Raw genomic sequence first — 54,543 nt, 5'->3', positions numbered from 1 at the left:
GCGATCTTGGTCGCTGGGGGCGGGGCCGACTTCAGCCCGTCCGGCGTTTGAGGGCTGGGGGTGCCCCCTCTGGGGGAGGGACAGGGGCCACGAAACTCCTTTACGCCCCACACAGCGGAGTGTTAACGTCGCGCGACGCGAGAGTCGCGTGTGATCACGGATGAGGAGGTTGATGAATATGGCCGCCACAGGCCCTCTTCGTCATGCCCTCATCCGGCCCGCGCCCCAGCGATAAGGCGCGGTCCGGTCGTCACCACAACGACCAGGAGAACCACGTGTCTTACTCCACCGCGACGTCCCCCACCGAGCTCATCACCGACCGCCTCGTCCTCCGCCCCTGGACCGCGGCCGAAGCCGCCGCCGTCCTCGCCGGCACCCCGTCGGCGGACTGGGCGGACGACTTTCCCGCCGAAGGCGACCGCGTCATAGCCGGTCTCCTGGAGCAGAACCCCGCATGGCTCGGCGAGCACGGCCACCGTCTGATCGTCGAGCGGGTCGGCGGCCGGGTGGTGGGCTCCATCGGCCTGTTCTGGCCGCCCGCCGAGGGCACCCTCGAACTCGGCTACGGCATCGTCGCCTCGCGCCGCGGCCGGGGCTACGCCACCGAGGCCACCAGGGCGCTGGCGGACTTCGCCCTCGCGGCACCCGGCGTCCGTACCGTGGCCGCCGGCGCGGAGCTGTCGAACCCGGCGTCCGTCCGCGTCCTGGAGAAGGCGGGCTTCCGCCGCTCCGGCACCGAGGGCGACGTGGCCCGCTTCGAGCTCACGGGCCCGGAACGCCACGCCGGTTGATCCGCGGCCCGGCGGCGCACGTCAGGTGACGGCCGGCACCGGCGTCACCTGAACGAGCGATGTCCACGTCGGAACCCCGGCCTCACACTCGGATACGGGCGGTGCGGACACCGCCCGTATCGCGCGTGCTCCGCGCGCACCGCAGGGTGAAGGAGAAGCCGATGGTCCTCACGCCCACGCGCACTTGGGCCGCCGCCGGTGCGGCGGCGGCCCTGCTCCTGGCGGCGGTCGCCCCGGCGGGCGCCGCCAGAGCACCGCTGGTGACCTACAACTGCGCCGGCTCGATCAACGTGAACGTGCATCCCGTCAACGGCGCCGTCGACGGCAAGAGCGCGAGCGGCTTCCGCTGTGCGACGCCCGACCAGTCCTTTCCGGCCGAGCTGACGGTCTCCGGCTCGGTGACCGGCAGCGGCGACCTCTTCTACACCACGCGGACCACCGACACCCTCAGGCGGACGGACACCGGGCAGACCCTCCGGTTCACCATCGACCGCCGCTTCGACCGGGACAGCACCGGGGCCTCCGGCAGCGCCACCGAGCGCGGCTCCAGCAACCAGGCACGCGACTCGGGGTCCGGCCTCTTCGGCACGGGGACGAACCTGGTGACCTTCGTCATCAACACCAACTACATGCTGGACATCACCGTCTGACGGCGCGGCGGCCCGGCGGGCGAGGGCTCAGACGGAGAAGCCGGTGACCTTGTGCGGCGTCACCCGCACGATCAGACGGCGCACCTCGTCCGGCTCGGCCGGCGGGTCCTCGCCGAGGTACTTGTGCGAGAGCCGGCGGGGCAGTTCCCTGCCCGGATCCTCGACGAGTTCCGCGACGCCCCGGATGTCCACGGAGCGGTACGGATCGCTGACGTCGTAGACCGTGATGCCGATCCGGGGGTCCCGGGCCAGGTTCCGGCCCTTCTGGCGGCCGGCGGTGGTGGAGAACACCACCGTGTCGCCGTCCCTCGCCACCCAGACGACGGAGGTCTGGGGCGCCCCGTCCTTGCCGAGTGTGGCGACGGTGGCGAAGTTCCTGCCGTCGAGCAGTGCACGCGCGACGTCATTGAGCTGGACCTGCACAGTTGCTCCCCTGCCTTCTGTGATCTGCCGTCTGTGATCTTCCGTGGCTGACGCGCCGACCCTAACAGGCTATTTGGCTTTAGGTCATTAGACATGAGTGCGCCGCGATAGAGTGAGGGGGTGATCGAAGACCGGACGGAACCCCTCACCGGCGGCCCGGCGGAGGCCCCCGAGCCGCGGTTCGTCGCGGGCCACCCCGTGCTCGACCTGGTGAACACCGCGGTCTGGCGCTCCGACGGCACGCGCGCCGCCGAGCTCGTACCGGACGCCGCGGCGTGGGCCCGCTGGGCCGCCGCCGCCGGCCTCACACCGGCGACCGCCGCCGACGTACCCGCCCTGCTCCGCCTGCGCGACGCCCTCGGCGCGACGCTGGACGCCGCGGCGGCCGGCGTGGAGCCGCCGCCCCTCGCCTGCGAGACCCTGCACGACGCCTTCGTGTCCGCCCGCGCGCACGCCGCGCTTCCGCCGGCGCTCCCCTTGCGCTGGGCGCCCACCTCTCTTCCCGACGAACTCGCCCTCCTGGCCGAGGAGTTGCTCGGCGACACCCAAAAGCTGTCCCGGGTGCGCCGCTGCGAAGGCCGGGGCTGCGGCTGGTTCTTCCTGGACCGCAGCCGCAACGGCGCCCGGCGCTGGTGCAGTTCGGGCGACTGCGGCAACCGCGACCGGGCACGCCGCCACTACGCCCGCAAGCGGGGCGGCCCTGATCAGGCGTCGCACTGACGGTAAGGCGGCCCCTCCCGGACGCATCCCGCCCGGCTTTGCGTTAGCGCTCACCTCATTGCATCAATTCCCGCGCCTGACCTGTGGTTTCGTGCACCCTCCACCCATCGTTCATTGACGATGTCGTGAACGACTCATAGGTTTCCGCATACCGAAAGCCGCAAGGGGCGCCACGGCCCCGGACTTTCGGTGCGTCGGCCCGCGCAGGGCAGGGGGGATGTCTTCGTACCGCGCCGGGTTCCGGTCTTTCCCCCGCGTGCGCTTTTCAGGCCGCACGCTTCATCGTTCGCTCCCCGAAGGAGATTCGAAAGTGTCGATGAAAAGCCGGTGGAACAGGTCGCTTTCGACGGCCGGAGTCGGCCTCGCCGCACTGGTCGTGTCCGTGACGGCCCTCGGCGGACAGGCGTCGGCCGAGATGGTCGAGGGCATCGAGATCGACGACAGCGTGGTCGCCTCCGCCGACGCCGACGCGATCACGGCGCGGATACCGTGCATCACCAGCACCGGCGTCAAGACCTGCTTCGACAAGGACGGCGACAAGGTCTACGTCAAGGACACCAAGGCCAACGGGAAGTCCGCGGTCGGGCTCTGGGCGACCAATTACGGGCGCACCGGCGGGTGCCGGAACAAGCTGGGCGAGGACAAGTGGGCCGTGTGCAACTACAACATGCGGGAAGAGGGCCACATCCAGCTGGAGAACGCCCAGTACGACGGTGAGACGCGCAAGCTTTCCCGCTTCGAGCCGCGGGCGCTCTCCGTCTGGCTGCCCATCTGACCGAACCCGTCGGAGCCGACCCTCTCGGCAGCCGTCCGGCACGACAGCAGCGTCCGGCATGAAAGCAGCCTCCGGCACGACAGCCACGTCCGGTCCCGCCCGCGCGGGGCCGGGCGCGGCACCCGATCCACCCGTAACAGGAGCAAGCGATGGAGCACAAGGTGACAGGCGTGACAGGCGGTCCCCTGGTGGACCACCGCGGCCGCCCCCGGGTGGCGGTGACCGGCGTCGGGCTCGTGACCCCGGCGGGGGACGAACCCGACGCGTTCTGGCGGCAGTTGGTGTCGGGCGAGAGCACGGCCCGCGAGCTGGACCGGTTCGACGCGTCCGCCGTCGGCCTGGAGCTGCTGGCGGCCTGCCAGATCAAGGGCTTCGACCCCACGCCGTACATGCCGCACAAGGACATCCGGCAGAACGACCTGTTCGCCCAGTACGCGCTGGTCGCCGCGGTGAAGGCGCTGCGGCACGCGGGAGCGCCGGCCTCCGCGGGCGGGGTGCACGCGGTCGTGTCCGGGAGCGCCTGCACCGCGATGGAGACCTGGACCGCGCAGGCCGTCGCCTACCACGAGGGCGGTCCGCGCCGGATGGCGGCGATGGCCGTACCCCGGCTGCTCCCCAACGCTCCCGCCCAGCTCATCGCCCGACTGACCGGCCGGCAGGGGCCCTGCGTCAGCATCGGGACGTCCTCCGCGTCGGGCACCACGGCGATCGGCGAGGGGGCGCGGCTCATCCGTGACGGCGGCTGCGACACCGTCCTCGCCGGCGCCTCCGAGGCGCCGCTGGTCCCGATGGGCGTGGCCGGTCTGACCCGGCTCGGCGTCCTGAGCACCCGGCACCGCCCGGCGCTGGCCTCGCGCCCGTTCGACCTGGACCGCGACGGGCTCGTCCTGAGCGAGGGCGCGGCCTTCCTCCACCTGGAGCGGCTGGACCACGCGCTCGACCGCGGCGCGGACGTCCTGGCCGAGATCGGCGGCTACGCGCAGACCTGCGACGCCCACCACGTGGTGGCGCCGCGGCCCGACGCCGCCGCCGCGACCGCGTGCATCACGGCGACGCTGCGGGACGCGGGGCTCGACCCCGCCGACGTCGGCTACGTCAAGGCGCACGGCACCTCGACCGCGCTCAACGACCTGACCGAGGCACTCGCCCTCCGGCAGGCGTTCCCGCAGGGTCCACCGCCCGTCACCGCGCCCAAGGGCGTCCTCGGCCACTCGCTCGGCGCCGCGGGCGCCGTCGAGGCCGCGGCGGCGGTGCTGTCGCTGCGGCACGGAACGATCCCGCCCGTCGCCACCTACCGGACCCCGGACCCGGAGTGCGGCCTCGACATCGTCACCAGCCCCAGGCCGGCCCGGCCGGCGCCCGTGCTGTGCAACTCGTTCGGCTTCGGCGGCCACAACGCCTGCCTGATCGTCGGACCGCACACCGGCGTGGGCGGCGCGGAAGCGGCGTAGTGCGCCGGGGGGCTGGAAGGCGAGGGGGCGGGCGGGGGCGGACCCCCGCGCCGTCCCCGCCCCGCCCCCGCACGCCGGGGATCACCCGCCCGCGGACGCCCCCTCCCGGCTCCCCGCCGTCTCCAGCAACAGCTTCGCGGCCACCGTCGCACCGTCCGCGCGGACGGTGCCGGCCACCGCCCTAGCGCGGGCGGCGGTCTCGGGTGTCAGGGCCGTGGCCAGCGCGGCGGACAGGGAGGCGGCGGTCGGCGCCGGGGCGTCGAGGGCGACGCCGATGCCCAGTTCCGCGACGCGGGCGGCCCAGTAGGGCTGGTCCGCGATCCGGGGGACCACCACCTGCGGCGCGCCCGCCCGGGCGGCCGTCGTCGTGGTGCCCGCGCCGCCGTGGTGCACCACGGCCGCCACCCGGCGGAACAGGGCCTGCTGGTTGACCTCGCCGACGACGAGGCAGTCGGCGGCGTCGGCCGGGGCCAGTCCGGCCCAGCCGCGGGCGAAGACCATGCGGCGCCCCTGCGCCCTGCACGCCTCGACAGCCACCCGGGCGATGCCCTCCGGCGCGTGCGCGGCCATGCTGCCGAAGCCCACGTACACCGGGGGCGCGCCCGCGTCGAGGAACGCCTCCAGCTCCGTCGGCAGCGGGCGGTCGTCGGGCAGGATCCACGCCCCGGTCGGGACGAGGTCGAGGTCCGTCATGCCTTCCGACGGGCAGAGCGTCGCGTCCGCCGCGAGCCACGGCCGGGCGCCGAAGACGTGGTCGCGGACGTTGTCGACCGGTGGCAGGCCGATCGCCGCCCGGCCGCTGTTCAGCGCCTCGCCGTACAGGGCGTTCACCCGCTCGGCGTCCTGCCGCCACAGCACCCGGAGGTCCGTCTCGTCCGGTGCGGACGGGGTGCCCGGCCGTGCGCCGGGGCGGAAGCGCGGCGACGGCAGGCCGAAGATGTGGAAGCACCCGTACACGTACGGGATGCCGAGCTTCTCGGCCACGTCCCGCGCCCCCGCCGGCATCAGGCCGGTCGCCAGCAGGACGTCGCACCCCTCGGCCGCCGCGGTGAGCGTCTCGAACCGCGCGGCGACGAGTGCGGGGGCGAGCTTGAACGCGTCCTCCTTCGTCGGCGGCCGGGTACCGGACACGATGGGCCGTACCGCCGGGCCGAGCGGCACCAGCGGTACGCCGGCCCGTGCCGTCAGAGCCGCGAATTCTTCGTCCGGCGGCGCGCACAGGCGCGCCTCCCCGCCGAGCCCCCGCACCGCCGCCGCCAGCCCCACCAGTGGTTCGACGTCTCCGCGCGATCCCCACGTCGTCAACAACACGCGCACTTCACGACCCCCATGTCCGTGTATTCCGGCTTTGGCCGCCGATTGTGCGGGACGGAGGGGGCCTTGCCGCAAGGCCCCCTGTGCGCTATATGTTGAGAGTGGCGAGGAGTGGGTTCTCCTCGCCTTCGCTGTTCCCGTCGCCTTCACTGTTCCCGTCGCCTTCGGTTCCCGCCGACGGAATCGAGGCCGGACCCGGGGTCCGAGCCGCGTCCGCGAGGGGGTAGCGGCCGGTGACGCGCGGGGCGAGCCGCCCGTCCAGCAGCAGGCCGAAGACCTCGCCGGTCCCGGACCAGGGCCTCGCGATCGCGTGCATGAGAAAGGAGACCTGTCTTCCGGGAGGGTGCGTGTCAGGGGACGACTGCACGCTAAGCAGCGGGAGTTGGACCGAAAGGTCCATTCGCCTCGTCACTCCAACGGCGTGCCGATCCGCAGCCGGTTCCCGTCCGGATCGCGCAGCTCGATCTCCCGCGCCCACGGAGCGTCCTCCGCCCGCACTCCGAACTCGGCCGCCACGGCGTCGACGTCGCGCACGCGGAGGTAGACCAGGGTGTCGGGCCGGGCATCGCCCTCGTGCTCGGATAGAAACAACCGCACCTCGCCCCGGGCGACCTCGACGAATGCGGGAAACCCGGGCCCGAAGCGGTGCTCCCACCGCACGGCGAATCCCAGCCGCTCGTACCAGGCGACAGCGACGGCGGCGTCCGAGACGCGGAGAATGGGGATGACTTCCTCGTTCATGGAACCATCATCGCGGAGGCCGCTCCGACGATCCGGCCGACCTGATCGGCGAAACCGGTGCGGGGTTCTCCTGAAGAGCCTTCAACGACACGGCGACCTGCCCCCGCCGCGTTTCGGACTGGATGACCCGAGCCGTGATCCGCTGCCCGGGTCGCACGACGTCCGAGGGTCGATCAGACCACGACCAGGAGAGGTCCGGTACTCGGATGAATCCCGTGTGGAATCCGTCGGGCTGTCCGTCCAGGTCGACGAAGACCCCGAAGTCGTGCACCGCGGAAACCGTTCCCGATACGACCTGCCCGGGACGGATTCCGACGAGGAAGGACCGCAACTGCGGGTACTCGCACGCCGACGCGGACAACAGCAGCTCTCCCTCGCGGAATCGTCCGATCTCCTCGGCCTCGACTTCCTGGCCCGATTCGAGAAACGCGGAAGGGTGCTCGGCACGGCGCATCGACACCTCGCCGCCGGGAATCCGCCCGGTCTCGGCGTGCGGCCCCTCTCCGTCCGCAAGGCTCACGAGGACGTCCGGTCCGTCGAATCCGACGACCTTCACCCGCCTCACCGGGCCCGGTTCCGGGCGGTTCAGCATAGTACGCAGGTGGTGGAAGGGGTCGGCTTCGGTCATGAACAGAGCCTAGAACGGGGCCGGTCGGTCGTGATACCCGCGGTTCGCCGTTCTCCGCCGTGCGACTGAGTGTGTTGCGACTTCGGGGGGACACGGCCGGTGGGTGCGGCCGGAAAGTATGCGGGGGTGGCTGAGCAAGAGAACTTCGCAGCGGTGTCTGCCGCCCGTTCCCCGTCCGTGTCCCCGAGCATGCCCCCGTCCTCGTCCCCGTCCCCGTCCTCGTCCTCGTCCTCGTCCTCGTCCTCGTCCTCGTCCTCGTCCTCGTCCTCGTCCTCGTCCTCGTCCTCGTCCTTGGACGTGCCGCGCTGGGCGCGGATCGCGGCGCATGCCGTGCCGTTCGTCATCCTGCCGTCGGGGCTGTGGCGGATGGGCGTGATGCTGGCCGTACCGGGCTTCGGTACGGCCGAGGCGCGGAGTCACGGTGCCGGGCTCGACCTGTACTTGCTCGTGCTGTTCGCGGTATCCGAGGGGCTTGGGCTGCTCACCTTGGGGTTGGTGCAGCCCTGGGGCGAGGTGGTGCCACGGTGGATCCCGTGGCTGGGCGGCCGCCCGGTGCGTCCGCTCGCCGCGGTGGTGCCGGCCGCGCTGGGGGCCCTCGCGTCCATGGGCGTCGTGTACTACTTCTTCCTCAGCATCGCCTTCGACGGGTTCCCGGCCGGCCACACCCCGACGGAGGAGGCCGTCCTGACCGTCTGCTACCTGCCGTTGCTCGCCTGGGGGCCGCTGCTGGGCCTGGTGACGTACGCCTACCACCACCGCCGCCGCCGCACCGGCCGGTGAGCGTCGCGCACCGGTCACCGTCGCCGTTCTCGCAGGACGCGGATCGTGCGCTCGCACCAGTCGTGGTTGCCCTGCTCGAAGGCGAGGCCGCGCAGGCAGGTCAGGTACGGGCCGACGCGGTCGCCGTGGCGCAGGAACTCGTCCTCCGTGCGGTCGCCGCGCATGCCGGCCAGCAGGGTGCCGAAGAGGTCGGCCTTGGCCCGGGCGAGGGCCGAGCGCTCGGTGAGCTGGGCGATCAGCGCCTCGGCGTCGACGTGGTCGGCGGCCTGGACCTTGACGAGCACGTCGTCGCGGATGAACGACGGCTTCGCGGACGCGGCCGTGAACGCCTCCAGCTCCGCCCGCCCGGCGTCGGTCACGTGGAACAGGCGTTTGGTGGGCCGGGTCTCCTGGACCACCTCCCGCCCCGCGACGAGCCCGTCCTTCTCCAGGCGGCCCAACTCGGCGTAGAGCTGCTGCGGTTGCGCGTACCAGAAGTTCGCCACACCGAGGTCGAACGCCTTGGCCAGCTGGTACCCGCTGAGCTCCCCGTCGAGCAGCGCCGCCAGTACGGCGTGCCGTAGCGCCATCGGAACCGTTCCTCTCCGCATCTCCGCCGCCCGGGCCCCTGTCGCCGGGCACGCGGCCATGGTACTCATGAAAATGACTAATCAGTTGTGTGAGTATCTGGATGGAGCGTGAGTGAGCATGACGACCACCGCAGACCGTTTCCACGCCACCGCCGACCGTTTCCGCGCCACCGCCGACCGTTTCCGCGCCGCCGTCGACACCCGGGACCCGGCAGCCCTGGACGACCTGTTCGCCGAGGACATCCGCTTCTACAGCCCCGTCAAGTTCACGCCGTTTGAGGGCAAGCCGGCGGTGCTCCGCCTCTTCGGCGTCCTGCTGCGGACGTTCGAGGACTTCCGCTACATCGGCGACCACTCCGGCACCTCGCACACCACAGCCGACGGCGCCTCCGCCCCCTCGGTGGTGCTGCTCTTCCGCGCCAAGGCCGGCGGCAGGGAGATCCACGGCGTGGACCTCCTGCACTTCGACGACGACGGCCGCATCAAGGAGTTCACCGTCATGGTCCGCCCCCAGTCCGCGGTCCACGCCCTCGGTGAAGCGGTTCTCGCGGGCCTGACCGCGGAGGGTATGTAGGTCGTGACGTGACCGGGCGTTCGGCGGCGAGAGACCGGCGCGGACTCCCGCACCCCCGCCCGGTCGCCGCCCACCGGCCACCGTCCGCCCCACCGGTCACCGCCCCGTGCCGCCGGTCACCGCCCCGTCCCGCCGGCCAGCGTCCGCTCGTACGCCTCGTACGCCTCGAAGCCGTCCTCCACGCCCACGAAGATCTCGCCGAAGGTGAGGTAGCCCTCCGCGATGACCGGGGTGTCGCGCAGGGCCTCGACCAGGAAGTAGTACGCGCCCAGATCCTCGGTCTCCAGGACGACGAAGTCCGAGCAACGGCCGCTGAACGCCTCCGCGTCGAAGAACCGGGCCCGTACCCGGTCGGCGAAAGCGGCGAAGACCGGTTCCAGGTGCGCGGCGCGCATCGCGTTGCGCTCGTCGCGCGAGAGCGCCAGCCAGCGCGGAGCGACCGTGTAGGTGAGGACGATGCCGTAGGTCATGTGGGACTCCCCCGTGATCCGACCAGCAATTGCTAACACTGTTAACTTTCGAGGAGAAGGTAAAGTTACAGGCGTTAACTTTGTCAAGCGGAAGGCGGGCCGAGCCCGATGTCCAGCAGCGCGGGTACCCGCCCCACCGGCCGCCGCCACCGCGTACGCGAGGAAGCGCTGGCGGAGATCCTGAGCACCGGCCGGCGGCTCCTGGTCGAGGAGGGGCCGGGGGCCGTCACCCTGCGCGCCATCGCCCGCGAGATGGGCATGACCGCGCCCGGCCTCTACCGCTACTACGCCGGCCACCGCGACCTGATCCAGGCGCTGACCTCGTCCCTCTACGACGAACTCGCCGCCGCCCTGGCCGCCGCCCGCGACCGCCACCCGGACGCCGGACCGGGAGAGCAACTGCGCGCGGCGTGCCGCGAGCTGCGCCACTGGGCGCTAGCGCACCCGCGCGAGTTCGGGTTGCTGTTCGCGAAGCCGGACGCGGACGCGGACACCACGCCGGGCACCGCCGCCCACGACTCCGGCTGGCGTTTCGGCGGCGTCCTCCTGGACCTCATGGTCCGCCTGTGGCGGGAGGGAACGATCCGCCCACCCACCGGCCTCGACCCGGCGTGGACGGCCCAGTTGGCGGAGGTGCGCGAGCATCTCGCGGACGAACCGGTGCCGTTGGACGTCATCTACGTGTTCGTCGCCTGCTGGACCCGCCTGTACGGGACGGTCGCCGTCGAGGTCTTCGGCCACCTCGACTTCGCCCTCACCGACCCCGAGCCCCTCTTCGAGCGCACCCTCGACGGCATCCTGGCCGACCTGGGCGCGCGGGACGCCCGGCCCTGACAACGTGTTTCCGGACCGGCAGCCATCAGGTCAGAGCCCAAGCTGTCAGGAGGAGGGAAGCGGGAGCCGTTCGCCGAGTGGTCACCGTGACGGGCAGGCGAACGGCTCCCGTGTCGGCCTTGAGGCCGGTGAGGGGCGAGGAGCACGGTGGTCTACTGGCTGCGGCTGATGTGCTCGCAGGTCGGGGAGACCGTCCCCCGCCTGCCGCGGTAGGTGTAGGTGTCGTTTCCCTCGCCGCAGTCGATGGACGAGGACGAGCCGTCCGCGGTGATGATGTCGTCGCCGTCCCCGGTTTTGACGATGCTGACGTTGAGGCCCCTTCCGCGTACCCCTCCAGTGTGGCTGCTTCCGCCTTCCAGGCGGATGTCGTCGTCCCCGGGGGTGCCGACCAACTGCACGAAATACATCCCGCTGCCTCCGGCCATGGCGTGGTGGCCTCCGAAACCGCTGTCCCCGCCGGTGAACCTGATGGACACGCCTCCCGGTGCCGGCCCGACCTTCAGGCGAGCGGTCGACACCCCTGTTCCCCCTGGACCGGCACGTTCTGCGCGCAGTGGGGCCGAAGCGCCGTCGCCGCCCTCCGCGATGAGGGAGCTGTGCTGGTCGGTTCCCACGATGACGTGGCCGGATCGGATACCGTCCCCTCCGGAGCCCGCGTAGCCCGCTTCCTCTCCGGAACCGTTGAGATTGGCCCCGCTCACACCTCCGTTGCCGCCGCGCACGGTGATCAGGTTGATGCCGCGTCCGCCGTCGACCGTTCCGCCGTCGAGGCCGAACCCGCCCGTTCCGCCATGGCCCGCTCGCACACGGCTTCCCTCGATGACGTCACCTCCTCGGCCTCCGTCACCGCCGATGAGCGTGATGACGTCGTTGCCGTCGCCACCCAGCACACTGCCGTGGTCTCCCACAGCGTGTTCTCCCTGCCCGGCTCTGCCGCCTGAGCGCCTGACGGTGTCGTGGCCACGAGCGCCCCGGCGGCCGCGGATGGTGATGGTGTCGGCGCCGCCCGCGCCGTCGACGGTGCCGTGAACGGTTCCGGTGATCTCGATGGTGTCGTTCCCGCCGGTCCCGGTGAGGGTCTGCCCCTCCGGCAGGCCGTTGGTACAGGTGATGTGTGTGCCGTCGCGGGTGCAGCCCGCGGGGTCGGCCGCGTGGGCGCTCGGCGGCACGAGGGCCAGGTGTGCGGCGGCCAGGGACAGCACGGCTGCCGTCTGGGCGCGTCCGGCTCGTCGCCGCTTGCCGGGAGGTACTTCGGTCACTGCTGTCTCCTTCGCCGCCGGGGCGGTGGCGCCGCCTGCCTCGTCGCCCGCAGTAACGACCGAACCGATCCATAGGTGATCGCATGTAACTCAAACCAGTGCGATGAGCCCATCGTGTGGACGCCCCCCACAGCCGCCCGGGAATGGCTCCTGTCCCTCCCCTGAACTCTGACCTGGTCGCCCCGGGTTCAGAAACACGTTGGTGAACAGAGCCGGGCCGCGCCCCGCCGGCCGCCCGCCCGCCCCTCACCGCGGGTACAGCGACCCGCTGATGCTCGGCTTCCCCTCCCCCGAGGCGTTCCAGGCGCAGACGAGGACGACGTACTCGTGCCCCGGCGTCAGCCCGGTGATGTGTGCGCTCCGCGCGGACGCCGGGTGGCCGGTGATGACGGGGAAGTTCGGCGGTGTGCTCTTGTCGTACACCCACACCGCGTACCGGTTGATCGAGTCGCTGTACGGCCCGGCCGGCGGGGACCAGCTCACGTCGATCGAGCCGGCTCCGGCGGTGGCGGTCAGCGCCTGCGGCCGCCCGGCCGTGGTCGGCGCGGCCTTCCCCCGCACCACCGGCGACCAGGACGACTTGTACCCGTCCCCGTCGCCGCCGACCGCCCGCACCCGCACCTCGTAGGTGTGGCCCTCGTGGGGCTGGTCGTTGAACTGCCGGGACATGTCCCACCGGTTGGTCGCCGGGCTGGGGAAATCACCTGCTCCCAGGCGGCGCCCGCGTCGCTCGTGACGTCGCGCCACTGCACGTCGTAGGTGTGCGCGCCGAAGACCTCCGGCCAGGTCACGGTCACGCCCTGCTGGGTGCCGTCGAACGTCAGGGCCTTGGGCGTGGCGATGTCGTACGGCATGACGGCGCCGGGCTCTCTGGGTGCCGCCGAGCCGATGCCGAAACGGTTGTGCAGGACGGTTCCGAACGCGCGCGCGATGCGGTACTCGCCGAGGGCGTTGGGGTGCAGCCCGTCGTAGGTGGACGCGCAGGTGGTCGCGTTCGGATCGCAGCCGTAGGCCGCGTCGACGTCGGCGAGGGCGACCGGCGAGGCGTCGGTGCTCCAGGTGGGGACCGCCTTCGCCAGGGCCGTGTTGTAGTCGGTGGTGCGCTGCGGGAGTTGCGGGTTGGCCGAGCCGAGGGTGGTGCGGTGGGGCACGTTGGCCACGACGATCCGGACGTTCGGGTTGGCCGCCCGGGCGTTGTCGACGAAGCGTTTCATGGTGGGGACGAGGTCGGCTCCCGCGCCGAGCCACCCGATGTCGTCGAAGCCGAGTTCGACCAGGAGCAGGTCGGGCAGCGCGGTGCCCCTCACGTCGTAGGAGGGGTGCCCATCTCCCACTGGTGCTCGGTGACGCCGGACGTACCGAAGACGCGATGCGTCCACTCGGCCGTCTCGGGAGGCGCGTTGCCCGCCTCCTGCAGGGCCAGCACCTGGACGCCGTCGCGCAGGATCTGCTGGATGCCGGCGTGCCGGCGGGTCTCGCCTGAGGCGGACTGGCCCTGCATGTTCCACGAGGCCGTCACCCGGTCCATGGGCGCCGCCGACGCGGCGGGCGCCGCCGGGCCGACGACGCCCACGGGCACGGCGGCGGCCGCGACCATGGCGAAGGCCGTGAGCCGGCGGCGCAGACGGCGGGCGCGGGGTCGCCTCTGCGGGGGTTGTGTCACCGATTCTCCTGGGGTACGCGGCGCGCCCGCCGCTGTGGGGGCGGGACAGGGCGAACGATCCTCGCAGAATCGCCGCCCTACCGGAACCGTCAACTCCGTTGTGGGCCGTGGCCGTTCGCCGCACCCCGAGAGACCGTCTTGACCCCAGGACCGCTCCGGCGGATCTGTCGGATGCCACCTCCGGAGGAATTCGAGAGGGACCCACGAGGAACTCATCGGGAGGCGTCGGCGGCACCGAGCGGTTTCGTACGCCCGCGGACGCGGACGAGGGCCGGCAGCATGGCGGCGCCCGCGATCACGGCGGCGGCGTGCAGCACGGCCGCGAGGGCGAGGTTCTCCGCCGACGAGACGTCGTCGGGACGGGCCGTCAGCAAGTACAGCGTGAACGGGAGCTTCCAGCCGCTCCACGCGAAGAGCGAGCCCGTACCCAGCCAGCCGAGCGCCAGGGGAATCCAGCGCGGCAGCCGAGCGGGCCGGCCGCGGCCGACCGTCCAGGTGGCGGCGGAGGCGGTGAGCGCCCACAGCCCGCACACGCCCGTCAGCAGTCGCCAGGCGGTGTTCCGGTCCCCGACACGGGCCACACCCGCCGTACCGCCGAAGGCCCAGTACAGCCAGACCGCTCCGATCACCGCCGCGACGCCGGCCGCCCACAGCGCGGGGCCGTGCCGACCGTCACCGCCGTGACCACCGTCACCGCCGTCACCGCCGTCACCGATCCGCCCCGCGAACACGTCCGGCCAGCGCCGCCGCAGATAGGCGGGCAGGGCGACGGCCAGGCCCAGCCCCGTCCCCACGAAGCCGGTCTGGATCAGCGCCGCCTCCCAGCCCGGCATGGACGAGCCGTCGTCCCCCCGCTGCCCCGATCCGTCGCCCGACGACACTCCCAGCAGCGAGTCCAGTACGGCGTACGGCAGCACGGCGACGAGGAACCCCGTACCCACCCAGGCGACGAACGCCACCAGCGGCCCGGGGACGCGCATGCCCCAGGGCCGTACCAGGGCGAGGGCCATGGCGATCCCGATGCCCGCCATGCCGATGGTCGCGGTGTTGAGCACGACCCAACCGGTCAGCCCTAACCCGTCGTCGGCCGGCAGCAGCCCGGCCAGCGCGCCCACGACCCACGACACCTTGATCAACGCGTAGGGCGCCAACACGGCCGCCGCCCCGTACGCCGCCCACCGCCCTGCCTGGTCCAACCGATCCATCGAGGCTTCCCTTCTCCGTCTCCGCCCGGAAGCCCAGCCTCTTGCGCGGCCGCGCCCCTCGGCGTCACGCGCAGGTCGGACCCGCCTCCACCACCCGGCGGATACGGCCGGCACTCCGGAGGGACGCCCGTCCGGCAGAGTCGCGACGGCCGCCCCACCGAACGCGTGAATCGCCGTTCTCCCGAACAAAGTTGCTGGCCGTGCACCACTCCCCTGTGCTTCCATGCGGCGGTGAAGAGTGAGAACGCCCCCCGCAGCGGCACGGCCCCGAGGGTCCGGCTCCGGAACGACGACGACCTCGGCGACTGCGCGCGCGTGCTGGCGGAGGTCCACGAGCGCGACGGCTACCCGGTCAACTGGCCGGACCAGCCGAGCACATGGCTCACGCCACCCCCGCTCGTCGCCGCGTGGGTGGCGGAGCTGGACGGCCGCGTCGTCGGTCACGTCGGCCTGTCCCGGAGCGACGAGGGAGACGCGGCACCCGGGCTGTGGAGCGCGCGGGCCGGCGTGAGCGCCGACGCGGCCGTCGTCGTCAGCCGGCTGTTCGTCGCGCCCTCGGCCCGGGGCCACGGGATCGGTGCGCTGCTGATGGCGCGGGCCGTCGCCGAAGCGCGGCGGCGCGGATCGCATCCCGTCCTCGACGTCGTGGCGTCGGACACGGCCGCGGCGGCGTTGTACGAGCGGCTCGGCTGGGAGCTGCTGGCCACGGTCGAACAGCAGTGGAGCCCGGAGCAGCGCGTGTCCGTCCGTTGCTACGCGGCGGCCGTGTGACGGCGGGTGCCGGACGAGGTCGGTGACGGCAACGGGGGTCATTCCGGTGACGGCAACGGGTGACTAGCCGGTGGCGGCACCGGGCTCGACGCCGGTCAGGTCACGGCTCGCGTCCCACACCCGCGCCGCGACGGCGTCGTCGGTGAGGTGGTCCCACAGCGGCTCGCGCCGGGGCTCCCCGCGCAGGCCGAAGACGCGCGGCCCCCACAGCTCGCCGCCGCGCACGGCCGGATCGAGCACCGCCCGGACGGCGGGCCACGCGCCGGCGTCCTTGCCCTGGACGAGGAGGGCCGCGGGTGCCGCGCCCAGCCGCGCGCCGGCCGTCCGCACGTGAACCGGTGGCCGTGACGGGGTGAGGGAGTCCAGCGCGCCGCCGGGATGGACGACCACGCTCGTCACCGTGCTGCCGGCGGCGCGCAAGCGGCGGTCGAACGCGAGGCCGAAGTACATCTGCGCCAGCTTCGAGCGCCCGTAGGCGCGCTTCGGCCGGTAGTCCTCGCGGGACTGAAGGTCGTCCGGGTCGAGCCGCTCGGACTTGGCCGCGAAGCTGCCCACGGTCACGACGCGGGCCGCCGGCGCGGCCGACAGCAGCGGCATCAGCCACCTGGTCAGCGCGAAGTGCCCGAGGTGGTTCGTGCCGAACATGAGCTCGTGACCGTCCCGGGTCTCCCGCCGCGGCGGATCGTCGAGTGCGACACCGGCGTTGAGCACCACCGCGTCGAGGCGGTCGGCCCCCAGGGACTCCGCCACGGCGGGCAGCGAGGAGAGGTCGGCGAGGTCCAGCCGTACGGCCCGGACCCGCGCCCCGGCGACGTGCGCGCGGATCGACGCCGCGGCGTCCGCGGCCTTCGCGGGGTTCCGGCTGCCGAGCACGACGGTCGCTCCGGTCGCCGCCAGCTGTTCCGCGGTGAAGTACCCGATGCCGGCGTTGCCGCCGGTGACCAGGAAGACGCTGCCGTCGGCGCGCGGCGGCCGTCGGACGCTCCAGGGTGGCGTGGAGGGGGTGGCGGGCACCATGGTGACGGGACTCCCTTGCAGGTGCGGACGGTTGGGGCGGCGACTCTGCGCCCACCGTTCCAGCACCCACCGACACGGCACCCACAGATCACCGACAGCCCCGCCGGACGCCCGGCACCCCGCCGACACGGTCCCGCCACCGCCCACCCTCCGCATGCGGGTGACATTCCCGCCCCGGAACCCGTCGGGCTGGTAGAGGTCGGGCGACGCTCGCAACCCACTTCGAACACGAGGAGGCGGGAATGGGCGCCCGCACATGGACGGACGAGACGCTGGACCGGATGCGGGACACCGGTGACGCGACGGGCGACGCCGCGATCACCGAGACCTACGAGCTGGGCCGGCAGGAGGCGGTACGACAGGCCCCGCGCGGGTTCGGCCGTCCTCGCCCGTTCGCAGCGGCTGACCTCGGGGTGTACCGGCGGCTGATGGAGACGTCACAGTTCGCCGTCGACGTCCTCGAAGAGGGGGTCTGGAGCCCCGGGGACGCGGGGTGCGCTCGGCGCAGAAGGTCCGCCTCCTGCACGCCACGATGCGGTACCAGGTCAGCCGTCAGGACGACTGGAACCGCGCCTGGGACTGCCCCCGGTCAACCAGGTGGACCTGGCCGGGACGCTGATGAGCTTCTCGGTCGTCATCCCCCGGGGCCCGGAGCGCCTCGGCGCCGACCTGCCGCGCGCGGACCGCGACGCCTTCTTCCACGTCTGGCGGGCAGGTCGTCGGACACGTCCCGGGCGTCGACGACCGTCTCAACCCGGCCGCGTTCGACGACGGCTCGGCACTTCTCGACACCATCCTCCGGCGGCAGCAGCGGTCCTCGGACGCCGGCGTCACCCTCACCAAGGCGATCCTGGACTTCGTCCGCGAGGTCCTGCCCGGCCCTGCCTTCGCCGGCGCCGGGCCGTCCCTGATCCGGCACCTGATCGGCGACCCCGCCGCCGACCTGGTCGAGGTCCCGGCGGCGGACTTCACCAGGACCGCGCTCCAGGCCGGTTCCATGGTGGACTTCGGCTACGGCAAGGCCGGTGACACCGTTCCCCTCCTCGCGAAGGCGGCGAGCGAACTGGGACTGGCCGTGTTCAAGAACGGCCTGCGGCTCACCGACAAGGGCCGCCGGTACGAGTGGCAGGCCCCCACCGGGCTGACCGAGCGGACGTGACGCCGCGAGCGGCCGTCAGCGGCAGCCCTGCGCCTCGTGTACGGGGCCGGTTCGCGGTACGCGTCCAGGGTTCGCTTCCTTGCGGGCGGCGGCGCGCCGGATCACGAGGAACACCCCGGTGGTGAGCGCGAGATAGGCGGGGACGAGGAGGACGACGTCCGGGGTGGCCGGCACCGCGAACCAGCCGGCGCCGCGGACGTCGCCCTCGAACGTGACGCGGTTGACGGTGAGGAAGGTCAAGTGGGCCCCCACGGCCGTCCACAGCGGGGCCCGCCCGAGCGCGGTGCGCGCGGCCACCAGCATCAGCCCGAAGACGCTCAGCAGGAACAGGTACTCGCCCACGCCCTGGCCCGCAGGCGCGAACCGCACCGGTTCCGGTGTCCCGCCGGTCAGCGGGCGGAGTACGGCCGCCACCGCGCTCGCGGCGCCGGGCACGCCCAGGAACAGCAGCGTGGTCCCGAACGCGGTCGCCGCCGCGGAGAACCGCTCGCGCAGGGCGGTCCAGGTGAGCCCGCGCAGCGTCGTCTCCTCGGGCAGCGCCTCCAGCAGCAACCCGACGACGCCGTTGAGGACGGCGTAGGCGAGCAGCGCCGGAACGTCGGGGCGCGACCACCGCAGCCAGCCGGCCGCGGTACCGGCGCCCAGGACGAGGGCGGCGCATCCTCCCGTCACCCCCACACCGGTGGCGAAGGCGCGCAGACTCGGCCCGGCGGCCCCGAAGCCGAGCGCCGCCCACGAACGCCCCTGGCGGCGCAGGACCAAGGCGACGAGGGCGAGCGCCACCGCACTGACCGTTCCCGCCGCGACCAGCCGGGCCGCCCAGCCCGACGCTCCCAACGCCCGTGCCAGCGGCTCCCCGCAGGCCACGCCCGTCCCCAGCGCCACCGCCATGACCGCCGCCCCGCCCACCGCGCCGCCCGCCACGCGGACCAGCGCGCCACCGCGCCGCCGGGCGCGCGGCCTCCGCTCACCTCGCTCGCGTACTCCCATGCCGATCATTCTCGGAAGAGCGCTCCCGCGGAGTCCTCGTCGCGGGGGATGAGTCGCCACTACGTCGTTGTGCTGACGGTACGTTCAGTCGCGGAGCCCCACGGGAAAGGAAGCGAATTCGTCGGTAGCGGCGAACGCAGCCTGCCGATTATGCGTTCGCTTGACATACGCGCGATTTGCGTGGCGGGTCGTTTCTTATGCGATTATCTGCATGATCAGCCGACGGTCGGGGGATAACCGGTTCCGTGTCCCCTGGTATATCGCTAGCCGCGGAAAACATCTTCACTTCCGGAACCTTCTGGTCGGCGGCCGCCGTGATCGTCGCGGCGGGTGCGGGGATCGGCGCGGTCTGGGCCACCCTCCGGTCCGGGAATCCCAAACGGCGGCTCCGCTACGACATCTACACCTCGCCGCTGGTCGAACTGCCCACAGGCGTATTGGAGATCCGGCGCAACGGGACCGTGCTGACAGCGCCCCAACTGGTCCAGCTGGAGCTGGAGAACACGGGCCACCACGACATTCCCGCCGCCGCGTTCGAGAACGTTCCGCTCAAGCTGGTCGTCGGCGCACCGCTGATGGACGTCCTCAACGTGGAATCCCAGCCGCCGGAGCAGGCACCCCCCACCGTCACCATCGTCGACGACGAACTGCACATCGCCCCGACCCGGCTCGGAAAAGGACAGCGCGTGACGATTCTCGCCCTCATCGACGGCGACGCACAGCCTTCCTTCCGCTGCTCCCTTCTGAACGTCGAGATCGTCTACGGCCCGCCCAGCGTGAGCGGCCGGCGCTGGTACCACTCCGTGGTCTACGTGGGCGACTTGCTGATCGGCGCGGGGATCGGCTTGGGGATCATCTGGCTCATCGACAGATTCGGACTGCCGTGGTAACCGGCGCGACTCACGCGGCCGTCGACGGCGGCAATCCGACGGCCGGCCCTTGGGACACGGAGGCTTCAGTGAGCACTGGTCACAACGATCCGGTTCCCCCGGGCCCGAATCCCCCGGGTCCCGGCGATCAGGCGAGGAAGAAGGCCGCCCTGGCCATCGCCGGGCTTGTCATCGCGGCGATCCCCATCGTCTGGGCAGTAAATCAGTGGTACTTCGACAACAAAGACACGAACGACTACGTAGAGCACGCGAGCAAGGCATGTCTTGAGTACCAGCCCATGTACCAGTCCCTCGGCCGGGAACCCGACCCCGAGCAGGTCGGATACCCGGCCTACGCGGCCTACCTGCAACGGTTGGCGGCGGTCGGCCGGGCGGAACTCAAGTCCTGGTCGGACATACCGATCCCCGAGAAGATGGCGCCGGACGTCAAAGACGCCATGTTCACCGCACGCACCGCCCTCGACAACCTGGAAGCGGCCGTTCCCTTGGCAGCACAGGGATCCGACCGCGCGAACACCTTCCTCGACTCGTACAACACGAACCGGGCCGAAGCGCTCCGAAAGACCGCGCGCAAGAACCTGGAAGCGTGCCCTCAGTTCGCTCGCTGAAGTAGCGTTGCGCGTTCGCGCGTGCGCAGGGCCTGACCTCTGACGGCGTCGATGAACGCGGCCCAGGCGGGCGCCGGGACAGCAAGGTGCGGCCCGTAGGGCCGTTTGCTGTCCCGGACGGGGATCGAGGTGCCGATCCTGTAGGCCACCTCGACGCATTCACCGGCGGCGTCCGGTGTACTGTAGCTGGATTTACGCCACGCCGAACTCGGTATTCGCGACGCGAGATTCATGAATAGCGCTCCTTCAAGACGGACTCGATCAAAGCGAATGACTCGTCAGGCGACAGAGCCTTCGCCGAGAGCAAAGCGTAGTTCTGGAGCGCCATCGCCACCTCCCGGGGCTCAGTCAGCAGCAACCCGTTGGGAAAAGCCTCCACATGTGCCACGTCGGCCCCCTCGTCGAACGAGAGGATCCCGAACTGGTTGGCCTGCCCATGCACAGCGTCTTCACGCTCAGGTAGCACCTGGACGACGTGTGGCGTCTGAGCCGCCAAGGTGAGGATCCTTTTCAGCTGCTCCCGCATTACCTCACGTCCACCGAACGCACGCCGAAGGACGATCTCTTCGAGGATCAGCCACAGCGCCGGCGGGTGTTCACGGAGCAGAATGCGTTGACGTGCCATGCGAGCCGTGACCAGGTCTTCCTGGTTGCGCGCCCGGCCGGTCGCCATGAGGGCTCGGGCGTAGTCTTCCGTCTGAATGAGACCCGGCACCAACATGCAGTTGTATCGCCGGATGGTGGCGGCGATTTCCTCCAGCTCGACGTACTTGCGGAACGACGGCTGGAACGCGCACTTGAGCACGAAAGCCGCCAGCCGTGAGAACCGCCCGTGACTGTCCGGGAAGAGCCGGTCGCAAGCCTCGCCGAATTCCGGTGACGGAACCCGTTTCCCTGTCTCGATCTTCGAGACCAGCGAATACCCGCAGAACGCCTCCTTCCCCAACTCCTCCCTCTCGATCCCCAATCGCTCCCGCTCCAGTCGCACTTCCTCGCCGAAGTGCTCCAGCGGGGTCTGCGGTTCGCCGCCGTCCCGCCCCTTGCCCGTTCGTCCGGTCACATCCGACCCCCGCCACTCCCGTGGGACATCAGCCCTCGTCCAGCGCACGCGCTTGTTCGGCGCATGAGCGCAAGGCGACTCTAGAGGCACGGACAGTGATCACCGAGAGGTTTCCCCCCATGGCCTGTACCCCCGAACAAGCTCGCGAAATCTACGCACCCCCGATCGGCGAACTGGTGTGGGACGCCGCCCGGAAACGCGTCGGCGAGGTCATGGACCACCGCTGGTCGCTGTACCAGCTCCGGCCGCCCGGGGGCGGTACCGAGTGGCACGCGATGCCGGAGAGCATCCGGCCGCTTCCCGAGGCGACCCGGGCGCGGTACGGGGGCAAGCGATGACGGCGCCCACCCACCCCGTCGGGCCCGGGTACGCCCGGAGCGCGCGGTGCGCCGAGTGCGCGCGCATCAAGGCGGCGTACTACGCCGCGTGGCGGGCGGGCGACCGTGCGACGGCCGTCTCGCTGACGGCCGAGATGGGCCGCCACCAGCGGACGGCGCACACGTGAGAGGGATGACGCCGGCCGCCAACTGCCGTCACCCGGCGGCCGGGTGGACGGAGTCCGGGCACGTGATCGTCTGCTCGGCGTGCGGGGTGCGCCGGTTCCCGGACTACGCGGCGCTGTGGTGGCCGGCACGGGAGTACCGGGCGGCGTCCCCGACCCCGTCCACCCCCAGCCGCCGCACCCACCACTCGAACCCCACTCGAATTTGCCTCGAACAGGAGCTCGGGTAATATGCGTCCCGCGCCGCTAGCTCAGTTGGTTAGAGCAGCTGACTCTTAATCAGCGGGTCCGGGGTTCGAGTCCCTGGTGGCGCACAAGACGCAAAGGGCCTCACCAGTTTCTCTGGTGAGGCCCTCTCGCGTTCACCCGGCCGGATGGCGCCGAAGGAAGCCCGTTTCGTCCCGTACGCCCCGTGGTATCCCTGCCGCAAGCATGCGGAGGTGCGGGGATGACCGAGAGTCTGGACGTGACCAAGGCCATCGACGTGGCCGAGGCCGAGCGCGGGGGCGTGAGCATGAGCGTGCCGCGGGCGACCGCCTCGACGGCGGTGACGCTGGCGACGCAGATCTGCCGGTTCGACGACGTCCTCGGCGCGGCGGCGGCCGACCGCCTGCTGGAGGAGGGGTGCCACGCGCTGATGAACGAGGTCCGCGGGCAGGGCGCGGGGGCGGGGGCGGAGGCGATGGTCCCGCCGACGTGGCGGTGCGCGGACCAGACCGCCCGGTTCCCGTCGCTCACCGCCGTGGTGACGCGGGTGGCGCCGATGGTGATGACGATGCTGGGGGTGCCGGTGGTGGAGCCCCGGGTGTCGTTCGCGTTCACGATGCACAACGAACTGCCGCGCGACGCACGGCGGCAGGGTCCGCCCGTCCGCGACAGCGCGGGCCCGGGCGACCCGCACCGCATCACCTTCGTCTATCACCTGCACCGCAGGCCACGGGGGTTCACGGGCGGCCAGACGCGGATCTACGACACGACGGTCCGCGAGGGGTATCCCGGGATCGCGGAGTCGTTCCGGGACGTGCAGCCGGACCACGACTCGCTCGTCTTCTTCCCGGCCGACGCCTGGTACCAGGTGCGTCCCGTCGACTCCCCGTCGGCGAAGCTGCTCGACAGCCGGTTCGCCTTCCACGGCCGGCTCTCCGCCGCCTCCCAGTGAGCAGGACCCGCCTCATGGCCACCGCCACACCCGCTCGTCTGACCGTCGGCACGGCCGTCCACGACGACTACGACGGCGCGTACTTCACGCTCCTCTCCCTCCGCCTCCACCACCCCGAGGCCGCCGACCGCGTGGACCTGCTCGTCGTGGACGGCGATCCGGACGGGCCGGCCGGCGCGGACCTGCGGTCGCTGGCGGAGACGCTCCCCGGCCTGCGGTACGTGCCCGCCCGGCAGTCGGGCGGGAGCGCGCTGCGGGACCTGGTCGTCCGCGAGGCCCGGACGGAGTGGGTGCTGTCCGTGGACGCGCACGTCCTCCTCGCGCCCGGCGCGCTCGCCGGCCTCCTCGCGTACGCCGACGAGCACCCGTACTCCCGCGACCTGCTGCACGGGCCGCTGCTCGGCGACGGCCTGCGCGGCGTGCGGACGCACCTGGACCCGGTGTTCGACGGGGCGGCGTTCGGTACGTGGGGGTGCGATCCGCGCGGGACGGACCCGGGGGCGCCGCCGTTCGAGATCGGCATGCAGGACCTCGGGCTGTTCGCGTGCCGCACGGACGCCTGGCCCGGGCTCAATCCGCGGCTGCGCGGGGTGGGGGCGGAAGTGGGGTCGCTGCACAAGCGGTTCCGGGCGGCGGGCGCGCGGGCGCTGTGCCTGCCGTCCCTGCGCTGGACCCGGCGGTCCGTCCGGCCGCCCGGCACGACCGTCCCCGTGGAGACCGCCGACCGCTGCCGCGACCACCTCCTCGCCTGGGAGGAGGCGGGTCTGGCCGTCGAGCCGGTCGTCGACCACTACCGCGAGGTGTGCGGTGACGTCGTCGACGCCTGGGTGGCCGACCACGCGGCCGAACGCGGCCATCCGCTGGACGAGTTCGACGCCCTGGTCTGCGTCAACGCGGACGCCGACGCCCACCGCTGGGTCGCCGCCCACCGCCGCTTCCGGCGGCTCGGCATCGCCGGGCGCGTCCGCCGCCTCCCGGCGCCCGTCGTCCCGGGCGACGCGCCGGCCGGCCACGCCCTCGCGCACCGCACGGCCATCGCCCTGGCGCGGCAGCGGGGACTCCGGCACGTGCTGGTCTTCGAGGACGACGTGGTGTTCTGCCACGACGCGACGAGCGTGCTCAGGGCGCACGTCGCCGAACTCGCCGACCGGCGGTGGACCGTCTGCCGGTTCGGCGGCTCGGCGGTCGCCTACCACGCGCGCGTCTTCGACCGGCTGCTCGACGAACTCCCGGCCGAGGAGGCGGACATGCGCGCCTGGGTGAGCGTGCACGGCGGTCCGGAGCGGTTCTGCGCGCGGCGTTTCGCGGACACGTTCGTGCGGGTCTCCCCCGCCGTGACCTCCCGCGAACTGGCGGACCTGGAGGCGGTGCCGGCGGCGTGCCGGGGGGTGGGGGCGCGGTGACGGGCGGCGGCCACCCCGCCCGTCACAACGGGCCGACGTGTGGCGGCCTGGCGCCCGCCCTCGATGCCGCCCTCGGCCCCCGGGCGCAGCCCGTAGAGCCAGCGCCAGTCGACCGTTTACATAAGCTATGAATATAAAACTGCTATGCTTCTGCCATGAGTCGTCAAGATGCCGCTCCTGGCGCGTCCGCCGCCATCGGGGCAGCCCTCTACGGCCTGGCCACCAGGGCCGCGAGACGCCTGCCCCGGGACATGAGCCTGACGTCCGCCGCCACCCTGGCCACCCTGGACCGGACCGGCCCGCGGCGCATCACCGATCTGGCTGCGGTCGAGGGCGTCACCCAGCCCGCGATGACCGCCCTGGTACGGGTGATGGAGGAGTCCGGCCTGGTCGAGCGGCGGGGCGACGCGTCCGACAAGCGGGTCACGCTGGTGTGCCTGACCGAGGCCGGCGCCTCCTACGTCCGGACGCGGCGCCAGGCGGGCGTCCACGCGTTCGAACGATTGATCGGCGAGCTCACCGGCGACGAGATCGAGGCGCTGGTGGCGGCCCTTCCGGCGCTGAAGCATCTGGCGGAGCTCGAAAGCCAGGACCGCGAAGGACCGAAGCAGTGACCGGGCAGCCGGCCGGCGGGGTCCCGGTGAAGGCGTCACCGGTGGCGCGTTCCGAGGCGCGGCCGCTGGTCCCCGCCCTGGTGTTCACCGCCGGGCGGTGCGGCGCCCGGCGGTCGCCGGGGCGAACCTCGTCGTGGTCGCCGGCGGGATCGGCATGTACCTCCTGCTCACGCTCATCACCCGGTACGCGCAGACGCCGCACGGCGCCGGCTACGGCTTCGGGCTGACGACCTTCGTCGCCGGGCCGGCCCTCATCCCGTTCTCGGTGCTGGGGTTCGTCGCCGGCAAGCTCACGCCGCGGCTCCGGACGCGGATCGCCGGCCCCCTGCTCCTGGCCGGCAGCAGCGCCATGGCGATCGCGACGCTGACGAGCACGACGCTGACAAGCCTCGCTCTCGCCCGCCGACGCTCGTCCGAGACCAACCCGTAAGTCGGATGCACTCATCCCCACACTGGAGGTTCCATGCCCAAGGGCTATTGGGTCAGCGTCTACCGCACCATCTCAGACCCCGAGAAGCTGGCCGCTTACAACAAGCTGGCCCGCCTGGCCGTCGAGGCCGGGGGCGGCCGGACCCTCGTCCGCGGCGGTCGGGTCGTGGCGCATGACGCCGGCATCGCCGAGCGCACCGTCCTGGTCGAGTTCGACAGCTACGAGCAGGCGGTCGCGGCGCGTGAGAGTGCGGCCTACCAGGAGGCGCTGGCCGCCCTCTCCGACGGCGTCGAGCGCGACTTCCGCATCGTCGAAGGCATCGACTGACCGGGGTCCGGCCGGACCTTCACTGAACCCTCTCAGTGCCCGGCACTCGGTCCTCGCCGAACGGATGACGTCATCGGGCCGGGCCCCCGGCCGACGTCACTCCGCCGACGTCACTCCGCCGACCTCACCCCGCCGACCTCACTCCGCCGACCTCACCCCGCCGGCGTCGCCGCGCCCTCCGCCGCCTCGCGGAGGGCCGCGCGGCAGGCGGTGATCGCGGGGTGCCGGGCTCGGCCGCGGCGGACGACGGTGGAGAGGCGGCGGGTGTGGCGGCCGGGCGGGAGGGGGTGCAGGGGGACGGTGGGGCGGCGGCCGTTCCAGACGAGGTCCGGGAGGAAGGCCGCGGCGTGGCCCTCCTCGACGAGGCGGAGGTGCAGCAGGAGGTCGCTGGACTCGAACCGCACGTCGGGTTCGAAGCCGGCGTCCCGGCAGAGGGCCACCGCCCAGCGGCGGACGGCGGTACCTTCCGGTTCCATCACCCAGGGATGACCGGCGAGGGCGCGGAGGGCGGTGGACGGTCCGACGGTGGACGGTTCGGGGACGGCGAGGCGGAGGGTGTCGTCGAGGAGGGGCTCCCGTTCCAGTTCGGCCGGGTGGGGGATCGAGTCGCCGGGGTACTCCTCGGTGACGACCAAGTCGAAGTCGCGGGCCAGCAGGGCGGGGAGCGCGGTCTCCGGTTCGCCCTGGGTGACGTGGATCCGCAGGCCCGGGTGGGCCGCGCGGAGCAGGCTCAGGGCGGGGGGAACCAGGGTCAGCGCGGCCGTCTGGAACGCGGCGACGCGGAGGGTGCCGGTGACGTCGGTCAGCGAGCCGGCGATGTCGGCCTGGGCGCGTTCCAGGCGTTCGAGGACCGCCTCGGTGTGGGCGACCAGGATCTCCGCCTGATGCGTCAGCCGCACCCGCCGCCCCACGGGCTCCAGCAGCCGCACCCCTGCCTCCGCTTCCAGCTGCGACAGCTGCTGGGAGACCGTGGACGGGCTGTACGAGAGGGCGGCGGCGACGGCCGCGAGGGTGCCACGGTGTTTCAGCTCGCGGAGCAGGCGCAGTCGGTGCAGATCGAACACGGGCGGGCGGTCCTTCCGTCTTGCGCCGGGCATGACTGTTCGGTTTTGCCGATGAATATAGATCGGAATCATCCGCTGGACCGGAGGGATCATCAGGCCGCAGGCTGCTGTCATGACCGAGACCGCCTCCTCCGTGCCCTCCTCCGTGCCCTCCGCTTCCCCCTGGTACGCCCGCCCGGCCGCCCGCTCCTGGACCTGCGCGCCCGCGCCCGCCGGGGTGCGGGAGTTCCACGCCGCGCTGCCGGGGTACGCGCCGACGCCGCTCACCGAGCTGCCGGGGCTCGCCGCCGAACTGGACGTGGGGCGGGTCTTCGTCAAGGACGAGTCGTCGCGGCTGGGGCTGCCCGCCTTCAAGGCGCTGGGCGCCTTCTGGGCCGTGCGCGCCATCCTGGCCGGCCGGGCGGCGGACGGGCGGGACACGGCCGGCCCGGTCACCCTCGTGACGGCCACCGACGGCAACCACGGCCGGGCTCTGGCCCGGGCGGCGCGCGACCACGGGCAGCGCGCCCGCGTCTTCGTCCCGTCGGGCGTGCACCCCGCCGCCGTCGCGGCCATCGAGGGCGAGGGCGCCGAGGTGGTACGGGTGGCGGGCCCGTACGACGAGGCCGTGCGGCAGGCGGCCGAGGCGGCGCGGGCGGCGGACGCGGTCCTGGTCCAGGACACGGCCTGGCCGGGCTACGAGCGGATCCCCGGCTGGATCGTGGAGGGGTACTCCACCCTCTTCGCCGAAGTGGACGAGCAACTGGTGGCGGCCGGGGCGGGGGTGACGCCCGGCCTGGTGGCCGTACCGGTGGGCGTGGGTTCGCTGGCCCAGGCCGCCGTCACCCACTACCGATCCCGCCGCCGCCCGGCCGCCGGGCCGGCCCCCGCACCGTCGGCCCCTGAGCCGCCCGCCCCGTCGCTGCTGGCCGTCGAGCCGGAGGCGGCGGCGTGCCTCCTGGCGAGCCTCACGCGCGGCGAGCCGGTGTCCGTCGCCACCGGCGAGACCGCCATGGCGGGCCTGAACTGCGGCACGCCGTCCGCCCTCGCCTGGCCCTTCCTCCGGGACGGCCTGGACGCCGCGGTCGCGGTCACCGAGGCCGCCGGCGCCCGGGCGACGGCCGACCTGGCCCGGCTCGGCGTCCCGTCCGGCCCCTGCGGCGCCGCCTCCCTCGCCGGCCTGCGGACGGCGCTCGCCGGTCCGGACGCGGTCGCGCGGCGGGCCGCGCTGGGCATCGGCCCCGAGTCGACGGTCGTCCTGCTGAGCACGGAGGGCCGGGACGCCAACCCGTATGCGGCCGGCGCGCGCTGAAAGGCCCGAGGACGCGGGGGACGCGGGTCACCTCGTCCCCCGGCCGTCGCCCCCCACCTTCCGGTGAATTCCCGCGAGGGCACGGCGAACTTCCGCCCGCGCTCTTACGGACGGCCCCAGCGCGACGATGGTGCTCCGTCACACTGGGGCGCCGCTTCGGCTCCGGGGCGGCCGCCCGGTCCGGTGGGCCGCTGCGTAGACTGCCTGACCGAGGGGATCTTCCCCTCCGCCCGCGCCGTGTCGGGGCCGGGGGACGGCAGGCGGCCGGCGGACGTCGTAAGGAGACCGAGGGTGGAAACCCCACACGCGGTGGACGGGCCCGGCGGCCCGGCGCGGCCCGCGCGGGCCGCGTTGGAGGTGGGCCCGTTGCCCGGCCGCCCGGGTATACGCGCCAGGGGCGAGATCAGCGTGGTCACCCGCCCGTCCTGGGAGGCGGCCCTGACCGAGGTGGCCCGGCGGCACGGCGAGGTGTCGTACGTGGAACTGTCGGAGGCGGAGTTCCTCGACGTGGGCGGGGTGACGGCGCTCGCGGTCACGGCCCTGCGCCTGCCCGCCGGGAGGATCGTGGTGGAGCACCCGCCACCCCACGTGCCGCGGGTGCTGGAGATGTTCTGGCCGGGACTGCGGCGGATCGAGGTGGTACCGCGATGAGCACGGCGGCCGTCGACGAGGCGTTCGGGCACCCGGCGCTGTTCTACCGCACGCGGGAGGAGTACACCGAGCAGACGCTCGCCTTCGTGCGCGAGGGACTGGCCGCGGAGGAACCGGTGGCGGTCGCCGTTCCCGGCCCCAACCTGGACCTGATCAGGACGGGGCTGGGGGCGGACGGCGAGGGCCTGCTGTTCCTGGACATGACCGAGGCCGGGCGCAACCCCGGCCGGATCATCCCGCGCGTGCTGCGGGGATTCGCCGACGCCCACCCCACCGGGCGGGTGCGGATCATCGGCGAACCGATCTGGGCGGGACGCAGTGCGGTGGAGTACCCGGCGTGCGCGCAGCACGAGGCGCTGATCAACGCCGCGTTCGCGGGCCGGGCGGTGACGATCCTGTGCCCCTACGACGAGGCGCGGCTGGACGAGGAGGTCCTGGCCGACGCGCGGGTCACCCACCCCACCGTCATCACCGGCGGCCGTACCGAGGTCAGCGCCGCCTACGACTGGGAGGCGGTCGTCGCCCGGTACAACGAGGAGCTGCCGGCCGTGCCGCACGCCGCGGTCTTCTCCTTCGGCGCCGGGGAACTGTCCGCCGTCCGGGCGTTCGCCGCGGGCGAAGCCGCGCGCTGGGGGCTGACGGGCCCGCGGCTGATCGACGCGGAGCTGGCCGTCGCCGAGCTGACGACCAACAGCGTCATCCACGGCGGCGGCCGGGGAACACTGGCGATCTGGTCCGAAGCGGGACAGCTCGTGTGCGAGGTCCGCGACGCCGGACGGCTGACCGACCCCCTCGCCGGCCGTAGGCCGCCGGAGCCCGGGCAGCTCGGCGGGCGGGGGCTGATGCTGGTCCACTACGTGTCGGACCTCGTACGACTGCACACCGATGACCACGGCACCACCGTGAGGTTCTACCTCGGCCTGTGAGACACCGCCGGGAGTCGGGACCGGCCGTCCCCACGGCCGGCCGCGACTCCCGGCCGAACCGCGCCGCGGACCGCGGCAGCCGGTGGCCGCGGCCCATCCCGTCACCGGGGTCCGACGGCGTCCGCGCCACACCGGACTTGACGGAGCACTCGCGGTCACTGAATCGACGTGCGGTCGGCAGGGCGTCCGCGCGTTCGACGGGGTGTCCGCGCGTGCTGAGCCGGCCGCGGGCGGCGCGCACTCCCCCGGGTGAGGCGGCCGTGCGCCCGAGGGGTGACGCGGGGGCGCGCCCCCGGTACGGGACGCGGGGACCGGGGAGGAATGGGTCCGCCCGGTCCGTCCGGTCGGACAGTCGGATCATCGCAGCGTCAGAGAGGGAGTCGGCCTTGGCTCTGGTACCGAACGGCGTCTACACGATCGCCCGGCCCGGCGGCCGGTTCCTCACCCTGCGGGACGGCTCCGCCGAACCCGGAACGCCCACGCTGCTCATGCCGCGGAGCGCCGGGCCGGGCGAGCAGGAGTGGGTCCTGGAGGAGCTGGACGACGGGACACGGACCATCCGCAACGTCCGGAGCGGGACGCTGCTCGGCTTCCACGGGGCGGCGGAGCCCGGCAAGCAGGTCGGCGCGGGGGCCCGCCACCGCTCCTGGCTGCTCCGCCCCACCCCCGCCCCCTCCCGGCCCTCCCGCTCCTCCCGCCTCTTTCACCTCATCGTCCCCGACGACCCCGAGGCCGGCCTCGACGCCGCCGAACTCGCCGTCGACGTCGCCCCCGACCCGTCCTGGCCGTGCCGCGTCGTCCTCCGCCCGCTGGGCGCGGGCGGCCCGGAGCGGGCGTGGGAGTTCCGGGGAGTGGGGTAGGCCGGGGCCCGGGCGGACCGGCGGTGCCGCCACTCCTTCGGGTGGCGTCGATGAAAAGCCCATCGGGAAATCCGGGCGCGATGCACTCTGCCGGTGACGGCAGCCGCGTCGGACGGACGTGGCGGATACGAGGACGGAGTGCGCGCACATGTCCCGGATGAGACGACGCGCGGCGTGGATGGGCGCCGCCGCGCTGGTCGGCGCCCATCTGCTGGCGATTTCCTTCGGTCCCGGCGCGGAAGCCGCGGCCCCGGCCCGGCAGCAGGCCTTCGGATCGTCCGCCACGTGGAAGCCACCGACGGGGGTGACCAAGGCGACCGTCTACATCTGGGGTGCCGGTGGCACCGGTGGCGGAGGAGGCGGCGGTGGCGGGGGCGGTGGCGGGGAGGCCGGCGTCAAGGACGCCCTCGACCCCAACACGGGATCCGATGGCCGGGACGGCGGTTCGGGCGGCGCGGGCGGGGCCGGAGGGGGCGGCGGGGGCGGCTCGTACCTGGTCTGCGAGGTCAAGGTGGACCCCTCCCACAAGTACCAGGTGACGGTCGCGGACGGCGGAAGCGGCGGCGAGGGCGGCCGCAAGGGCCAGGGCGGCGCGGCGGGCAGCGGGAACTCCGGCCAGGACGGCCGGAACGGGGAGTCGGGCAGGCCGGGCAACAACGGCAACGAGACGCGTCGCAGGACCGAGCTGTACGACACGACGGCGGACGTACAGGTGGCCGACGTCGACGAAGGCCCCGCCGGACACCGCGGTCTGGAGGGTACGGGCGGCGGGGGCGGCGGCAAGAACGGCAACCGCGCCCAGCACGGCGTCAACGGCACCGCCGGCGGCGTCACGCACAAGGCCTGGCCGGGGCGGTGCCCCGGCGGGAAGGTGAAGGAGAGCCTCCAGGGCGGAGCCGGCGGGCACGGCCGGAAGCAGCACTTCCCCGGCGTCGGCGGGCAACCGGCCAAGGACACGGGACCGGGTGGGATGAAGCTGCCTCAGGGGATCAGCGCCGGCGGGCCGGGCGGCCTGGGAGGGCGCAGCGGTTCCTCGGGGAAGGGCGCGGTGATCCACCACAGTGCCGCGAGCCCCGGAGGGAATGGCGGCGACGGTGCCCGCGGCGGCTCGGGCGGCAAGGGGTACATGGTCGTCACCTGGTAGCGCGGTATGAGAGCGCCGGAAGCGGAGCCGCCGCCCGGTGCGGTGCGACGAAGAGCGGCGCCGGTGCCAGTACCGAGGCCGGTACCGGTGCCGAGGCCGGTACCGGTGCGGCTGCGGCTACGGCTACGGGCGGTACCGGCTGCGGCCGACGGTGGGAGGGTGCCCCGGCACGGCCCCGGCGGTCCGGCGTCGGCGGCCCCGCGTCGGCGGCCCCCGCGTCAGCGCCCCAGGCGTCGGCGTCAGCGCCCGCGACGGCGACCCCTGCGTCCGCGCCGCCCGCCGTCGTTCAGGAAGCCCCCCTGCCGTCCCGGGGCCCGAACGCGTGGAGGGCCTCGGTGTCCGTGGGGACCGTCCGGACGTAGCGTTCCGCCCAGGCGCGGGCGTCGGGGTAGTCCGACTCCCCCGCTATCCGGTCCACGGCGGCGTCGGCGTCGAACGGGGTGTGCCGGAGCTGCACCTGGCCGCCGTGCAGCAGGGCCCAGGAGGCGCCCGCGCGGCCGTACGGCATGCCGACGCTGCCGGAGTTGACGACGAGGCGCCCGTCGACGAGGCGGGTGAACGGCATGTGGGTGTGTCCGCACACCACCGTGCGGACGTCGTCGGGAAGTTCGGCGAAGACCTCCGCCCAGCGGTCGAGGCGGGTGTCGACGAGGACGGTCTCCTCGTCGTCGCGCGGGGTCCCGTGGCAGAAGACGACCCTGCCGAAGCCGTCGACGTCCAGGGTCACCGGGTGGGGCAGGCCGGCGAGCAGCGCCACGTCCTCGTCCCGCAGCTGCCGGGCGGCCCACGCGTCGATCTGCCACGCCTCGTCGGCCGGGGACTCGCCCCGCGCCAGCGCGGCGAGTTCGCGGTCGGCGTTGCCGCGGACGAGGAGCGCCCGGTCGCCGAGGGCGCGCAGGCGGTCCAGGACGGCGCGGGGCTGCGGGCCGGCGGCGTGGTCGCCGGTGGCGACGATCAGGTCGGCGGACCGGACGTCCGGCTCGTCCAGGACCGCTTCCAGGGCCGGCAGCACGCCGTGGACATCGGACAGGACGGCGACGCGTACGACCATCGGGGGACCTTTCGCGGTGCGGGAGTTCGGGGAGCGGGCGGGCGTGCGGAGCGTACCGCCGGCGGGCGTCCGGAGCCTCCGGCGTTCGCCGGACCCGTGCGTCACCGGGCCTCTACGCTACGGGCACGCCGCGCCGGTCCGGCCGCGGTCGAGTGAGGAGGAATTCCTGTGCCATCCCCCTGCGACCCCCAGTACGCTCCCGCCGGCGACGTGGGCGCAGCGCTCATGTTGGTCGATTCCCGGCTGAAGACCATCCAGGCGGGCAAGAGCAGGACCGATCCCGAACAGCAGGCGTTGGTCGACCAGTTCACGGACTCGCTGGACGCCGAGGGCGCCAACGACGTGCTGGACGGCGCGTGCACGCTCATCTTCATGTTCATGAAGTGGCTGCGGGAGGCCTACGAGGCCCACGACAAGGACGTGTTCGCGTACGTGGTGCCCAACCTGGTGGCCTCGATGCGCATGATGCCCAAGAGCGTCCGTCCGGAGGCCATTCCCACGATGGCCGGGCTGCTCGTCGCGGCGGGTGCCGATCTGAGCCCGAGTCTGTGGCGCAAGCAGTACGGGTTCTGGACGGAGGCGGAGATGAATCCGCTGGAGGTGACCGCCTTCCTGCTCGCGGATCACATCAACCGCCTCACCGAGGATCCGGACTTCGCCACCCGGCTGATCAGCGACGCGCTGTCGTCCGTGGAAGAGGAAGAGGAGGAAGAAGAAGGCTGAGGGCCCGGCGGGGTCAGCCCTTCCGCTCGTACACGACCCGGCCGTCGAAGACGGTCATGGCCACCGCGATGCCGCCGATCGCGTCCGGCTCGGCCGCGCGCAGGTCGCCGCCGAGGACGCACAGGTCGGCCGCCTTGCCGGGGGCGATCGAGCCCTTCCAGGTCTCGGCGGCGTCCTGCCAGGCGCCGGCGGTGGTGTAGGCGGTGAGGGCCTGGTGGAGGGTGAGGCGCTGGTTCGGGCCGTGGACCTCGCCGCAGGCGCCGCGGCGGGTGACGAGGGCCTGGACGCCGGCGCGCCAGTTCGGCTGGTTGACGGGGGTGTCGGAGCTGCCGAGGAAGGGGACGCCTGCGTCGACCGCCGAGCGCCAGGGCAGGAACTCCTCGCCGGCCGGGCCCTGGGCGGCGCCGTGGACGGCGTGGAACCAGCTCTGGGCCTGCGGGCCGAGGCCGATGCGGTAGCGGGCCATCGTCGGCAGGACGTCCGGGGTGACGAACGCGCCGTGCATGGCGATGTGCCGGGCGTCGGGGCGCGGGTGGCGGCGGAGCGCGGCGGCGAAGGCGTCCACGACGGTGGACGTCCAGCGGTAGCAGTGCACGCCGATCTGGTAGCCGGCGACGTGGGCGACGCGGATCATCTCGGCGAGTTCGGCGGCGCGTTGCTCGTTGGTGTCGCCGGCGACCAGCAGGTCGCCGCCGCTGTCGGAGAAGAGCTTGACGCCGCGGACGGCGAACCGCCGGGGGTCGAGGCCGGTCGGCGGCGTGAAGGCGCGCAGCTCCTTGGCGACGGCCGCGGCCGAGCCGCCGGACTGGGAGCAGGGCAGGAACAGGGCGCTGACGCGGGCGTCGAGAGCGCCTTCGCGCGCCAGGTCGACGTACGCGGCGAGGGTCTCGGGACCCTGTGTCCCGCCGCCGAGCCCCTCGCCGCCGGGGCCGAGGCCGGGGTCGGTGTAGCTGGTGACTCCCTCGGCGTGCAGCCGGGCGACCGCGTCCTTGATCGCGTGCTTGCGCTCGTCCCTGCTCCACGGCGGGAGCAGGAGCTGGACGAGCGCCTGCCCGCCGTAGTGGAGGACGCCGGTGGGCCGCCCGTTGGCGTCGTAGTCGACGCCGGGCTTCCGGGGGCCGTTCGGGCCGGCGTCCGTGATGCCGGCGAGCTCCAGGGCGCGGGAGTTGACGGCGCTGGCGTGGTAGCCGTTGTCCTGGAGGAACACCGGGTGGTCCGGTGCCGCCTTGTCGATGTCGTCCCGGTTCGGCCCGCGCTGCTCGGCGAGCCGGTACGGGTTCCAGCCGGCGCCGCGGATCCACTGCCCCTTCGGGACGCGGCGGGCCTCGGCGGCCACGGCGGCGACGATGTCGGCGACGGACTTCACCGCCGAGGGGCCGAGGTCGAGCGCGTACGGCGGGAGGTTCAACCGGTAGACGGCCGCGTGGAGGTGGGTGTCGTTGATGCCGGGCAGCAGGGTCCGGCCGCGCAGGTCGACCGTCTCCGTACCGCTCCCGGCGAACGCGCGGACCTCGGCGTCCCCGCCCACGCACACGATCCGCCCCGCCCGCACGGCCACGGCCGACGCTCTCGGCCGGCCGGGATCCATCGTCATGACGTCGCCGTTGTGGAACACCAGGTCCGCTGGGCGGGCGCCGTTCGCCGGACGGGCCCCGGCGGCGACGGCCCGTCCCGCACCCGCCCCGGCCAGTAAGGAGCCGGCCGCGACCGCTCCGGCCAGCTTCGCGGCGTCCCGGCGGGAGAGGGCGGTGGAAGTTCGCTTGTCGCGTGCGGACATGAGGGGGGTCCCTTCACTCGGGCAGTGCGGTGCGATGCGGAGTGGTGCGGAGTGGTGCGGGGTGGTGCGGGGTGGTGTGGAGCGATGGCGGCCGTCGGAGGATCCTTCGGCAACGCGAGTCACGTCAAGTGCCGGAACGGACGGTTGAGCCGGATGTGGCCAACCGTGCGACGGCCGTTCGCCGGGCGTACCTCCGTGAGCGTCACGACCGGCGGGGCAGGGACGGGCGGGACGGGGACGGGCGGGACGGGACGGCGTCCGATGCGGATGACGAAAGAAGACCCGGTTCGTGTCCGCCGCTGGGCGCCGCCCCGGTCCGGGCCCGACCCAGCCGGTCCGCGCTCCGTCATGGAGCGGTCAGGCTCCATGCCCCGGCCGAGCGCACCTGGTAGTACCCGCGGCCCGGCCACTGGAATCTCTGCTCCCCGGCACTCCCCACGGCCACCGTCACCCCGTAGGCGAGGTGGTCGCCCAGGGCCTCCAATTGGACCAAGCTCGGTCCCACGTAATGCAGGACGCCCGGGCCGGGTTCCCCTCGGTAGTGCACGAGGTCAGATCCGGTTCCGTTGATCTCGTGGCGGAAGCGCGGGACTTCGCGCAGCGGGGCCGCGGTCGCCGTCCACGGCTCCGGAGCGCCGTCCGCGAACACCCGGAAGGCGACTGCCTTGTTCTTCTTCGAGTTCCCCTCCGGCAGCGGAATCCGGGCGGTGATGGGTGTGCCGTCGCCGGACAGCCGGTAGAGACGTGAGGAGCGCCCCTCGCCGCCTTCGAAACGCAGGTGGACACGTGTCGGCGCGTTGGCCGAGAAGACCATCACTGCCGGACGATACGACGGCATGTCCAGCCGATGGATCCGGTCACCGCTCTTCGCGTGCCCGCCGTCCTGTGACTGACGAGCACGCGTCGACTCGGCCCGCGTCCCGTAGGTCCTGCCGGGCCGGCCGGGACCGTGGGAACGGACCTCCAACGCCTCATCGAGGGCGGTGACCCGGTCCTCGATCTCGGCGAGCACCGACTCGTCGCGCACGCGCCACGGCCACCATCCGCGGAACCCCCCACCGCCCCCTCTGCGCATAGCTGCCATCATGCCGCACGACCAGCAGGCGCGCACCGGCACTTGCGGGCATGCGGACGCCTGCGGTCGCGGATGGCGGAATCGCCAAGTCCGTGAGGCACTAAAGGGCGTAGGGGTTGGCGATGGTGTGCGGTCGTCGGGCGGTGGCCAGTACATCCGGCGGGAATGCGGGACCGGCCGGTGACGTGGTTGAGGCCCTTTGTCTGCCCGACGGCGGTCGACAGCCCGGCTCGGGTCAGGACCTTCATGTCCCGTGTGGCCTGCTGCGTGTCGCTGCCTTCGGCCTTCTCGTGGCGCGAGCGCCGGGCACGGCCCGTCATGGCGAGGACGCGCCGGCGCGGTCGCTCACACGTCGCGGCGGTGGATGACGAGGGCCGCGAGGGTGAGGGTGAGCAGGGGCCAGAGGGTGAGGACGGTCCAGGAGCCGGGGACCGTGGCGGAGTGGCCGAGGGAGGCGGGGTCCGGGCTCCAGTTCTGCACGAGGCGGGACCAGGCCGGGGTGACCAGGGCGTGCTTGAGCTCCGCCGACCAGCGGTCGCGTTCCGAGAACATGGGCGGCAGCATCAGCAGCAGGAAGACGCTGGTGATCATGGTTCCGGCGGCGTGCCGGATCAGGACGCCGAGGGCCAGGCCGACCAGGGCGCAGACCGGGGCCAGCAGGGTGGTGGCGGCCAGCGCCCGGAAGACCCCGGGGTGGGTGATCGGGACGGCGGCGTGGCGCTCGTTCAGGACGGCCTGGGAGGCCAGGAAGGAGCCGGTGGCGGCCACCGCGCCGGCCACCGTCCACAGTGCGGCGGTGACCGCGGCCTTCGCCAGGACGACCGAGCCGCGGGCGGGGACGGCCACGGTGGTGGCGCGGATCAGGCCGGTGCCGTACTCGCTGACGACGGTGAGGGCGCCGGCGCTGCCGGCGACGAGGGTCAGCGTCCAGGAGCCGGCCGGCGGGAAGGCGTCGAAGGGCAGGAAGTCGGCGGGGCCGGGGCGGGTGACGTGGTCCGACGCGGTCGCCACGGCCGCGGAGCCGATGACGAAGAGGAGGGTGAGGGCGAGGGTCCACGGTGTGGAGCGCAGGGAGCGGGTTTTGATCCACTCGGCGGCGAGGAGGTCGCGGAAGCGGGCGGGGGGTGGTGAAGGGGGAGGCGAGGTGGGTGGTGGAAGGGCCGGCGAAAGGGGCGGTGTCTTCATCGGGGGGTTCCTGTCTGGTACTCGGTGGCGTCCGCGGTGAGTTCCATGAAGGCCGTCTCGAGGGAGGCGGTAGGGGTGGTCAGTTCTTCCAGGCGGATGCGGTGCTCGTGGGCGAGTGCGCCGATCCGGGCGGCCGGGAGACCGGTGACGGTGAGGCGTTCGGTGGCGGATAGGTGTTCGGGGGCGCGTTCGGAGGCGGAGAGGCGTTTGGTGCCGGACGGGCTCTCGGGGGTGGGTGGGCTCTCGGGGGTGGGTGGGCTCTCGGGGGTGGGTGGGCCTTCGGGGGTGACCGACGCGCCCGCCGCGGTCAGTACGGCGGTCAGTTCGGCCGCCTGCGGTGTCGCCACCAGGACGGCGCGGCGGGCGCCGCGGGCCGCGAAGTCGCGGAGCGGCTCGGCGGCGATGAGGCGACCCCGGCCGATGACGATCAGGTCGTCGGCGGTGTTCTCCATCTCCGACATGAGGTGGCTGGAGAGGAAGACGGTGCGTCCCTCGGCCGCGAGGCGCCGGAAGAGGCGGCGTACCCAGAGGACGCCCTCCGGGTCCATCCCGTTGACCGGCTCGTCGAACAGCAGCACCGGCGGGTCGCCGAGCAGGGCGGCCGCGATGCCCAGCCGCTGCTTCATGCCGAGGGAGAACCCGCCGACGCGGCGGTGCGCCGCGTCGGCCAGCCCCACCTCCCCAAGCACCTCGTCCACCCGGCGCCGCGGGATGCCGTTGCTCCGGGCCAGGGCTGCCAGATGGGCCGCGGCGGCGCGTCCTCCGTGCACCTGGCCGGCGTCGAGGAGGGCGCCTGCGTGCCGCAGGCCGCGCGGGTGGCGGCGGAAGGGGACGCCACCGACGGTGGCCGTCCCGGCGGTGGGCGCGTCCAGGCCGAGGATCAGCCGCAGGGTGGTGGACTTGCCGGCTCCGTTGGGGCCGAGAAAGCCGGTGACCACGCCGGGGCGGACGGTGAAGGACAACTGGTCGACGGCGGTCCTGCCGCCGTAGCGCTTGGCGAGATGGCTGACTTCGATCACGGGAACCAGCCTGTCCGGCGGGCCCGGGGCGCGCATGGGGCCGGGGGCGGCACTGCGGGCGGGCGGGTTCGCCCGGGGGCGTACGTCCCCGGGCTGATGCCGGGCCGGAGGCGGGCGGCTAGTCTCGCGGCGTGAATCCCGTGATGATCTTTCCGTTGGCGGCAGGGTGCGCCGCCGGCCCCCGGTCCGTGCCGCGGGCGTCCCGCCGGTGATCAGGTCCAAGGCCGCGGCCTGGGCGGGGGGCGTCTCCTACGCACTCGCCGTGGGCCTGCTGATCGGCGGCGCGTCCCGGGCGTCGGGTACGGCCCACGGCGTCGGGGCGCTGCTGGCCGTGAGCCTGCTGGTGGCCGTGGTGCGCCGGGCGCCGCTGTGTGCCCTGGGCCTGGCGCTGTTCGGGTCGACGGCGGTGGTGGCGGGGACGCCGATTCCCGCCGGGCCGGATGTGACGGTGGCGTTCCAGGGGCAGTTCCTGTCGTATCTGGCGGTGGACGCCGTCCTGGCCGTCGTCGTCGCCACCCGCGCCCGGCGGGCCGCGGTCGCCGCCGTGGCCGTGTCGTCCGTCGTCCAGCTCGTGGTGATCGGCCTCTTCGCGCACGGCGACAACCTGACCGTCAACGCGCTGATCGCCCTGCTCGCGCTGGCCGCGTCCGGCACGGCCGGTGTGCTCCGGCGGGAGCGCCGCGAGCACGCGGTCGCGCTGCGCACGCAGGCGGTGGCGGAGGCCGTGACCGCCGAACGGCTGCGGATCGCACGGGAGTTGCACGACATGGTCGCGCACAGCGTCGGCATCATCGCCATCCAGGCGGGGGTGGGGAGCCGGGTGATCGAGACGCAGCCCGCGGAGGCGCGTGAGGCGCTGCGGGCCATCGAGGCCACGAGCCGGGAGACGCTGGCGGGGCTGCGGCGGACGCTCGTGTCGCTGCGTCAGGCGCGGGGGGACGACCGGGCGGAGTCGGAGCGGGCGCCGCTCGCCCCCGCGCCGGGGCTCGCGGATCTCGAACGGCTCGCGGCGGCGACGGCGGACGCGGGGGTCCGCGTCGACCTGCGGTGGGACGGGGAGCGGCGCCCGCTCCCCGCCGACCTCGACCTGTCCGCGTACCGGATCGTGCAGGAGGCGTTGACGAATGTGGTGCGGCACGCGGGTACCGGGTGGTGCCGGGTGACGGTGGGGTACGGGGTGGAGGAGTTGTCGGTGGAGGTTGTGGACGACGGGCGTGGGGGGAGCTTTGGGGGAAGCTCGGGGGGTGTCACCGGGGTGGCGGGGGCTGGGGGGCTCGGCGGGGCCGGGGTGGTCTGTGGGACCGAGGGGTTGGGCGGGGGTGGTGGTGTCGATGGCGTTGCCGGTGCCGGTGGGGGTGGGGGTGGGGGTGGCATTGACGGTTTCGGTGGGGGCGGTGGTGCCGGTGGCGTCTGCGGGAGTGCCGGGGCCCCGGCGGTCCCCGGGAGCACCCCGACCCGTGGCTTCGGCCTCGTCGGCATGCGCGAGCGGGTCGGCCTGCTCGGCGGCCGGCTCAGCGCAGGCCCGCGCCCCGAGGGCGGTTTCCGGGTGGCCGCCCGGCTGCCGCTGCCCGCGCCCGTAAGCGTTCCGGCGGAGGTCCGGTGACCGCCCGCGTGACCGTCCGCGTCCTGCTCGTCGACGACCAGCCGCTGGTGCGGTCCGGACTGCGCGTGCTCATGGCCGACCACCCCGGCCTGGAGGTCGTCGGCGAGGCCGCCACCGGCCTGGAGGCCGTCCGGCTCACCACCGAACTCCGCCCCGACGTCGTGGTGATGGACATCCGGATGCCCGGCATGGACGGGATCGAGGCCACCCGCCTGATCACGTCCGGTCCGACGCCGGCCCGCGTCCTCATCCTGACCACCTTCGACGAGGACGAGCATGTCTACGGTGCCCTCCGGGCCGGCGCGAGCGGCTTCGTGGTCAAGGACATGGCGCTGGACGACATCCTCGCGGCGGTCCGCGTGGTCGCCGCCGGTGACGCGCTGCTCGCGCCGGGCGTGACGCGGCGTCTGATCGCCGACTTCGCCGGACAGCCGGCGCGTGCCGCCCGCGGGCGGTCCGCGGCGGTGGCCGAGGGCATCACCGAGCGGGAGCGGGAGGTACTGACCCTGGTCGGGCGCGGCCGGTCGAACACCGAGATCGCCGAGGATCTCTTCATCACGGTGGCGACGGCCAAGTCGCACGTGTCGCGGCTGCTCACCAAGTTGGGCGCCAGGGACCGGGTCCAACTGGTGATCACCGCTTACGAGGCGGGGCTGGTGTCGCCTTCGGGGTGAAATGAGGGGGCGGTTGTCGGGCGGCAGAAGGTACGTATGCGCCCACACACACTCACGCATGCCCACACAGGGCCGATCGGTCTCGGTCCGGGCAGCGGGCGCATTTGCTTCGAACGGAAGATCTGATAACTTTCTTCCCGCGCCGCTAGCTCAGTTGGTTAGAGCAGCTGACTCTTAATCAGCGGGTCCGGGGTTCGAGTCCCTGGTGGCGCACGGTGGTTCGGGCCCCCGTCTCTCAAGAGGCGGGGGCCCGTCGCGTGTTGGGGTGCGGTGCGGCACTGTGCGGTGCGGCGCGGGGCGCGTCGCGCCGTCAGCGGCGGCGGACGGTCACGAACCGCCCCAGCAGCCAGCCGATCACCAGCATCGCGGCGAGCGCCAGCCACAGGGGCGTCGAGACCTCGGGGCCGATGATCCGGATCTTGACGTGCCGGGTGTTCTCGAAGACGAAGACGAGGGCCAGTACGGCGACGATCAGCAGGACGACCCGTCCCGTCGTCGCCGCCTCCCGCAGCCTGCCCCCCATGGATCCGGCGCGGGAGGGTCCGCTCGTCGAGGACTTGCTCTTGGAGGCCATGCCCTCACCTTCGCAGGGTGCCGCGCGGGGTGGGTGCGGGGGCTACTCCGTTCGGGTGACGGGGGGGTGCGGGGGGGCGTGGGGGCGTGGGTGGGGCGTGGGGGCGCGGGTGGGGCGCGGGGCGCAAAAAGGGCGCGCGTCCCTCATGCGGCGGGCGGGGCGCCGTCCGCGAGGGCCACCGCCGCCGTGTACCCCGGGCCCGCCTCGACGTCGCTCAGCGCCCACCCGGGCGGTGACGCGGGCCGCGGGCCGCACCCCACGTACGTCACCGACAGCCGCTCCGCGAGCCCGGTGCCCGTCCCCTTGAGGTACGCCTCCTTCCGCGTCCAGCAGCGGGAGAAGGCCGTCGTCCGGTCGGCCCGCGGGACGGCCTCCAGCTCGGCGACCTCCCGCGGGTGCAGGGAGCGCCCGACGCTGTCCACCACCGACGCCTGCTGCACCTCCTCGACGTCCGCCCCGACCGGCGTGTCCGCGAAGGCGAGCAGCACCAGGTCGCCGGCGTGCGAGAGGTTGAAGTGCAGCGGCGCGCCCGCCACCGCCGGGCGGCCGTGCGGCGCCCCGCAGCACGGGCACGCTTCGCGGACCAGCTCGACGGCCGCCGGCGCGACGCCCAGGTAGGCGCCGAGGAGCCGGCGCAGCGCGAGGTGGGCGGCTACGTAGCGGTCGCGGTGCAGATCCCGGACGAAGGAGGCGGCTCGGGCGCGTTCGCGTACGTCCAGGACCTCCTCGTACTCCTCGCGGGGGGCGGGGGCGCCGTCCGGGAGGCGCAGCAGCCAGAGGGCGGGGGCGCCTGAGGCTGGGCCTGCGCCTTCGCCTGGGGCCCAGGGGCCGGGCAGTGGGCTGTGGTTCAGGGAGCGCGGCCGCAGGGGGGTGGAGGGGAGGGCGGATGTGGTGGCGGCCGTGGGAGTCATGGGGGTTGCGGGGTTCACGGACGGTGTCGTCGGCGTGCGGGGGGTCGCGGAGGTCGCGGGCGGTGTCGTCGTCACGCCGGGGGTGTCGGGTGTACGGGACGCCTCGGCTGACCCGGGATCACCGGTGCCGCCGGTCGTGCCGCCGGTCGTGCCGGACGTCGTACCGCCGGTCGTGCCACCGGTCATACCGGACGTCGTGCCACCGGTCCCACCCGGTGCGTCGGATGCGTCGGACCTACCGGATGAGCTGGGCAAGGGCGTCTCCCCGTCGTCTCTCGTCCCCGTCACGCGTCCTCCCCGCCTTCCGTCCCGTCTTCCGTCCGTCCTCCGACCGGCACCGGGCGGGCCAGCGTACCCGTGTGCCGTCGGACCGGCCTCGGCGGCGGCATCCGCCGAGGCCGGAGTCTGGTGGCCGGCCGTCATCCGGCGGCCGGTGGGCCGGTCGGCACCGGCCCGGTCGCCGGCCCGCGCGGTGCCGCGTCGGCGGGTGCCGATCCGGTCTGCCGCCCGTTGCCGTACGCGCCGCGGTCGCCGCGCGGACCGTGGTCACCGACGGAACGGCGGACGGCGGCCCGTCCCCCCGCCGTCGAACGGACTCCCGTCACCGGCCGGGTCACGGTCACCGCGCGCGTCCCCGGCCGCCGTCCCGCCCACCTTCCCGGTCGCCGAACGGGTGCCGCCACCGGCCGGTTCGCGTTCCCCGCGCGGGGCGCGCTCGGCCACGAACTCGACGGAGCCGTCCGCGCGCCGGAGCGCTCTCCGGCCCGTACGGTACATCCGCGTTCCGGGCGGCCCGTACGGGTCGGCCGGGAAGCGCGCGGCGGTACGTGCCGGGTGGCCGGCGTAGCCGGTGGCGAGCGGGGCGCCCGCGACGTACAACTCGCCCGGGGTGCCCGGCGGGCAGGGCCGGAGCGCCGGGTCCAGGACGTGGAGGCGCGTGTTCCAGGCGGGCCGGACGGCTCCGGCCGGCGTACCCCCGTCCGGTGTGCAGGTGTGGTGCACCGCTCCGGCCGCCTCCGGCGGGCCGGCGTGGTGGTGCAGGGCCGCGTTCGGCAGTACGCGGCGGAAGCGGCCGGCGGTCGCCGGGTCCGGCGGTTCACCGCCGGTCAGGACGTGCCGCAGCCGTACGCACTCCCCCGCCTCCGGCGCGTCCAGGAACCGCCGGAGGGCGTCCGGGCCGAAGCGGGCGACGGTGACGCCGTGTTCGCGGATGCGACGTGCCGTCGACGCGTCCGGGTCAGGGCGGCTGTCCCCCGGTGCGGTACCGGTCCGCGGCGCGTCCAGGACGAGCGTCGCTCCCTCGCGCAGGGGCCAGAGCAGCTCCTCCGCCAACTCGTCCGGGGTGGAAGGGGTTTGGACGAGGACCCGGTCGTCCGGGGTGAGGGGGTGGTGGTGCTGGAGCCAGCGGAGTCGGTTGTCGAGGGCGGAGTGGGGGACGACGACGGCGGGCTGACGGGTGGCGGTCCGGGTCGCGTAGGCCGGGTGGTGAGGGGTCAGGGGGCGCGCGGGGTCGACGGGCGGGTGCGCGGCGAGCAGGGCCGGCAGCGCGGGGTCGTCGAGGAGAACGGTCCGGACGCCCGGGGTGGGGCGAGCCGACGCGGTCGTGAGGACGTAGAGGGGCGCGGGCTCCGCCGTGTACGGGCCATCGCCATACGGGCCGCCCCCATACAGGCTCCTGCCCTGCGGGGTACCGCCCTGCGGGGCACCGCCCTGCGGGGCACCGCCCTGCGGGGCACCGCCCTGCGGGGCACCGCCCTGCGGGCCGCGGCCATACGCGTTCCCCTCGCCCAAGCCACCGGCATGCGCCTCGTGACCGCACGGCCGACCGGCGCACGGGCCTTCACCGTATGGGCTTCGGCCCAGCGGGCTTCGGCCCAGCGGGCTTCGGCCCAGCGGGCTTCGGCCCAGCGGGCTTCCGTTCTGCGGGCTTCGGCCCAGCGGGCTTCCGTTCTGCGGGCTTCGGCCCAGCGGGCTTCCGTTCTGCGGGTTCCCGCTCTGCGGGGCGTCAACGCGCGGGCCACGATCGTCCGCGTCGCCGTCGTGCGAGCCACCGGCACGCGGTCCACCGGCATGCGCCTCGTGGCCGCACATCCCGTCGGCGGACGAGCCATCGCCGCCCGAGCCGCCGCCATACGGGCTTCCGCCCTGCGGGGCGTCGGCGCGCGGAGCACCGGGCCGTGCATCGGCGTCGTGCGCGCCACGGGCGTACGCGTCATCGCTGTGCCGGTCACCGGCGTGCCTGTCCTCGTCATGCGGCCCGCGGCCGTCCGGGGTCTCGCCGTACGAACCGGGGCCGCCCGGGCTCCGGCCGGACAGGTCACCGCCGTGCCGGTCATCGCCGTGCCGGTCGCCGCCGTCCCCGTCGCCGCCGTGCGGATCGCCCTCGGCCACGGGGCCGGGCGGGCCGAACCAGCAGGCGGCGCCCGTCTTGAGGATCGCCAGCAGGGCGATCACCCGGGCGGTGGACGGCGGCAGGTCGACGGCGGCGAAGGCACCGGGGCGGAGACCGAGGGTGGTGAGGTGGCGGGCCAGGCGGTTGGCGTGGGTGTTGAGGTCGGCGTAGGTCAGGTGGGCGTCGGCGGTCACGAGGGCGGTCGCGTCGGGGGTGCGGGCCGCGCGGGCCTCGAAGGGGCCGATCGCCGTCGTGGGCGGGACGGTGACGGCCGTGTCGTTGCCTTCGCGAAGGGCGCGTTCGTGATCCTCGTCAGGGACGAGCGACAGCGCGGCGAGCGGCGCGTGGGGGTCGACGTGCGGGAGGCGCGTCAGCAGGTCGCGGAGGGCCAACGGGGATCCGGTCGTCGTCTCGATGTGGAGGCCCTCGTCGGGCGTGCCTCGGAACACCACCGCGCAGGGGTCGTCCGGCGTCGTCGCGAGCGGGTGGAGCGTCGACGGCGCGGCCGCGAACGTGACGACCGGTTCCTCGGCCGGGACGACGTCCGCCAGCGGGCCGGCGAGGGCGGGGTGCCCCGCGGGCAGACCGATGTCCCGGCGCAGGTCGGCGCGGCGGTAGCGCTGGTGGGCGCGGGCCTCGCGGACGGCGTCGTCGGCCTGCCGGACCAGTTCGGCGACGGTGGTGCCGGGGGTGACCGTGAGCCGCAGCGGGACCGTGTTCCGTACGGTTCCGGGCACGCGCAGCGCCGCCGGTCCCGTACGGCCCGTCAGGGGCAGGCCGAGGACGACGTCGTCTCGGCGGGTGGCGCCGCGCAGGTGCAGGGCCTGGGCGGCGAGGAGCAGGCCGGTCCAGGAGCCCCGGACGGACGCGGCGAGTTCGCGGAGTCCGGCCGTGATCTCGGGGGTGAGGTGGAAGGGGAAGGCGTGCCGGGTGGTGGCGCGGTGGTGAGCGGTCGCCTGGCGCTGACCTTCCGGTTCCTCGTCGTCTCCGGTGGTGGCCGGGTTCGTCAAGCGGTTCCGCCAGTAGGCGCGGTCCCGGTCGCGGGCGGCCGAGTCGCGGTACGCCGCGTCCTCGGCGACGAGGTCCGCGAGCCGGCCGAACGGGCTGGGGCCCGGGTCGTCCCCTGCCGCCAGGGCCGTGTAGACCTCGGCCACCCGGCGGTCCACCAGGCGGTGGCCGTGCTCGTCGAGCAGGGCCCGGTGCACGCGCCGGTACCAGAGCCAGCGCCGGTCGCCGACCCGGAACAGCCCGTACGCGAACAGCGGCCCGTCGGCCGGGTCGAAGGGCCGGACCACGTCCGCGCGCATCCACGCGAGCGCGGTGCGGACCGCCTCCTCGTCCTCCGCCCCTTCCGCCACGCGCAGGTCCGCCGCGCAGAGCGGGAAGCCGTGGCCCGGCGGCTCGATCGCGATCGGCCGCTGGCGCGGGCCGTCCGGGGTGTCGGCGATCCGCATGCGCAGCGCGTCGGCCTCGCCGACCGTGCGGTGCAGCGCCTCCGCGAACAGGACCGGGTCCAGCGGGCCGTGGATCTCGCGGTACGCGGCGGTGACCGGCGGAGCGCCGCCGGGGTCTCGGGACTGCCGGGACCACAGCTCGCGTTGGGCCGCCGTCAGCCGCAGCCCCTGCGAGCGGCCGCTCGGGCCGCGCGGTTCGCGCGGTTCCGCGGCGACGAGCGGTTCCGCTGCGACGCACGTGGCGTTCTCCCGGGCGGGAAAGGGGAACCGGTCCAGGGCGCGTACGCTCACCGGCGCGCTCCCCGGCTCGGCGCGGGAGCCGTCGGGAGTGGGCCGCGGCTGCGGTCTCGGGTCGGGGACATGGCCGTCAGTTCTCCTCGGCGCCCGTCAGGATCCGGTCGGTCGTGGTGACGACGGCGCACTTGGCGGCGGCCCAGCGCAGGGCCATGGCGTGGTCCTCGGCCGAGAAGTCGGCGACGGCGTCCGCGACGACGAACGGCCGGATGTCGCGCATCCACGCGTCGCAGGCCGTCATCAGGACGCCGATGTGCGCGTAGACGCCGACGAGGACGAGCTGGTCGCGGCCCTGGGCGGCCATCCGCTCGGCCAGGTCGGAGCGGACGAACGCGCTGTACTTCCACTTGGTGAGGACGGTGTCTCCGGCATCGGGCGCCACCGCCTCGGCGATCGCCCCGGCGTGCCCGTCGGCCGGCAGCCCCGGCCCCCAGAAGTCCTGCTGGAGACCGCGTTCGGCGGGGCTCTGGCCGCCCGGCTGCGCCGAGTACACGACCGGGATGCCCAGTCGCGCGCACTCCTTCTTCAACCGGCCGACGTTGGCAAGCAGTTCGGTCACCGGCGAGGCGCCGGCGGTGAAGGCGCCGAGGAAGTAGTTCTGCAGGTCGTGGACGAGCAGAACGGCACGGTCCGGGTCGACGGTCCAGTCGACCTTGTTCGCCGGGAGGTCGGCCTCACCGGGCATGGGGTAGGGGGCGATGGCGGGGAGCGCCATGGTGCGGTGGCCTTTCGGTGGGGTGGGTGCGACGGCTGCGCCGCCGGCCGGTGCTGCTTGCCGCCGTGGCGGGAGGGGAGAGGGGGGAGGGGGCGGCTCGGACGGGAATGGGGGTGGTGGGGCTTCCGAGGCAGTGGCGCTTCGGGCGGCGGGGGGGAAGGGGCCGTTCCATTCGGCACCCCCTCCCCCCGCCCGACCGGCCCGCTCAGCGCGTCTTCGCCGCCAGTTCCGCGGCGATGGCCGCCCGGAGGTCCTTCTTCGACACCTTGCCGACCCCCGTCTGCGGGAAGGCGTCCGTGAACTCCACCCGGTCCGGGACCTTGTAGTCGGCCAGCCCCCGCCCGCGGATGAACTTCTTCAGCGCCCCGGACCGCACCGGCTCGGCACCGTCCCGCAGCACGACGTACGCGCAGGTGCGTTCGCCGAGGTAGGGGTCGGGCATGGAGACCACGGCGGCGTCGTGCACGGACGGGTGGGCGAGGATGTGGTTCTCGATCTCCTCGGCGGCGACCTTCTCGCCGCCCCGGTTGATCTGGTCCTTGGCCCGGCCCTCGACGACGAGGTACCCGTCCTCCGTCAGCCGCACGACGTCACCGGTGCGGTAGAAGCCGTCGGGAGTGAAGGACGTGGCGTTGTGCTCGGGGGCGCGCCAGTAGCCGCGGATGGTGTACGGGCCCCGGGTGAGCAGGTGCCCGGTCTCGCCGACCGGCAGGTCGCGGTCCTCGTCGTCCACGACGCGGATCTCGTCGTCGGGGGAGATCGGCCGGCCCTGCGTGCCGACGATGATCTCCTCGGGGTCGTCCAGGCGCGTGTAGTTGACCAGGCCCTCGGCCATGCCGAAGACCTGCTGGAGCGTGCAGCCGAGGGCGGGCCGGACCCGCCGCGCGGCCTCCTCGCTGAACTTGGCGCCGCCCACCAGCAGTACGTCGAGGCTGGACAGGTCGTGCGGGGTGTTCGCCGCGGCCTCCGTCCAGACGAGGGCGAGCGGCGGCACCAGGCCCGTGATCGTCACGCCCTCGCGCTCGATGAGCGGGAACGCCACGTCGGGGCTGGGGCGCGGCGCGAGGACAACGCGGGCCCCGGCGTGGAGGGCGCCCAGCGTGCCCGGGGAGCTCAGCGGGAAGTTGTGGGCGGCGGGCAGCGCGCAGAGGTAGACGCTGTGCTCGTCGACGCGGCAGATCTCGTTCGATCCGCGCAGCGAGTAGATGTAGTCGTCGTGCGTGCGCGGGATGAGCTTGGGGACGCCGGTCGAGCCGCCGGAGAGCTGGAGGAACGCCAGGTCGTGCGGTTCGGGACCGTCGAAGGGACGGCCCGGCTCCGCCGGTACGTCGGCGAGGGCCGTGTGCGGTCCGGGGTCGCCCGCGACGAGGACGTGCCGGAGGGTGGGCACGTCGGCGCGGACGCGGGTGGCGAGTTCGCGGTGGTCGTAGCCCCCGGCGACGTCCGGGATCACGTACGCGGCGGCCTCGGTGAAGGCGCAGAAGTGCCGGATCTCGCTGTCGCGGTGCGCGGGCAGGGCGAACACCGGCAGCGCGCCGACGCGGAACAGCGCGAAGACGACCTCGAAGAACTCGGCGACGTTCGGGAGCTGGACGACGACGCGGTCGCCCTTGCCGATGCCGAGGGCCAGCAGCCCGGCGGCCATCCGGTCGGCCCGCCCGTCGAGCTCCCCGTACGTCCACCGGCGGGTGGTCGAGCCGTCCGCCGCCGGGCCCGGGTCGACGATCGCGACGCGGTCGGGGTGGGCCGTCGCGCGCTCGCGCAGCATCCGGCCGAAGGTCTCGCCGCGCCAGTAGCCGGCGGCGCGGTAGCGCTCGGCGTACGCGGCGGGGTAACCGGGCGCTTCGGCGGTCCCGGTGACCCAGGGCATGCCGCCTTCGCCGCCTGCGGTCACGCCGTCATTGGTGTCCGTCACTGGTCAACTCCCACAGCCTGCAAGAACGTACGGAACTTGGCACCCGTCTCGGCGGTCTCCGCCTCCGGGTCCGACTGCTCGACCACGCCCGCCCCGGCGAACAGCCGCAGCCGCCGCTCGGCCGGTTCGGCCTCGGCGCAGCGGATGGTGACGACCCACTCGCCGTCGCCGTCGGCGTCGCCCCAGCCGACCATGCCGGTGAACGCGCCGCGGTCGAAGGGTTCGAGCTCCCCGATGACGCGGCGGGCCGTGTCGGTGGGGGTGCCGCAGACGGCGGGGGTGGGGTGGAGGGCGCAGGCCAGTTCCAGCGCGGAGACGGCCGGATCGGCCGGCTCGGCGTGGAGGGTGGTCGAGAGGTGCCACATGGTGGCCGTGCGCACGAGGGTGGGACGCTCGGGGACGTCGAGGGAGCGGCAGTAGGGCGCGAGCGCGTCACGGATCGCGTCGACGACCATGGCGTGCTCGTGCAGGTCCTTCTCGGACTCCAGCAGGGCGGCCGCCCGGCGGACGTCCTCGGCCAGGTCGGCGCTGCGCGGCGTGGAGCCGGCGAGCGGGTTGGTGACGATGCGTCCGCCGCGCTTGGAGACGAGGAGTTCGGGGCTGGCGCCGAGCAGGGTCCGGCCTTCGCCGGTGGGGACGGCGAAGGTGTAGCCCGTGGGGTCGCGGCGGGCGAGGCGGTCGAGCAGCGCGGGGAGGTCGAGGTCGCGGGAGGAGGTGAGGCGGAGGGTGCGGGCGAGGACGACCTTGCCGAACTCGCCGTCCTTCATCCGACGCACCGCCTCGGCGACGGCCGCCGCGTAGGCGGCGGGCTCGGGTTCCGGGCGGACGTCCCAGTCGGCGACGGGCGGGGGCGCGGCGGGGAGCGCCATGAGCGGGTCGGCGGCCGGCGACGGCGCGGTGCGGACGGTCTCCGGGACGGCGAGGGCGGCCGGGGCGTTCCGGTCGAAGGGCACGGCCCCGACGACGAGCGGCGCGGGGTGGCCGGCGAGCCGCTGGACCTCCAGGGTCTCGGCGACGCGCCGCACCAACGGGGTGTCCCCGTGCGGGACTTCGGCGCGTACGCCGTGGGCGAGGAGGGTGCGGGTGGGCGAGGCGAAGAAGCGGGTGCCGTGGGGGTCGTAGGCGGCGAGGAGCTCGGTGGCGGCGCCTACGGTGGTGGGGTCGGGGGTGGCGGGGGGCGTGGTGGGGGGTGTGGCGGGGGATGTGGCGGCGCGGGTGGGCGCGGCCGGTGCGGGCGTGCCGTTCGGCGCCGCGCTCCGGGCTGCCGCGCCGGGCGTCGCGGTACCTCGCGCGGTCGCGCTGGGCGTTGCCGGGCCGGTCTGCGTCGAGCCGGTCGCCACCGCCTCGCTCGGCGTCGGGCCGTTCGGCGTCGTGGCATCCGTTGTTCTGCCGGAGCCGTGTGGGCGGCCCGCGATGGGAGCGCCACCGCCGTCCCGCCGTGCGCCACCGCCCTGCGGGGCCCCCGGGGACGACGCGGGTGACACCGATGTCTCGGGTGACGCGGACGATGCGGGTGACGCGGATATCGCACCACCGGTGGCGCCGTCCCGGCCGACGGCCTCGTTCGGCGGGACGGTGACGTGCTGAGCCGTGGTCACCTACTGCTCCGTTCCTCCGGCGCGGGTGGGCACCGGGTGTGGGGTGGGGGTGAGGGGCCGGCCGCCGGCCGGTTCGGGGGCGGCCGGGCGGCGCGGCGCCGGCTCCGCCTCGGGGAGGGCGGCGGACAGGCCGGCGGGCGGTGGGCGATGGTTGGCGGGTCATGGGCCGGGAACCGCCCGGCCTTCGGCGGGAGGGGCGGCGGTCCGGCCGCACCGGGTGACCTACCGCTCCCCGCCGTTCCCCGCCACCGCGGAAACGTTCCGTCAGGCGCGCAGGGTGGCGCCGCCGTCGACGTACAGGTCGTGCATGGTGATGTGCCGGGCACGGTCCGAGACGAGGAAGACGACGGCGTCGGCGATGTCCGAGGGCTCGGCGATCCGGCCGAGGGGGATGCCGACGCGGTACGTGCCGGGGTCGCCGTCGATGACGCGGGCGGGCGCCTCGTCGTCCGTCCACAGCGCCCGCTGCATGGCGGTGTCGGTGGAGCCGGGGGACACGACGTTGCAGCGCACGCCGCTGCGGCCGAGTTCGAGGCCGAGGCACTTGGTGAACATGGTCGCCGCCGCCTTGGACGCCGCGTAGGCGGCCATGCCGGTGCGGGGGACACCTGCCGCGTTGGAGCCGACCGTCACGACGCAGCCGCTGCCGCGCGCGGCCATCCGGCGGGAGGCGGCGCGGGAGGCGACGAAGACGCCGGTGGTGTTGACGGCGAAGGTGCGATCCCACATCTCGTCGGTGAGGGCGACGACGGGCGACGAGTGGAGGACGCCGGCCACGTTGACGAGGATGCCGAGCGGTCCGACGGAGGTCTCCACCTCCTCGACGACGGCCTCGACGGCCGTGGCGTCCGACACGTCGGCGGTGTGCGCGGTGACGCGGTCCGGCCCGTACTCCGCCGCCAGCTTCTCGATGCCGTCGGGCACCGCGTCGAGGGCCGCGACCCGGGCTCCCCGTTCGACGAGGGCCCGGACCACGGCCTCGCCTATGCCCTGTCCGGCGCCGGTGACCAGCGCGACGCGGCCGGAGAGTTCAGTCTGCTCCACGACGGGTTCCCCCACCATCCAGTTCGAATAAGGTAAGGCTTACCTTACATGAGCTGCTGGTCTGGGGGAATCACCGCCGCCGCATGCGGCCGCGCTCCGCGCGCCTCCCCTCCCCTTTGTCCCGGAGCCGCGTGACGGGAGCGGCGGATCCGGGTGAACTCCGCGCGACGAGTCGACACGGCGGCCGACGTCCCGGCCGACGTCCCGGCAGCCGGCGGGGCGGGGACCCGACGGGGCCGGCTCCTCGCTCCCGCCCCGAACGAGGCCGGCCCGACGAGGACGCCCCGACAAGGACGGTACGGCGAAGCCGCCCGACAACTCCCGCCCGACCGGACCGGAGTCGACCCGGACCGGAGTGCGGGCTACCTCTTCACTGCCCGCGCCCCGCTCATCGCATGCATCGCCTTCGTCACACTCGCCTCGCGCGCCGAACGCCCCCCGGGAACCGGACGGTTCCCGCCAAAGGCCGGAGCCGGGCCACGCTGTTCGCCGCCTGGCCGCTCACCCACCCTGAATCGGCCGGCACCGTCCCGACCGCAGCGACCGTAGTGGTCATGGCCGTCGTAGCCGTCGTAGCCGTCGAGACGGCCCCGCGACTGTCGTCCGTCGCGCACCTGCCGGCCGCGCGTCCGTCGCCATGCCGCTCGACCGGCTCCGGCAGCGCGGCGCGGAGCTCCGCGCCGCTCCACGACGGGCCGGATCCCGCCTCAGCCGAATTCCCGTCACGAGCCGGACTGCCTCCCCCGCCGAGCAAGTCCCGTCACCGGCCGGGCGCCCGCGCCCTCGCGGTCGAGTTCACCGGCGGTCGGACCGCCCCGGCCGGGCACGCCCTCACCGGCCGGGCACCCCTTACCAGCCGAGCTGCCCCAGCGGTCGCCCCTTACGAAACGCTCTCCGCCACCGACCGAGCCTCCGTCACCGGCCGAGGTGGTCCACCGCTCGGACTCGCTCACCCGCCGGACTCGCTCACCCGCCGGACTCACCCGCCCTCCGAGCCCCCCTCTCCATTGGAGCCCACCGCCCCCGCCCACCGCCCCCGATCACCGCTCAAGCTCCAGCTCCGGCACCCCCGGCGCCGTGAACCCGAACGTCTGGGCGTACAGCGAGAGTTCCGCCTCCAGGGCCCGCCGCAGCGTCTCCTTCCTGCGGAAGCCGTGCCCCTCGCCCTCGAAGGAGAGGAAGGCGTGGGGCACGCCGCGTCCGCGGGCCGCGCGGGCCAGGGCTTCGCTGTGGGCGGGCGGGCAGACCGGGTCGTCCAGGCCGTGGAGGAGCAGGAAGGGCACCTTGATGCGGTCCGCCCGGCGCAGCGGGGACCGTTCGCGGTAGCGCTCGGGGACCCGGTCCCGCGGGCCGATCAGGCCCTCGTTGTAGTGGGACTCGAAGTCGTGGGTGCCGTCCTCGGCCTCGGCGGTGAGGTCCAGGAACGGGAAGAGCAGGGTCCCGCACGCGTACAGGTCGGTGGCGGCGAGGGAGTGGGCCACCGTCCAGCCGCCCGCGCTGCCGCCCTGGACCGCCAGCCGGGCCGGGTCGGCGAGCCCCTCGGCGACCAGCGCGCCGGCGACCGTCGCACAGTCCTCGACGTCGACGACGCCCCAGCGCTCCCGCAGCCGTTCGCGGTACGCGCGGCCGTAGCCCGCCGAGCCGCCGTAGTCGACGACGGCGACGCCGATGCCGCGCGAGGTGAAGTAGGCGATGCCCAGGTCGAGCGCGAACGGCGTGCGGCCGGTCGGCCCGCCGTGCGCGCGGATCACGAACGGGGGCAGTTCGCCGTCCGGAACGGCCCGTTCGGGGTGGCGGGGCCGGTGGATCCGGGCGTACACCTCCCGGCCGTCGGGCCCGGTGAAGGTACGGACCTCGGGGCGCGGCAGGTACGCCGGGTCGACGGCGTCCCGGTGCGCGGCGCCGAGCACCCGGGCCCGGCCGGTCCGGCCGTCCAGCTCGACGATCTCGTAGCCGCTCTCCGGCCCGGCCGCGATGCCTGCGACGCGGGTGCCGTGCGCGTCCAGCGCGGGGACCCACTCCGTCCACGGCCCGGCCACGTCGGCCACCGCCCCCGTCTCCGGGTCGAGGACGCCGAGCACCAGGGCCCCGGCCCCGTGCAGCACGGCGACCGGCCCGCCGGCCAGCGGGACGAACCAGCGCTGCCCCACCTGCCACAGCGGTCCCGCGAACTCCTGCGGCGCGGGACAGAGGTTGGCGGCGCGGCCGGTCTCCGGGTCGACGCGATGGAGGTTCCACCAGCCCGTACGGTCCGTGACGGCGAGCAGGGTGCCGTCGGGGGCCCACTCCACCTGGGCGACGGCCTCCTCCGGGCCGCCGAGGACGGTCCGCGCGTCCGCGAGCCCGTCGTCGGTCACCCGGGCGAGCCGGAGCTCGGTACCGTCCCAGGGCATGCGGGGGTGGTCCCAGGCCAGCCAGGCCGCCCGCCGGCCGTCCGGCGAGAGGCGTGGGCCGGTGACGAAGCGGTGCCGGTCGTCCGTCAGCTCCCGGACCGCCGTCCGGTCCCCGGCGGCCCGGCCGTCGAGCGGGACGGCGGCGAGCAGCCGCCGGACGTCGCCCGGGCCCGGGCCGGTGAACTCCTCCAGGACGCACCAGACTTCGCTCCGCTCGGGCCGGAGCACCGGGTCCGCCCAGCGCAGCCCGCCGCCGACGGCGGACACCGGGGTCAGCGGCCGGGGCGAAGGGTCGGGGCCGTCCGGCTCCCAGGCGTAGAGCCGCTGGTCGGGGCCGTGCGCGAAGACCAGCAGCGGGCCGCCCTCGGTGCGGTCCGTCCCGGCCCAGGCGCGCCCGCCGTACTCGTGCACCCGGCTGCGGACGTCCCACGGC

General features: G+C 74.0%; 57 protein-coding genes, 2 tRNA genes and 1 pseudogene. 30 read left to right on the top strand and 30 right to left on the bottom strand.

What is annotated here, in order from left to right:
• The first annotated feature begins 275 nt into the window (after positions 1 to 275).
• Together JNW98_RS17290 and JNW98_RS17285 are read left to right on the top strand one after the other, a co-directional pair.
• On the top strand, positions 276 to 791 hold the full coding sequence (locus JNW98_RS17290; protein WP_223769134.1) for a GNAT family N-acetyltransferase: 516 nt from the start codon (positions 276 to 278) through the stop codon (positions 789 to 791).
• A gap of 161 nt (positions 792 to 952) precedes the next feature.
• The gene (locus JNW98_RS17285) at positions 953 to 1,441 is read left to right on the top strand and encodes a hypothetical protein (protein ID WP_223769133.1); all 489 of its coding nucleotides are present in this window, start codon (positions 953 to 955) and stop codon (positions 1,439 to 1,441) included.
• Between the two features lie 27 nt (positions 1,442 to 1,468).
• Here JNW98_RS17285 and JNW98_RS17280 read toward each other — a convergent pair whose 3' ends face one another.
• Positions 1,469 to 1,864: a PPOX class F420-dependent oxidoreductase gene (locus tag JNW98_RS17280; protein ID WP_223769132.1), complete on the bottom strand. Its 396-nt coding sequence runs from the start codon at positions 1,862 to 1,864 to the stop codon at positions 1,469 to 1,471.
• A 120-nt stretch (positions 1,865 to 1,984) separates the two neighbouring features.
• Between JNW98_RS17280 and JNW98_RS36620 the strand changes: the two genes are divergently transcribed.
• The 3 genes from JNW98_RS36620 to JNW98_RS17265 all read left to right on the top strand — a co-directional run bounded on the left by JNW98_RS36620 (position 1,985) and on the right by JNW98_RS17265 (position 4,810).
• A complete protein-coding gene (locus JNW98_RS36620; protein WP_223769131.1) occupies positions 1,985 to 2,584 on the top strand; it encodes a CGNR zinc finger domain-containing protein in 600 nt (199 codons plus the stop codon).
• A gap of 310 nt (positions 2,585 to 2,894) precedes the next feature.
• A complete protein-coding gene (locus JNW98_RS17270) occupies positions 2,895 to 3,359 on the top strand; it encodes a hypothetical protein (RefSeq protein WP_223769130.1) in 465 nt (154 codons plus the stop codon).
• 170 nt (positions 3,360 to 3,529) lie between these two features.
• Positions 3,530 to 4,810, top strand: coding sequence for a beta-ketoacyl-[acyl-carrier-protein] synthase family protein (locus JNW98_RS17265; RefSeq protein ID WP_223769129.1), 1,281 nt, complete (start codon positions 3,530 to 3,532; stop codon positions 4,808 to 4,810).
• Positions 4,811 to 4,891: 81 nt separating this feature from the next.
• On the opposite strand, the gene JNW98_RS17260 is transcribed toward JNW98_RS17265, so the two are convergent.
• The 4 genes from JNW98_RS17260 to JNW98_RS17245 all read right to left on the bottom strand — a co-directional run bounded on the left by JNW98_RS17260 (position 4,892) and on the right by JNW98_RS17245 (position 7,493).
• The gene (locus tag JNW98_RS17260) at positions 4,892 to 6,127 is read right to left on the bottom strand and encodes a glycosyltransferase (protein WP_223769128.1); all 1,236 of its coding nucleotides are present in this window, start codon (positions 6,125 to 6,127) and stop codon (positions 4,892 to 4,894) included.
• A gap of 85 nt (positions 6,128 to 6,212) precedes the next feature.
• Positions 6,213 to 6,440, bottom strand: coding sequence for a hypothetical protein (locus tag JNW98_RS17255; RefSeq protein ID WP_223769127.1), 228 nt, complete (start codon positions 6,438 to 6,440; stop codon positions 6,213 to 6,215).
• Between the two features lie 92 nt (positions 6,441 to 6,532).
• On the bottom strand, positions 6,533 to 6,865 hold the full coding sequence (locus tag JNW98_RS17250; RefSeq protein ID WP_223769126.1) for a glyoxalase superfamily protein: 333 nt from the start codon (positions 6,863 to 6,865) through the stop codon (positions 6,533 to 6,535).
• 7 nt (positions 6,866 to 6,872) lie between these two features.
• Positions 6,873 to 7,493 (bottom strand): S1 RNA-binding domain-containing protein, encoded by a 621-nt coding sequence (locus JNW98_RS17245; RefSeq protein ID WP_223769125.1) that lies wholly within the window; start codon positions 7,491 to 7,493, stop codon positions 6,873 to 6,875.
• A 153-nt stretch (positions 7,494 to 7,646) separates the two neighbouring features.
• Between JNW98_RS17245 and JNW98_RS17240 the strand changes: the two genes are divergently transcribed.
• Positions 7,647 to 8,273: a hypothetical protein gene (locus JNW98_RS17240; protein WP_223769124.1), complete on the top strand. Its 627-nt coding sequence runs from the start codon at positions 7,647 to 7,649 to the stop codon at positions 8,271 to 8,273.
• A gap of 14 nt (positions 8,274 to 8,287) precedes the next feature.
• Here the strand turns inward: JNW98_RS17240 and JNW98_RS17235 are convergent, their stop codons facing one another.
• Complete coding sequence (locus JNW98_RS17235) at positions 8,288 to 8,842, bottom strand: PadR family transcriptional regulator (RefSeq protein WP_223769123.1); 555 nt, start codon at positions 8,840 to 8,842, stop codon at positions 8,288 to 8,290.
• A 118-nt stretch (positions 8,843 to 8,960) separates the two neighbouring features.
• Here JNW98_RS17235 and JNW98_RS17230 point away from each other — a divergent pair, with 118 nt between their 5' ends.
• Complete coding sequence (locus tag JNW98_RS17230; RefSeq protein ID WP_223769122.1) at positions 8,961 to 9,416, top strand: nuclear transport factor 2 family protein; 456 nt, start codon at positions 8,961 to 8,963, stop codon at positions 9,414 to 9,416.
• A gap of 116 nt (positions 9,417 to 9,532) precedes the next feature.
• Here the strand turns inward: JNW98_RS17230 and JNW98_RS17225 are convergent, their stop codons facing one another.
• Positions 9,533 to 9,886, bottom strand: a complete 354-nt coding sequence (locus JNW98_RS17225; RefSeq protein ID WP_223769121.1) for a darcynin family protein — start codon at positions 9,884 to 9,886, stop codon at positions 9,533 to 9,535.
• Positions 9,887 to 9,994: 108 nt separating this feature from the next.
• On the opposite strand from JNW98_RS17225, the gene JNW98_RS17220 reads away from it, so the two are divergent.
• A complete protein-coding gene (locus JNW98_RS17220; RefSeq protein WP_223769120.1) occupies positions 9,995 to 10,720 on the top strand; it encodes a TetR/AcrR family transcriptional regulator in 726 nt (241 codons plus the stop codon).
• A gap of 152 nt (positions 10,721 to 10,872) precedes the next feature.
• Here JNW98_RS17220 and JNW98_RS36185 read toward each other — a convergent pair whose 3' ends face one another.
• The 5 genes from JNW98_RS36185 to JNW98_RS17190 all read right to left on the bottom strand — a co-directional run bounded on the left by JNW98_RS36185 (position 10,873) and on the right by JNW98_RS17190 (position 14,847).
• Entirely contained in the window at positions 10,873 to 11,979 is a 1,107-nt protein-coding gene (locus tag JNW98_RS36185; protein ID WP_263420884.1) for a hypothetical protein, read from the bottom strand.
• A 246-nt stretch (positions 11,980 to 12,225) separates the two neighbouring features.
• A complete protein-coding gene (locus JNW98_RS17205; RefSeq protein ID WP_308015618.1) occupies positions 12,226 to 12,462 on the bottom strand; it encodes a fibronectin type III domain-containing protein in 237 nt (78 codons plus the stop codon).
• A 29-nt stretch (positions 12,463 to 12,491) separates the two neighbouring features.
• A complete protein-coding gene (locus JNW98_RS17200; protein ID WP_223769118.1) occupies positions 12,492 to 13,313 on the bottom strand; it encodes a GDSL-type esterase/lipase family protein in 822 nt (273 codons plus the stop codon).
• Complete coding sequence (locus tag JNW98_RS17195) at positions 13,283 to 13,642, bottom strand: exonuclease/endonuclease/phosphatase family protein (protein WP_223769117.1); 360 nt, start codon at positions 13,640 to 13,642, stop codon at positions 13,283 to 13,285. The genes JNW98_RS17200 and JNW98_RS17195 overlap by 31 nt, the downstream gene beginning before the upstream one ends.
• A 212-nt stretch (positions 13,643 to 13,854) precedes the next feature.
• Positions 13,855 to 14,847 (bottom strand): hypothetical protein, encoded by a 993-nt coding sequence (locus JNW98_RS17190; protein ID WP_223769116.1) that lies wholly within the window; start codon positions 14,845 to 14,847, stop codon positions 13,855 to 13,857.
• 231 nt (positions 14,848 to 15,078) lie between these two features.
• Here JNW98_RS17190 and JNW98_RS17185 point away from each other — a divergent pair, with 231 nt between their 5' ends.
• On the top strand, positions 15,079 to 15,618 hold the full coding sequence (locus tag JNW98_RS17185) for a GNAT family N-acetyltransferase (RefSeq protein ID WP_223769115.1): 540 nt from the start codon (positions 15,079 to 15,081) through the stop codon (positions 15,616 to 15,618).
• A 63-nt stretch (positions 15,619 to 15,681) separates the two neighbouring features.
• On the opposite strand, the gene JNW98_RS17180 is transcribed toward JNW98_RS17185, so the two are convergent.
• The gene (locus tag JNW98_RS17180; RefSeq protein WP_223769114.1) at positions 15,682 to 16,635 is read right to left on the bottom strand and encodes an SDR family NAD(P)-dependent oxidoreductase; all 954 of its coding nucleotides are present in this window, start codon (positions 16,633 to 16,635) and stop codon (positions 15,682 to 15,684) included.
• Between the two features lie 997 nt (positions 16,636 to 17,632).
• On the opposite strand from JNW98_RS17180, the gene JNW98_RS17175 reads away from it, so the two are divergent.
• Positions 17,633 to 17,794 carry a hypothetical protein gene (locus JNW98_RS17175; protein ID WP_223769113.1) on the top strand — a complete coding sequence of 54 codons (162 nt, stop codon included), beginning with the start codon at positions 17,633 to 17,635 and terminating at the stop codon, positions 17,792 to 17,794.
• Positions 17,795 to 17,809: 15 nt separating this feature from the next.
• Here the strand turns inward: JNW98_RS17175 and JNW98_RS17170 are convergent, their stop codons facing one another.
• Positions 17,810 to 18,784: a CPBP family glutamic-type intramembrane protease gene (locus tag JNW98_RS17170; protein WP_223769112.1), complete on the bottom strand. Its 975-nt coding sequence runs from the start codon at positions 18,782 to 18,784 to the stop codon at positions 17,810 to 17,812.
• Between the two features lie 245 nt (positions 18,785 to 19,029).
• Between JNW98_RS17170 and JNW98_RS17165 the strand changes: the two genes are divergently transcribed.
• The gene (locus JNW98_RS17165; RefSeq protein WP_223769111.1) at positions 19,030 to 19,674 is read left to right on the top strand and encodes a hypothetical protein; all 645 of its coding nucleotides are present in this window, start codon (positions 19,030 to 19,032) and stop codon (positions 19,672 to 19,674) included.
• A 68-nt stretch (positions 19,675 to 19,742) separates the two neighbouring features.
• Complete coding sequence (locus tag JNW98_RS17160; protein WP_223769110.1) at positions 19,743 to 20,282, top strand: hypothetical protein; 540 nt, start codon at positions 19,743 to 19,745, stop codon at positions 20,280 to 20,282.
• On the opposite strand, the gene JNW98_RS17155 is transcribed toward JNW98_RS17160, so the two are convergent.
• On the bottom strand, positions 20,267 to 20,515 hold the full coding sequence (locus tag JNW98_RS17155) for a DUF397 domain-containing protein (protein ID WP_223769109.1): 249 nt from the start codon (positions 20,513 to 20,515) through the stop codon (positions 20,267 to 20,269). The two genes, JNW98_RS17160 and JNW98_RS17155, sit on opposite strands and share 16 nt — an antisense overlap.
• Positions 20,512 to 21,342 carry a helix-turn-helix domain-containing protein gene (locus JNW98_RS17150; RefSeq protein ID WP_223769108.1) on the bottom strand — a complete coding sequence of 277 codons (831 nt, stop codon included), beginning with the start codon at positions 21,340 to 21,342 and terminating at the stop codon, positions 20,512 to 20,514. Before JNW98_RS17150 ends, JNW98_RS17155 begins: the two co-directional genes overlap by 4 nt.
• Positions 21,343 to 21,461: 119 nt before the next feature.
• On the opposite strand from JNW98_RS17150, the gene JNW98_RS17145 reads away from it, so the two are divergent.
• From JNW98_RS17145 to JNW98_RS17105, 9 genes are all read left to right on the top strand, one after another.
• Positions 21,462 to 21,680, top strand: a complete 219-nt coding sequence (locus JNW98_RS17145; RefSeq protein ID WP_223769107.1) for a hypothetical protein — start codon at positions 21,462 to 21,464, stop codon at positions 21,678 to 21,680.
• Positions 21,677 to 21,847: a hypothetical protein gene (locus JNW98_RS17140; protein ID WP_223769106.1), complete on the top strand. Its 171-nt coding sequence runs from the start codon at positions 21,677 to 21,679 to the stop codon at positions 21,845 to 21,847. The genes JNW98_RS17145 and JNW98_RS17140 overlap by 4 nt, the downstream gene beginning before the upstream one ends.
• Before the next feature lie 5 nt (positions 21,848 to 21,852).
• Positions 21,853 to 22,074: a DUF6255 family natural product biosynthesis protein gene (locus JNW98_RS36890; protein WP_223769105.1), complete on the top strand. Its 222-nt coding sequence runs from the start codon at positions 21,853 to 21,855 to the stop codon at positions 22,072 to 22,074.
• A gap of 10 nt (positions 22,075 to 22,084) precedes the next feature.
• A tRNA-Lys gene (locus JNW98_RS17130) sits at positions 22,085 to 22,158 on the top strand.
• A gap of 134 nt (positions 22,159 to 22,292) precedes the next feature.
• Positions 22,293 to 23,003 carry a 2OG-Fe(II) oxygenase gene (locus tag JNW98_RS17125; protein ID WP_223769104.1) on the top strand — a complete coding sequence of 237 codons (711 nt, stop codon included), beginning with the start codon at positions 22,293 to 22,295 and terminating at the stop codon, positions 23,001 to 23,003.
• Between the two features lie 14 nt (positions 23,004 to 23,017).
• Positions 23,018 to 24,406: a glycosyltransferase gene (locus JNW98_RS17120; protein WP_223769103.1), complete on the top strand. Its 1,389-nt coding sequence runs from the start codon at positions 23,018 to 23,020 to the stop codon at positions 24,404 to 24,406.
• A gap of 251 nt (positions 24,407 to 24,657) precedes the next feature.
• Positions 24,658 to 25,020, top strand: coding sequence for a MarR family winged helix-turn-helix transcriptional regulator (locus JNW98_RS17115; protein WP_308015619.1), 363 nt, complete (start codon positions 24,658 to 24,660; stop codon positions 25,018 to 25,020).
• Positions 25,021 to 25,117: 97 nt separating this feature from the next.
• A complete protein-coding gene (locus JNW98_RS17110) occupies positions 25,118 to 25,450 on the top strand; it encodes an MFS transporter (protein ID WP_223769101.1) in 333 nt (110 codons plus the stop codon).
• 33 nt (positions 25,451 to 25,483) lie between these two features.
• Positions 25,484 to 25,777 (top strand): DUF1330 domain-containing protein, encoded by a 294-nt coding sequence (locus JNW98_RS17105; RefSeq protein WP_223769100.1) that lies wholly within the window; start codon positions 25,484 to 25,486, stop codon positions 25,775 to 25,777.
• Between the two features lie 152 nt (positions 25,778 to 25,929).
• Here the strand turns inward: JNW98_RS17105 and JNW98_RS17100 are convergent, their stop codons facing one another.
• Positions 25,930 to 26,841, bottom strand: a complete 912-nt coding sequence (locus JNW98_RS17100; RefSeq protein ID WP_223769099.1) for a LysR family transcriptional regulator — start codon at positions 26,839 to 26,841, stop codon at positions 25,930 to 25,932.
• 112 nt (positions 26,842 to 26,953) lie between these two features.
• Here JNW98_RS17100 and JNW98_RS17095 point away from each other — a divergent pair, with 112 nt between their 5' ends.
• The 5 genes from JNW98_RS17095 to JNW98_RS17075 all read left to right on the top strand — a co-directional run bounded on the left by JNW98_RS17095 (position 26,954) and on the right by JNW98_RS17075 (position 31,713).
• Positions 26,954 to 28,132, top strand: a complete 1,179-nt coding sequence (locus tag JNW98_RS17095; protein WP_223769098.1) for a diaminopropionate ammonia-lyase — start codon at positions 26,954 to 26,956, stop codon at positions 28,130 to 28,132.
• A gap of 291 nt (positions 28,133 to 28,423) precedes the next feature.
• On the top strand, positions 28,424 to 28,783 hold the full coding sequence (locus JNW98_RS17090) for an STAS domain-containing protein (protein ID WP_223769097.1): 360 nt from the start codon (positions 28,424 to 28,426) through the stop codon (positions 28,781 to 28,783).
• The gene (locus JNW98_RS17085; RefSeq protein WP_223769096.1) at positions 28,780 to 29,709 is read left to right on the top strand and encodes an anti-sigma factor RsbA family regulatory protein; all 930 of its coding nucleotides are present in this window, start codon (positions 28,780 to 28,782) and stop codon (positions 29,707 to 29,709) included. Before JNW98_RS17090 ends, JNW98_RS17085 begins: the two co-directional genes overlap by 4 nt.
• A 386-nt stretch (positions 29,710 to 30,095) precedes the next feature.
• Positions 30,096 to 30,569, top strand: coding sequence for an RICIN domain-containing protein (locus tag JNW98_RS17080; RefSeq protein ID WP_223769095.1), 474 nt, complete (start codon positions 30,096 to 30,098; stop codon positions 30,567 to 30,569).
• 148 nt (positions 30,570 to 30,717) lie between these two features.
• Positions 30,718 to 31,713 carry a hypothetical protein gene (locus JNW98_RS17075; protein ID WP_223769144.1) on the top strand — a complete coding sequence of 332 codons (996 nt, stop codon included), beginning with the start codon at positions 30,718 to 30,720 and terminating at the stop codon, positions 31,711 to 31,713.
• 286 nt (positions 31,714 to 31,999) lie between these two features.
• Here JNW98_RS17075 and JNW98_RS17070 read toward each other — a convergent pair whose 3' ends face one another.
• A complete protein-coding gene (locus tag JNW98_RS17070) occupies positions 32,000 to 32,764 on the bottom strand; it encodes a metallophosphoesterase family protein (protein ID WP_223769094.1) in 765 nt (254 codons plus the stop codon).
• Positions 32,765 to 32,932: 168 nt separating this feature from the next.
• On the opposite strand from JNW98_RS17070, the gene JNW98_RS17065 reads away from it, so the two are divergent.
• Positions 32,933 to 33,487: a hypothetical protein gene (locus tag JNW98_RS17065; RefSeq protein WP_223769093.1), complete on the top strand. Its 555-nt coding sequence runs from the start codon at positions 32,933 to 32,935 to the stop codon at positions 33,485 to 33,487.
• A gap of 13 nt (positions 33,488 to 33,500) precedes the next feature.
• Here JNW98_RS17065 and JNW98_RS17060 read toward each other — a convergent pair whose 3' ends face one another.
• The 4 genes from JNW98_RS17060 to JNW98_RS17045 form a co-directional block, all read right to left on the bottom strand.
• Complete coding sequence (locus JNW98_RS17060) at positions 33,501 to 35,264, bottom strand: amidohydrolase (protein ID WP_223769092.1); 1,764 nt, start codon at positions 35,262 to 35,264, stop codon at positions 33,501 to 33,503.
• Between the two features lie 346 nt (positions 35,265 to 35,610).
• Positions 35,611 to 36,291: a hypothetical protein gene (locus JNW98_RS17055; RefSeq protein ID WP_223769091.1), complete on the bottom strand. Its 681-nt coding sequence runs from the start codon at positions 36,289 to 36,291 to the stop codon at positions 35,611 to 35,613.
• A gap of 393 nt (positions 36,292 to 36,684) precedes the next feature.
• A complete protein-coding gene (locus tag JNW98_RS17050; RefSeq protein ID WP_223769090.1) occupies positions 36,685 to 37,524 on the bottom strand; it encodes an ABC transporter permease in 840 nt (279 codons plus the stop codon).
• Positions 37,521 to 38,543 carry an ATP-binding cassette domain-containing protein gene (locus JNW98_RS17045; protein WP_223769089.1) on the bottom strand — a complete coding sequence of 341 codons (1,023 nt, stop codon included), beginning with the start codon at positions 38,541 to 38,543 and terminating at the stop codon, positions 37,521 to 37,523. Before JNW98_RS17045 ends, JNW98_RS17050 begins: the two co-directional genes overlap by 4 nt.
• Before the next feature lie 208 nt (positions 38,544 to 38,751).
• On the opposite strand from JNW98_RS17045, the gene JNW98_RS17040 reads away from it, so the two are divergent.
• The 3 genes from JNW98_RS17040 (at position 38,752) to JNW98_RS17030 (ending at position 41,033) form a co-directional block, all read left to right on the top strand.
• Positions 38,752 to 40,146: a sensor histidine kinase gene (locus JNW98_RS17040; RefSeq protein WP_223769088.1), complete on the top strand. Its 1,395-nt coding sequence runs from the start codon at positions 38,752 to 38,754 to the stop codon at positions 40,144 to 40,146.
• Positions 40,147 to 40,154: 8 nt separating this feature from the next.
• A complete protein-coding gene (locus JNW98_RS17035) occupies positions 40,155 to 40,820 on the top strand; it encodes a response regulator (protein WP_223769142.1) in 666 nt (221 codons plus the stop codon).
• 139 nt (positions 40,821 to 40,959) lie between these two features.
• Positions 40,960 to 41,033, top strand: a tRNA-Lys gene (locus tag JNW98_RS17030).
• Between the two features lie 97 nt (positions 41,034 to 41,130).
• On the opposite strand, the gene JNW98_RS17025 is transcribed toward JNW98_RS17030, so the two are convergent.
• The 8 genes and pseudogenes from JNW98_RS17025 to JNW98_RS16990 all read right to left on the bottom strand — a co-directional run.
• The gene (locus JNW98_RS17025) at positions 41,131 to 41,394 is read right to left on the bottom strand and encodes a LapA family protein (protein ID WP_223769087.1); all 264 of its coding nucleotides are present in this window, start codon (positions 41,392 to 41,394) and stop codon (positions 41,131 to 41,133) included.
• A gap of 143 nt (positions 41,395 to 41,537) precedes the next feature.
• Positions 41,538 to 42,305, bottom strand: a complete 768-nt coding sequence (locus JNW98_RS17020) for a 4'-phosphopantetheinyl transferase family protein (RefSeq protein ID WP_223769086.1) — start codon at positions 42,303 to 42,305, stop codon at positions 41,538 to 41,540.
• 546 nt (positions 42,306 to 42,851) lie between these two features.
• Positions 42,852 to 46,442: an AMP-binding protein gene (locus JNW98_RS17015; RefSeq protein ID WP_223769085.1), complete on the bottom strand. Its 3,591-nt coding sequence runs from the start codon at positions 46,440 to 46,442 to the stop codon at positions 42,852 to 42,854.
• A gap of 76 nt (positions 46,443 to 46,518) precedes the next feature.
• Entirely contained in the window at positions 46,519 to 47,160 is a 642-nt protein-coding gene (locus JNW98_RS17010; protein WP_223769084.1) for an isochorismatase family protein, read from the bottom strand.
• A gap of 205 nt (positions 47,161 to 47,365) precedes the next feature.
• Positions 47,366 to 49,030 (bottom strand): (2,3-dihydroxybenzoyl)adenylate synthase, encoded by a 1,665-nt coding sequence (locus JNW98_RS17005; protein WP_223769141.1) that lies wholly within the window; start codon positions 49,028 to 49,030, stop codon positions 47,366 to 47,368.
• 41 nt (positions 49,031 to 49,071) lie between these two features.
• Positions 49,072 to 50,283: pseudogene (gene dhbC, locus JNW98_RS17000) on the bottom strand (isochorismate synthase DhbC); the annotation flags it as partial.
• A gap of 654 nt (positions 50,284 to 50,937) precedes the next feature.
• The gene (locus JNW98_RS16995) at positions 50,938 to 51,735 is read right to left on the bottom strand and encodes a 2,3-dihydro-2,3-dihydroxybenzoate dehydrogenase (protein ID WP_223769083.1); all 798 of its coding nucleotides are present in this window, start codon (positions 51,733 to 51,735) and stop codon (positions 50,938 to 50,940) included.
• A gap of 1,022 nt (positions 51,736 to 52,757) precedes the next feature.
• The coding region (locus JNW98_RS16990) for a dipeptidyl-peptidase 5 (protein WP_223769082.1) at positions 52,758 to 54,543 on the bottom strand (1,786 nt) is incomplete at its 5' end.

The sequence above is a fragment of the Streptomyces huiliensis genome, assembly GCF_020037025.1.
GTDB classification, from domain to species: Bacteria; Actinomycetota; Actinomycetes; order Streptomycetales; family Streptomycetaceae; genus Streptomyces; species Streptomyces huiliensis.
This window is presented reverse-complemented; position numbering and strand designations above follow the sequence as displayed.

Bases quoted from the DNA above. Each gene is read 5' to 3' on its own strand.
- JNW98_RS17285 (WP_223769133.1), top strand. From the start codon at position 953: ATGGTCCTCACGCCCACGCGCACTTGGGCCGCCGCCGGTGCGGCGGCG.
- JNW98_RS17255 (WP_223769127.1), bottom strand. From the start codon at position 6,440: ATGCACGCGATCGCGAGGCCCTGGTCCGGGACCGGCGAGGTCTTCGGC.
- JNW98_RS17250 (WP_223769126.1), bottom strand. From the start codon at position 6,865: ATGAACGAGGAAGTCATCCCCATTCTCCGCGTCTCGGACGCCGCCGTC.
- JNW98_RS17245 (WP_223769125.1), bottom strand. From the start codon at position 7,493: ATGACCGAAGCCGACCCCTTCCACCACCTGCGTACTATGCTGAACCGC.
- JNW98_RS17235 (WP_223769123.1), bottom strand. From the start codon at position 8,842: ATGGCGCTACGGCACGCCGTACTGGCGGCGCTGCTCGACGGGGAGCTC.
- JNW98_RS17230 (WP_223769122.1), top strand. From the start codon at position 8,961: ATGACGACCACCGCAGACCGTTTCCACGCCACCGCCGACCGTTTCCGC.
- JNW98_RS17225 (WP_223769121.1), bottom strand. From the start codon at position 9,886: ATGACCTACGGCATCGTCCTCACCTACACGGTCGCTCCGCGCTGGCTG.
- JNW98_RS17220 (WP_223769120.1), top strand. From the start codon at position 9,995: ATGTCCAGCAGCGCGGGTACCCGCCCCACCGGCCGCCGCCACCGCGTA.
- JNW98_RS17190 (WP_223769116.1), bottom strand. From the start codon at position 14,847: ATGGATCGGTTGGACCAGGCAGGGCGGTGGGCGGCGTACGGGGCGGCG.
- JNW98_RS17180 (WP_223769114.1), bottom strand. From the start codon at position 16,635: ATGGTGCCCGCCACCCCCTCCACGCCACCCTGGAGCGTCCGACGGCCG.
- JNW98_RS17175 (WP_223769113.1), top strand. From the start codon at position 17,633: ATGGTGGACTTCGGCTACGGCAAGGCCGGTGACACCGTTCCCCTCCTC.
- JNW98_RS17170 (WP_223769112.1), bottom strand. From the start codon at position 18,784: ATGGGAGTACGCGAGCGAGGTGAGCGGAGGCCGCGCGCCCGGCGGCGC.
- JNW98_RS17155 (WP_223769109.1), bottom strand. From the start codon at position 20,515: ATGAATCTCGCGTCGCGAATACCGAGTTCGGCGTGGCGTAAATCCAGC.
- JNW98_RS17145 (WP_223769107.1), top strand. From the start codon at position 21,462: ATGGCCTGTACCCCCGAACAAGCTCGCGAAATCTACGCACCCCCGATC.
- JNW98_RS17140 (WP_223769106.1), top strand. From the start codon at position 21,677: ATGACGGCGCCCACCCACCCCGTCGGGCCCGGGTACGCCCGGAGCGCG.
- JNW98_RS36890 (WP_223769105.1), top strand. From the start codon at position 21,853: ATGACGCCGGCCGCCAACTGCCGTCACCCGGCGGCCGGGTGGACGGAG.
- JNW98_RS17125 (WP_223769104.1), top strand. From the start codon at position 22,293: ATGACCGAGAGTCTGGACGTGACCAAGGCCATCGACGTGGCCGAGGCC.
- JNW98_RS17120 (WP_223769103.1), top strand. From the start codon at position 23,018: ATGGCCACCGCCACACCCGCTCGTCTGACCGTCGGCACGGCCGTCCAC.
- JNW98_RS17115 (WP_308015619.1), top strand. From the start codon at position 24,658: ATGAGCCTGACGTCCGCCGCCACCCTGGCCACCCTGGACCGGACCGGC.
- JNW98_RS17105 (WP_223769100.1), top strand. From the start codon at position 25,484: ATGCCCAAGGGCTATTGGGTCAGCGTCTACCGCACCATCTCAGACCCC.
- JNW98_RS17095 (WP_223769098.1), top strand. From the start codon at position 26,954: ATGACCGAGACCGCCTCCTCCGTGCCCTCCTCCGTGCCCTCCGCTTCC.
- JNW98_RS17085 (WP_223769096.1), top strand. From the start codon at position 28,780: ATGAGCACGGCGGCCGTCGACGAGGCGTTCGGGCACCCGGCGCTGTTC.
- JNW98_RS17075 (WP_223769144.1), top strand. From the start codon at position 30,718: ATGTCCCGGATGAGACGACGCGCGGCGTGGATGGGCGCCGCCGCGCTG.
- JNW98_RS17070 (WP_223769094.1), bottom strand. From the start codon at position 32,764: ATGGTCGTACGCGTCGCCGTCCTGTCCGATGTCCACGGCGTGCTGCCG.
- JNW98_RS17060 (WP_223769092.1), bottom strand. From the start codon at position 35,264: ATGTCCGCACGCGACAAGCGAACTTCCACCGCCCTCTCCCGCCGGGAC.
- JNW98_RS17050 (WP_223769090.1), bottom strand. From the start codon at position 37,524: ATGAAGACACCGCCCCTTTCGCCGGCCCTTCCACCACCCACCTCGCCT.
- JNW98_RS17025 (WP_223769087.1), bottom strand. From the start codon at position 41,394: ATGGCCTCCAAGAGCAAGTCCTCGACGAGCGGACCCTCCCGCGCCGGA.
- JNW98_RS17020 (WP_223769086.1), bottom strand. From the start codon at position 42,305: ATGACTCCCACGGCCGCCACCACATCCGCCCTCCCCTCCACCCCCCTG.
- JNW98_RS17010 (WP_223769084.1), bottom strand. From the start codon at position 47,160: ATGGCGCTCCCCGCCATCGCCCCCTACCCCATGCCCGGTGAGGCCGAC.
- JNW98_RS17005 (WP_223769141.1), bottom strand. From the start codon at position 49,030: ATGCCCTGGGTCACCGGGACCGCCGAAGCGCCCGGTTACCCCGCCGCG.
- JNW98_RS16995 (WP_223769083.1), bottom strand. From the start codon at position 51,735: ATGGTGGGGGAACCCGTCGTGGAGCAGACTGAACTCTCCGGCCGCGTC.